The organism is Aureispira sp. CCB-QB1 (assembly GCF_000724545.1).
Taxonomy (GTDB): Bacteria; Bacteroidota; Bacteroidia; order Chitinophagales; family Saprospiraceae; genus Aureispira.
This window is the reverse complement of sequence record NZ_JHBV01000003.1, coordinates 1-57671: the sequence shown is the minus strand read 5'-3', so window position 1 is coordinate 57671 and position 57671 is coordinate 1. Positions and strand designations below refer to the sequence as shown.

Here is a 57671-nt window from a genome sequence, read left to right as displayed (position 1 = left end):
CTATCTACATCTCTAAGGTGATTCGTTTGACCGATATCAAAAACTATCGTTTCATTCAACAACTGACCGTTGGTGGATTAGGCTATATTGGACTGATAGGTGGCTTGGCAGGTGCTCAATTTGCAATGCGAGATATCGTTATGTCCTCTTTTATTTCATTTGAGTTTAACGACTTTTCTCGCTTAGATTTATACTCCTTATTGGCATTAACAGGTATGGGAATTATGCTACTGGCTTATTTCTTTTGTACTTACCGATTCTTTACTTTTCTTAAAGAATTTGAATTGGGAATACGAACCAATATTGGCTTGTTTTCGAGTGCCTTAGGGATTGTTTTGGTTGTCGCATACATTACTAATGTTCTCCCAATTGATATTGGAGTATTTACGATAGCATCTATGATACATGCCATCACTCTGTATTTCTTTGTGCAACGAGAAACAACGTCTTTAGCTTGGATTAGTATTTGGCTCTTCTTATTTTCAACATTTGCGACCATTGTCATCGAAAATTCTAATACAGATAAAGGTATTTCATTGAGAAAAGATTTTGCCAAAGCCTTGGCGTTTGAGCGAGACATGGAGACAGAAGTAACCTTTAAATCTCTTGTTCCCAAAATACTAGATGATGGTTTCTTAAAACTGTTCATGAACAACCCTCTTTCTCCTTCTCCTAGAACTCAGGCAATAGAATTATTAACTTCACGATACTTAGACAACTACTTTTTTGGTCGTTACGATTACAGTGTTCACATTTACAAAGAGGAAGGACAACCTTATCGAGGCGAAACTAGAGATTATGAGTCACTAATGAATATCATTAAAAGTAGTCGCAAAACGATCTCAAAGTATTTGCAATTTTATTCTATACCCGATGGACAATATGCCTATTATGCCAAATTACCAATTACACAGAATGGTGCTTTATTAGGTATTGTTATTATAGAATTTACTCCCAAAAAAGAGTTTAAAAAATCGAATATTTATGTTGAGTTATTAAGTAGAAACAAAGAACGTTTGGAGAGTATTTATGCTCAATTTACTTATGCGGTTTACAAATATGAAGAGCGTGTCTCAACCAATGGGTCTAATTTTAGGGCGCAACTAGCTTATTCTCTTCCTAGACCTGATCCTGGAGAGTATAAAATGCTCATGATTAAAAGCACCAATGACCAAAAAAATCATTTGGTTTATAGTAGCCAATACGACGGTTCTACTATCTCTATCGTTACGGTTCCTAAGCTTAATCTGTTTAAAGTATTCACTATTTTCGCCTATATCTTTTGTTTTGGTATTTTCTTGTTATTCTTAGGTTATCTTATTAACTATCTTATTTTCAAAGTAACAAATATTAAATTTGCTATTTTAAACTTTGAAAACTCGCTTCGAGAGCAAATACAACGAGGTATCATTATGGTTACCTTAACATCCTTTGTTGCTATTGCAATTATTACAATCTCTTATTATAGCGACGAATACGACGATTACCACCGATCAAGGTTGTTAAGAAAAATAAGCAGCACGGCTCGAACAGCGGTTTGGCAAATTCACCAAAATCAAGATTCTATTATCAAGCTTCCTGATGCTAGAAGTTTAGCTGATATACACAAAATTGATGTTAATATTTATGATTTAGGGGGGAATTTAATTACCTCATCCGAAAAGGTTGTTTTTGAACGGCATTTGATTAGTAGAAAAATGAACCCTATTGCCTTTCAACTCCTGAGAAATGAACAACAAAACTTAGTATCGCGTACAGAGATTATTAATGATTTTGAATACATCGCAGCCTACATGCCTTTAAAAGATAAAAATGAAATAACCATTGCTTATTTGAATCTACCCTATGATTTAGCTGGCTCCAACAATATTGGTTCTCAAGATGTTGCAGAATTCTTAGGCGCGTTATTAAACGTCTATGTTATCTTTTTATTAATAGCTGGTGGTGCCGCCTTTTTTATTGCCAACTCTGTTACCAACCCTCTTTCTGTCATTGGCGCAAAATTAGATGCAGTTGAACTTGGAAAAAAGAATGAGCCGTTGATTTGGAATAACAAGGATGAAATTGGGGAATTGGTTGATCGTTACAACCATATGATTAAAGAACTGGAAGAGAGTACCAAAAAACTAGCTCGTTCGCAACGAGAAAGCGCTTGGCGAGAGATGGCCAAACAGATTGCCCATGAAATCAAAAATCCGCTGACTCCCATGAAACTCAACATCCAATTACTAGAACGTGTCGTTAATACCAACCCTGAAAAGGCGCAAAAAATGGTAAAACGAGTTTCCAATACGCTAATTGAACAAATTGATAGCTTGGCTCACATTGCCTCAGAGTTTTCTAACTTTGCAAAAATGCCTACCGCAAACAATGAGTTCTTAGATATCAATGAACTCGTTCGCAATGCATATAGCTTATTTAAAGAAGAAGAAAATGTACAACTATACTTGGATATGACATCCAAAAAATGTGTTGTTTTTGCTGACAAAACACAAATTATGCGTGTTTTAAATAACTTGCTCAAAAACGCTGTACAAGCTATTCCTGACGATCAACCAGGTATTATAAAAGTTCAATTAGCAGCCACCAGCACTACAGCTATTTTAAAAGTATCTGATAATGGCTGTGGCATTCCCAAAGCTCAAGAAGACGATATTTTTGTCCCCAATTTTACCACTAAAAGCTCAGGTACAGGCATTGGTTTAGCTATGTCTAAAACGATTGTTGAAATGGCAAAAGGTCAAATTTACTTTGAGTCTGAGGAAGGGAAAGGAACTGACTTTTTTGTTGAATTACCATTGGCTGTTGAACGAACATCTTCAACTACAGTAGTATAATTTCCTCGATTACTTTTTGTTGTTATAATGAAAATAAGCATCGCCAAATGAATCGTAGACGATCTTGCCATCTTTTTCTTTATAATGATTCGTTTTAACATTGAACCCGTCTGAAGCAATATGATAGGTATTGGAGGTAATTTGTACTGCTCCTCCTTCGTGGTTTATGATACAGGTATCTGTCTGTCCTCTAAACTCTAATTGTCCAATTTTCTTAAAAATAATATCACAATCACCTAACTCTAAATTTTTGAATTCTACCTCTGCCAAAATTTCAGGATTTATATCTGCACTCTTATAATCTTCTTGAGAAGTGTATTGTTGGGCAACAAATGAATCTCTTGTGATTTTACTAAATTTCAAAAAGCCAACACTCAGTGGCTCTTCTGGAAATGAGGACATATACATCTTTTGATACAGCCAATAACCATCTTTGTCTCGGTCTCCGAACTGCTTGCTAAATACCATTAAACTATCTCCTGACTTGAGGCGTAGGGCTTCCGTTCTAGATGGTAGATATAACGTAAACAAGCCTTCTTGCATTAAAATCAAACGTTCAAGACTAGTTTTAGACATCAAGTAAGTTTCCTTATTTTCAATAGAGAGTTTTGATGCATTGGACAAAGATCTTCCTTTTTGACAAGCGATTAGAGAACAACAGAGTGTTCCCAAAAGCACCTTTTTGAGGTTGCATTTTTTCATATATTACTTTATTTAGAATTGAATGGGGAGGTAATATTTATTTATTTTCAATTCTATGAATATAGGAAAAATACACCTATTATTACCTATATGCTTTGTTTTTAAAGAAAAATTTTCACATAAAAAAAGCAACAATAATAAAATATAATATTAATTATAATTAAAAATCGAAATTTAATTCCACAAAACACAACAAAAAACAAATCACTCACATAGATTTCATAAATGATTATTCTTTAATCCTAGTAAATATGTTATGAACTTTATCACTAATAAAATAAAAGGCAGGCAATGTAACCAACCAAGCAACTCGGCTTTGATAACGATGAAAAACACCTGAAGAGGCAGCAGCAATAAAAGCATTTAACAATAATGCAAAAAGAATAAATAAGGCGATTGCTTTTTGATATTTTGAATATCCTGAATTCCACAACATAACTAAAATTACTATCATAGATAACATTAGTAAACCATGTTGAATCGCATTTCGATTCTCAATAGAACTCTCGTTATAAGAGCGCTTCAGTTGTCTACTGTGTTTTGCCGCTAATGTATAAGTTGGGAAATAGGTATTGATTACATTTGCATTAACACCATACAGTTCAGAATGAGGGCTTCTTTCATAAGAAAAGAACTGCATAAGGGTTGTTTCCATCGTTTTGATAAGGTATTTTTTTAAATATTTGGGTGTTGTCAATATATTTTTAACAAGTTTTCCGTAAAAGGCTTCATTTTCTTTTGTCCAACCTCCCGTTTGGTAAAGATAACTTTCGCCTGACCACAAAAAATGAGCTCCTAAACCTAAGCTCGTCACATTATCATACAGTTGGTTTAATTTTTCTATATCACGATTTTCTTTCAAATAACTTTGAGCAATTCCAAAATCACACAACCGTGCAAAAAGAAAGATTTGCCCGCCTTTGGTTGCTTGAAAAGCTCCTCCTTTGCTATAGTGCAAGGTACACACCAACAAATGAGTTATAATTACCAATCCTCCAAGCCAAGCTATTTTTCGATAGCCTATTCCACAACTTTTTAAGAACAAACGCACCTTTTTTACCAGCATCAAAAGACTCAAACCTATAATCAAACCAATATTTAGTATTAAGTGCGCATTGTGCATTGCTGTTGCCATCATAAACAAGATGACGCTTAAGATAGTGGCACTTTTTGACATTTTTTTGCCAAACAAAAGCAAGCACAAGCTTAGAATAACAATAGGTGTAAAGGTATCAGGCATCAACATACTCACGTGAAAAGCAACCGCTGTCGTCTGTCCCACCACTAAAATATAAAGCAAGGTATATTTTTGCCAATTAAAACAGGTAAAAAGATGCTTAAACGCTAAAGACAAGGTCATTGTAATTAACATTCCTTGTGCGATAACGACCAACCAAGGCGATTCGTAGAGACTGATATGCCTTATAAAACCTCCATACAACCAAACCCTAGCATATCCTATTTCATTGGTAAAACCTGTCATTATATACCCATTGGTATCGGGAAACATAAACGGAAAACCATTGTAAAAAGCAGGTACACAGAGCACTAAAGCACCTAAGGTTATACAGAGTATTTTTTGAAGTAAAGTCATCTACTTAATTTTTCTACGATGCATCTTTTTCAATGGTAGTATCTTTGCTTATAGATAGCATTTTACCAAATGTTTCTATCTTAGCACAAAGATACCAAAAAGCAGGTAAGGTAAGCAACCAAGCTACTCGACTTTGATAACGATCATACACTCCTGAGGTAGCTCCTGCGATAAAGGCATTAACGAACAAACCTAATACAATAAAAACGGTAAGAGCTTTTTGTTGTTTTGAATATTTCTTATCCCAAAACAACAATACTAATAAAATCATCGCAATTGCGATTACAAATTGTTGAACTGCATTCTGACGTTCAATGAATGTATTACTATATGTTTTTTTAAACTGTCGGCTGTGTACAGCTGCTAAATCATAAGTTTCAAAATATGTCTTAATCAAACCACTATCCTTCACTTTATTTCGCATTTCGGATAGAGGATCAACTTCATAATAAAAAAACTGCATGAACATTGCCTCTGTAGACTTTATGATATACTTCTTTAAATACTTGGGTGTTGTCAATATATCCTTAACTAGTTCCCCATAGTACGCTTCTCCTTCTTTTGTCCACCCTCCTGATTTATACAAGTAGCTTTGCCACATCCACAAAAAACCTCTACCTAATTTTAAAGTTTGAACATGCGAACAAATAGCATCCTCTGAATCTTTGCAATGCTCTTCTAAATAACTTTGCGCAATTCCAAAATCACACAATCGAGCAAAAAGAAATATTGTACCTCCTCGTGTTGCTTTAAATTCCCCACCTTTGCTATAATGCAACGTGCAAACACTTAGATGCGTAAAGAATATAAGCCCAATCAACAGTACTAATTTTCTCCCATTTACACCCCAGCTATTCCACTGTACGCGCCAAGGTTTAACAAGCATGGTCAAACCAATTAAAATTAATATTCCCAAATTTAATACTAAGTGCGAATTGTGCATTGCTGTTGCTCCTACAAACAAGAAAACAGTAAGGATTTTATCTCTTTGCGATAATTCCTTTCCCAAAAGCAATAGACCAAAGCTCAATATAACTATCGGTGTAAATATGTCGGGCATCAACATGCTCACATGAAAAGAAATGGCTGTCGTCAAACCTGCAAGTATTACATATACTATCGCGAACTCTCTCTTGTATTTATGCCTAAAAAAATATTTAAACAACAAGTAAATTGTTCCAGTAATAAGCAGCCCCTGAGCAAAAACAACAAACCATAAAGTCTCCCATAAGCTTACATGCCTAATAAAACCTGCATATAACCAAGCACGAGCATCTCCGATTTTATTCTCAAATCCTGATGTTAAGTACCCTGTGGTATCTGGAAATCTAAAAGGAAAACCATTGTAAAAAGCGGGAATACATAAAACCAATACAGCTACTAAAAGGTAACTAATTTTCTCTAGACGAGTCCATTTCATGGGTGATAATTACAAAGTACATTCTAACAGAAGTTTTAATTGTTATTAGAGTATTTTTGATAAAATTCAAGAACGCTCATATTTGATGACAGAATCAAGAAATTTTACAAAAAATACTCATTTGAAAATTTATGCTATTCTGCACTAGATTGAAGGATAAATTACTTTGTTTTTTTTAGTTCTAATATGCTAATTAAAAAGCTACTTTGAGCAATTTGAATCCCTCCAATTAAGAAGAAGATAGATGGAATTACAGTACGTAGAGTTTCTCTTGGTTTTAAATCACCATAATCCACAGATTGCCAAGAAAGCCACGCTGCAATGACCAAAGCAATTCCTAAAAGAATAAAACAACCGCCTAAAATCAACCCCTTCTCTAAAGAGAACTTGTTTTTGTAATAATTATACAGTTTGTTGGGAGGAAGCAATCCGTTCATGCTAGCATATATTCTAGAGAACACGAAGAAAAACATCAACTGGAAACCTATAAAAATACTAGTTGCACTGTATGCTAAAGTGTGTATATCCAATTCAATCCCCAATATGTGTAAAGGTTGCAACAATAACATTATCGTCAACACTGTTCCCAATAAAAACAGCACTATCCCAGGATATAAAAACAACCATGCAGGGCTATATAATAGCAAAAATCTTAAATGGCGCCATCCATCTGTCCATGTATTCAAATGAGGAGGACGATCTCTTCCATCTTTAGACAAAGTTGTTGGAACTTCTGCAATTTTAAAATCATTTAAGATAGACTTCACCACCATCTCTGACGCAAACTCCATTCCTGGACATTCCAAATTAATAGATAACATTCTCTCCCTATTAAAGCCTCTCAAACCGCAGTGAAAATCGCCAATAGAAGTATTAAAAAACAAGCGCCCAATAAATGACAATACAGGGTTGCCCAAGTACTTGTGCAAAAATGGCATGGCTCCTTTTTCAATCCCTCCTTTAAAACGATTGCCCATTACTAAGTCATTCCCCTCTCGCAGTTTTTCGACATAAGGCATTAGTCTTGAAAAATCATAGCTATCGTCTGAATCCCCCATAATCACATACTTACCCTTCGCTGCTTTTATTCCTCCAATTAAAGCACTACCGTAGCCCTTTTGGGGAATGTTGATTACGCGAGCTCCTAGAGATTCCGCAATTTCAATCGAACGATCTGTACTTCCATTATCTCCTATAACAATCTCTCCTCTTATATTATTTTCTTCTAAGTATTTTTTTGCTTTTTTTATACAAGTTCCTAGCGTAAGTTCTTCATTCAAGCAAGGCATTAGAATTGTCAATTCTAAAAGTTCATCAGACATTGAGTTCAAGTTTTTATGATTAATTTTTTATCATTAATTTATCGAAAGTTCTGTGCAAACAGCCAACAAACTAACGTATTTTTAAACAAGTCACTATTATAGTTAAAAGACAAGTCGGTATAGCAAAACAATAATAGCTATTTTTTATATAAATAGTAGCATAAATGACTAGGCACTTTTCAGAATAGAAATGTATTGCAACTTCCCTGGACAAATTAGATTAAAAAGAAAATTATGTTCATACAGAGGTATTGGGCAGATTTGTTTTAATTCTTTCACACCTCCTAACTGGTTCAATACATCTTGATATGTTTCTTTTGAAAAATATCGATCGGGTACAGAAACGCCATATCCCAATTTCCAATAAAATCCATTAAACGTAATGTTTGTCGAGAAACCATTCCATATTCGAAATGATCTTTAACAACTATGTATTTTGCCACCCTGCAAGCTTCTTTTAAGATAACATCCGCAAACTCAAAATCGTGATGCAGCACATCACACAAAATAGCCACGTCAAATTTTTTATCTTCAAAAGGCATCGTTCGTCCATCAAAACTGACATATTTTTCCCACTTTTCTTCTCCCTTGTATTGCTCAGGAAGCGGATAGGTATCCAAACATATCGCATTGATAGTTTCCCTGCTATTCATCAAGTTTTCAGCAATAGACATATCGCCACAACCAATATCTAACAAAGAAATTTCATCTAAATTTAATTCATCTAATAATCCTATAAAAAGATTAGACAAATAATTAATTCTATTATTGTGAGATAATTTCTGGTGTGACTTTATAATCGTTTTTTCTAAATTACTTTTAGTTTTTTTAGCAATTGGTGAACTCATATTCTAGCTTTTTTTTCAAATAATTCAAACTTACTCAACCAGTAACAAACCATCCAAAAAGCAGGTAAAGTTAACAGCCAATTGACTCGGCTTTGATAACGATCAAACACTCCTGAAGTAGCTGCTCCTATGAAAGCATTAACTAATAAACTTAATATAATTAATATTGCCAACGCTTTTTGTTGTTTTGAAGTCTTAGGATGCCACAAGAGTAATAGAACAAGCAAGAAAGATATAAATACAACGATTTGTTGAATCACATTATTGACATCAACATAGTTCTGATTGTAACCATCTTGCATTTGGCGACTACCATCTGCTGCCAATATGTACATGGGGTAGTATAATTTGACAGAACCTGTCACCCATTTTATATGAGGTTCTACAGGGCTATAATCAAATATAAAAAATTGAATAAATGTCGCCTCTATCGAACGTATGATATAAGCTTTTAGATATTTGGGCGTTGTCAATATTTTTTTGGTCAATTCGCCAAAATACGCCTCGTTGTGTTTTGACCACCCACCACTTTTATTTAGGTAAGAATTCTTGTGCCACAAAAAATTTCCAGCATAATACAGTTTGCCAGGATGGTCGCAAATACCGCCATTTAAGTCTTCTCCACAATGCTCTTCCAAATAACTTTGTACGATTCCAAAATCGCACAGTCGAGCAAATAAGAAGATGGAGCCCCCTCTAGTTGCTACAAATTCTCCACTTTTAGAATAATGCAATGTACAAGTAAATAAATGGGTTATGACAACGCATAAGGTCAACCATCCAACTCTTTTTTTTGTGATTCCTAATGATTGGTAATGTACTCGAAGTGCCTTGAACAAACTCCCAAAGATAACCAATAGGATCATCCCTATATTCATCACTAAATGTGAATTATGCATTCCTGATGCCGCTATAAATAGTATAATAGCAAAGATTTTTTCTTTTCGACTAAGATGTTTTTCAAGCAACATCAAACCAAAAAGTAAAATAACTATAGGTGTAAAAATATCTGGCATCAATCTACTTACATGGAATGATACAGCAGTGGTAGTTCCTATAATTAAACTGTAAAATATAAATAGTTTATTCCTGTTTTGTCCTTGGTAAAACTCTTTGAACATTAAATAGACCGTACCCGCCATTAAAAAACCTTGTGTAAAAACAACTAGCCATAAGGTTTCCCACAAACTTATATGCCGAATGAAACCACTGTAAAGCCAAGGTCTAGACCCTTGCACTTTATCAATAAAACCTGCATTGATATAACTTGCAGTATCAGGAAATAAAATGGGAAAGCCATTGTAAAATGCAGGAGCACAAAAAAGCAAAGCTATAATACTTAGATAAAGTAACAACTCTAATTTTGTTAGTTTCATTAAGGGCTAAATTCAAGTGAAATATTCTTTTCCCGCAAAGATAATATTTTATATGTCTGGAGGGCTTTACTGTGAGTTAAATGTTGGTTTAGGAGAGTAAAAAGTTAAAAAAAGTTGGATTTTTATAAAAAAATAACCTTCCTTGTTATTAGTCATAAATTAGAACTCGAACCACCAAATCTAATTTATCAAGGAAGGCTATTTGATTACAAAAGAATTTCGTCTATTTCCTTTTCTCTTTATCTTTTTTTCTTTTGTTAATCTACACGACACTCACTAAAATGAACATTATACATAACCAACTTGTATATTTCTTCTTTCTGTTACAATTATAACGTTAATCTAAAATATGCTCAAATACAGAATATTGGCTTTATCAGAAAAAAAACATCTAAAAAATTTAACCTTTTGGCAAAAAAACTTCTTAGAATACTTCTATAGCTTTCAGATGGTATGCATTTTTGTTTTTTTTATCAGATTTTATGCGCCATTCATTTACTAAAAAAGCACTCTTAAAACTTTTTTAATAGAAATATTAAGTTTTAAGAGTGCTCTTGGACACTAATCATTATGTCGGTCAACTACATTGATCCTATTAATCCCTACAGATCAATTCTACTTCAACTCTTCTATTTTTTTTACCTCCATTTTCAAACTTTGGTAATGGTTGTTTACTTCCATGCGCAATTGTTCGAATCCTATCATTATCAATCCCCCTTAAGACTAGAGAATTTCTAACTGCTAGCACTCGCTCTTTTGACAACTCAAAGCTCCGAATTTGGTCTCCTAAAACATCACTATGTCCATGTAAAATAATCATAGCTTGAGGATAATAATTCATATAGTCGACAATTACCTGAATTGTTTTTAAGGCATTGACGCGTCCTGCATAACTAGCACTATTGTCATCAAAATAGACATTTTTCAAGATCACCCGCTTGTTGCAATCCAAATCTTCTGAAGAATTTAATTCTTGCGGAGTATATGTAATTGGTTCTTGTGCTTTCACAATAATTTCATCTTTCACCGCATTTTCTGTAGAAAGATCTTCTTCCTTGGCTTCTGCATTATTAGCAATTCCCAAATTAGATTTATTTTGAGTGGGTTCAGGAACTACTGTTATCCCCAAATTAGTAAGCATTTTATCAAAACGCTCGACACTACCTTCCATTTGCTCTACCGTTCCCAACATTGGGCTATCTTCATCTTTTACCAAAATATCGCTGCAAATTGCCAAAGTGCTAGCCTTAAAATTAATTGCTTTTACATTTCCAGGAAGCCTACCAAAGTGCGCTTCTCCTCTAATCACCTCCCCATATCTCGCAACAAAAGAAGGTTCATCACCTGCTTCTATTTTTTTGGATTTTAATTCGCCGTTAATTGTAATGTTTTCGAGTGTAGCGTATTTGGTCAATTCAGAACCACTTCTGCCAGAAGTATACAATTTCCAAGCAGTTGATCTAGATGAGCCTGGAAAATAGATTATTTCTTCTTCTCTACTAGCCACATATCTAAAATGAAGAATCATCTCACTAGTCGTATATTCAATTTTTGTGAGCATGAAATTTTTGTTTTGACTACGATATTTGGGAACATAATCGGTATAATCTGGAGCAGCGCTTGCACTAAAATAAACTCCAAACAGAAACATAAAAGAAATCAACGTGTGTACAGATAATTTCATAGGATTTGTAATTTTAATTAGATAAATGTCAATTGGGAATAGAACATGTTTTGAATAAAGCGTTATCTACTAAACGTTTTACACCAATAATATGTTAACTCAGTTTCTATTTACAATAGTTGGTTAAAACCACGTAACAGTACAACTTACTACTACAGTTAATGAACGCAAATAAACTTTTTTGTAGTAATGGTTCAAAATTGGATAATGTAACCACTCTAAGATATTATTTTTCGCAAAAACAAAGCACATAAGGCATTCTTTTTTAAGCCATTGAGCAACATTCTAGTTCAAATCATAAAAGAAAACCTTCCCAAAGTGTTTAACTAAGAGAAGGTTTTAATCATTCTAAAATAATGTTATTAATAACAATACTTATAATTTATTTTTTCTTATCAGCAACAATCTTTTCAGCCATTTTTAATGCATTATAAGCATTAACAACACCACTAGTATTACACAAATCTTTAAATTCTATTTGCGTAGCGCCACCAGAACCAGGAACATTAACATATTCGTTCATTTTAACAGTAGACTCTACCAAACATTTGCGCAATTCTTTTACAGTCAACTCTGGGTAATAAGACCATACCAATGCTGCTACCCCTGCCGTTACAGGAGATGCCATACTAGTACCGCTCAATGCTTCGTATTTAGAACCAGGTACTGTTGCATAAATATCTACACCAGGAGCAAATACATCTACATTTCTCTTACCATAGTTAGAAAAAGTTGCTGGTGCATCAGCACCACCTCTCCAAGAAAGAGCACCAACTTCTAACCAGTTGCTGTAAGGTTTAGCTGTGTTATCTTTACAATACTTGTTTGGATAATTGCTTTCTACATCTGTATTCAAAGCACTATTTCCAGCAGCATGTACCAATAAGACACCTTTCCTTTCTGCATATTTAACTGCTTTATCAACGATTTTCTTGTCAAACGCATACCCTTTTCCAAAGCTCATGTTAATGATTTTAGCGCCATTGTCAACAGCGTAAATAATACCATTAGCAACATCTTTGTCACGCTCATCTCCGTCAGGAACAACACGAACAGCCATTAACCTTACGTTATCCGCAACGCCCTTGTTTCCTATATCGTTGGTACGAACAGCTCCAACAATACCTGCAACATGCGTACCATGTCTTGCATCTGGTCCAGTGATATCGTTATTTCCATAATTTTTTTCTTTCGACTTCATGTAATTATCTCCCACGATATCTCTAGGGTTGAACTCTTCATTGTACCCATATTCCAAGGCATCAGAATAATACTCCAAAGCACCTTCCAATTGCTTTACAATTTCTTCGCCAGGAACTGTATCTTGAGGTGTTTCTAATTGAGGTACAAAAACAGCCTCAAACAATTGTTTTGCCATAGTAACTTTATCACCTTTGGCTTCAATTGCTTTTACATTTTCTGCCGTCATTGGCTTGTCTCCCAAAGCTTCCAACAAAGAAGTCACCACACCATAGATTGCCTGTGTCTCTTGCATGCTATTTTGCATTCCTGTCACCTTAGCATCAAATTCTTCTCTAATCTTTTTGTAACGCTCTTCTTCTTTTTTGTTGCGTTTTTTATTTTTCAAGTAAGTATACACACGAGTTAACTCATAACTATCTTTCCCCACATGTTTACCGTCTTTACCCCCGATGAAATTCCATCCATAGACATCGTCAATGTATCCATTTTTGTCATCATCAATACCATTTCCAGCAATTTCATCTTCGTTAATCCACATCACATCTTTCAAATCCTCGTGCTCTTCGTCGATACCAGAGTCAATAATAGCGACAACGACGGTCGAAGATTGTTTTCCTTGCAATAGCTCTTTATAAGCCTTTTCTGTACTCACTCCTTGAACATTATCGGTCTCTTTGTCCAAATTATACCAGTTCTCTGGCGCTTGAGCATTAGCAAAAAACGCTTGAGCAACGAAGCAAGCAGGAAATATTATATTTCTTAATTTCATACTGTTGTTAAATTGTTAAGTAATCTTATATACTGTACTTATAAAAGGCGACAAAGCCTTTTATACAAAATTTGTTTCATTCCAATCCTCTAATCCGAGGAATTTAATCTAGCTAAAATCAATAGCAATGCCGATTTTTACAAACCAATACCTTTTAACAGGATTTTAAAATCCGACAAAAAAATGTTAATGCCAATTACCATCTAATTAAAGCACTTGCCCATGTAAAACCACTACCAAAAGCAGCCAAACAAATTAAGTCACCATCTTTGACCAAACCTTGCTCCCATGCTTCTGTTAGTGCAATCGGAATAGATGCTGCGGTTGTGTTACCATATTTTTGAATATTATTAAACACTTTTTCATCAGGCAACTGCAATGTTTTTTGAACAAACTGTGCAATTCTCAAGTTAGCTTGATGTGGTACTAACAAATCAATGTCTGACACAGACAAACCTGTTGCTTGGAGCGCTTCGCCAATTACTTCTGGAAAACGTTGAACAGCATGTTTAAATACGAATTGCCCGTCCATGTTAGGATAGTGATCTCCATCCTCTACCATTTTAGGTGTAATCATTAAAGAAGCATAAGGATCTTCTTTAGGAAAAATATCTGTTTCACCAGTAAATACCCCTGCATGAGATCCAGGATTCTTGAAGGCAAGTTTTTCAGCATAACGACCATCTGCATGCAAATGCGTTGTCAAAATACCTTTTCCTTCTTCTGTTGTTGGTTGCAAAACAGCCGCACCAGCTCCATCCCCAAAAATTACCGTTACATCACGCCCTCTAGTACTAAAATCAATTCCTGCTGAGTGTACTTCTGATCCTATCAACAATATATTTTTGTACGTTCCTGTACGAATATACTGATCTGCTACCGACAAACCATACACAAAACCAGAACACTGGTTGCGCACATCTAGACATCCGCAATGCCCCAAACCTAACTCACGCTGTACCAAAACCCCACCACCTGGGAAGTAATAATCAGGACTCAATGTTGCAAACACAACAAAATCAATATCTTCAGGTTTTACACCAGCACGATCCATAGCGATTCTGGCAGCTTCTGCTCCCATTGTAGAAGGAGTGTCTTTAAAACGAGTTACATAACGACGTTCTTCAATTCCCGTTCTTGCACGAATCCATTCATCACTAGTATCCATTACTTTTGTCAAATCGTCATTCGTAACAATATTTTTAGGTACAAAAAAACCTAAACCCTTAATTTTTGTTCTAATCTGTGTCATATATAGCCTTTTACTAATGTTTAGTAGTTCGTTGATTTTTTTCATTTTTTGCGCTACCAAAAACTCGCTCTCTCCCGTTCTTCCCTGAGGTCACAAGTCCGTTAACAAAAAATAAAGAATACATTCACATCAATTTATTCCATGAAACGCTACTTAGTAATAGTGTCATTAAACTAATAAAATCTATCTGCACTAGTACTTCATAGTTTCAACGAACTATTGAATGTTATTAAACACCTTGTTTGCAAACATTTTTTACTTTTATAAAAAATAAAGTTGTGCCAACTGCGATGTCTTGAAAAGTGCCGTAAAAATAAGTTTTTTTTTGAAAAAACGAAGTAGAACCCAATCTACTATTTATAGCTTTCACAAACACTTTTGTCTTTTTATAAAAGGATACTGCTTTCCAAGTAATTTGCAATATCCTTACTTTTAGGTAAAAAAAAATTCTTTTTCGACCTATCTTATTAATATTCCGATAAGAATATGATTAACGATTATTAAGTATCATACTTTTGTACTATTACTTATCACGCTACGCAAAACCACTACATTCGATTGTAATCTTCTAGTTGCTTTAACTCTATCTCCTTTTATTCCATCACTTCCCATTCTTTAGAACTACGATATACCGTTCCTTTAAATATTGCTACCGTTTCCTTCGATTGATTTTCAATCAGTACTCGATAAACACCAATTTTGTGGTTCAAACTTTCTTCGCAAACGCTAGCCAGCAGAACATCGTTAACTCGAACAGGTTGCGTATGCGATATTGATGTTTCAATAGATACACTATGGCGACCATAAGCATTAGAAGCAAAAGCAAGCGCACTATCTGCCAACGAATACGTAATTCCTCCGTGTGCTATACCAAAACCATTGGTCATTTCATCTCGAACGACCATTTTTAGAACCGCCTTTCCTGCATCCAAATCGACGATCTCAATCCCCAACCATTGACTAAAGGCATCGTGATTATACATTTGTTCTTCTGCTATTTGGTATGCTTTTTTTTTTGAATTCATATTTTGAATTGAATAACAATGCGAACCAAATCCACTCTGACTTGGCTCGCATTTTTAATTTTAAAAAAGTTTTACGCACGCTCTGTTAAGATACTATGCTTCTTTAGCCATCCGTCTCAACATTGGGCTACAGCGATATCTATCTTCATGATACTCATTATACAAAGTATCCAAACGATCAACACATATTTGATAACCAATTTCTTTCGCCCATTGCAACAAACCTTTGGGATAATTGACACCTTTGGTCATGGCTAAATCAATGTCTTCGGCAGATGCCACATTCCAGAACAACGCATCTGCTGCTTCATTGATCAACATCACGACAACTCTATCGACAATCTGTTGTCCCAATGCTTGATCTTTGGTCGCTACAGGATTGTTAGCCCCTTCCGCATAATCATAATAACCTCTGCCTGTTTTACGCCCCAAGTACCCTGCTTCTGATAAGCGTTTTTGTGTAAAAGCGGGTTTGTATCTTGGGTCAAAATAAAAGGCTGTAAAGACTGTTTCTGTTACAACATAGTTGACATCATTCCCGATATAATCCATCAATGTAAAGGGTCCCATTCTAAAACCTGCTAATTCCGTCATTGCCCAATCAATTGTCGCAACATCTGCAATTCCCTCTTCCAAAATACGCAAAGATTCGCCATAAAAAGGGCGGGCAACACGATTGACAATAAAACCAGGCGTATCTTTTGCCAAAACAGTCACTTTCTGCCAAGAATCAATCAAATCTCGTGCTTTTGTTAAGACCTCTGAACTTGTTTGAATCGCTGGAATAATTTCAACCAATTTCATCAATGGAGCTGGATTGAAGAAATGAATTCCAAGCACTCGTTCTGGTTTCGCACAAGCAGCAGCAATAGAAGCAACAGACAAAGAAGAAGTATTGGTTGCCAAAATACAAGTATCACTTACCACATCTTCCATTTTTTGGAAAACAGATTTTTTGATGGCTAGATTTTCAACAATAGCTTCAATAACAATATCACAATCGTTAAACTCATTAATTAAAGAAGTTTGTTGAATTCTCATTAACAAATCACCAACATATTCTGTGGTCACTTTTCCCTTTTCGACCAAACGATGCAATACTTTAGTTAGTTGTTGAATTGATTTTTCCATCGCAGCCGCATTATTATCACACAACACAACTTCATGACCAAATCCTGCTGCAATTTGAGCAATTCCAATTCCCATTGAACCAGCACCTAGTACTCCTACTTTCATTTTTTATTTTTTTGAGTTTTAAACCTAATAATCAATCTTTTTTGCTAAAACAGCCCCTTATTTGCCTTTAAATTCAGGTTTTCTCTTTTCCAAAAAAGCGTTTACACCTTCTTCATAATCGGCACTTTGACTCGCTTCTATTTGATATTTGCCTTCCATCTCCAATTGACTATCCAAGTCATTTTGCATGCCTGCATTGATCAATTCTTTGGTCATCCCTAAAGCTTTGGTTGGCATCTTAGCCAAAGAAGTTGCCAAGTTCATGACCTGCTCCTCAAATTGCTCGTCCTCTACATATTGATAGATCAATCCCATTTCAACAGCTCCTTGTGCTGTAATTTTGTTGCTCAACATCATCATAGCAGTCGCTCGTTGCATCCCTACTAAGCGTGGCAAAAAGAATGTCCCTCCACTATCAGGCACCAAACCAATTTTACTAAATGCCTGTGTAAAGCTAGCCGATTTCTTGGCAATTGTCATATCACAAGCAAAAGCAATATTTGCTCCTGCTCCAGCTGCGACACCATTTACAGCAGCAAGAACAGGTTTCTTAATTGTTCTAATAGCTTTGATTATTGGATTGTAATGTTCGTTCAAAATCATCTCAAAACTGATCCCATTATCCTCTGTTGCCTCCTTCAAATCCTGACCAGCGCAAAAAGCTCGGCCCTCTCCTGTCAACACAATTGCACGAATGGTTTCATCTTTGGCACAAGCATCCAATCGCTCCAACAAAGCAAAAGCCATTTCTCGATTAAAGCTGTTAAATGCTTTGGGTCTATTGAGCGTTAATATTGCGACGCCATTTTCTTGTTTAAATTGAACCGTTTCTGACATTTTTAGATTGTTCTTTATTCTAGCAATTCACTTTATGCACAGAGCTACTCCAAGCAACTTATGGGGCTCAAAGCTTATTCGTGAGCTGCTATTATTAATAAATATTAAGTAATCGTTCATTTTAGCCCGCTTACTCAAGTATATTTTTAGATAATTATCTTTTGGTAATTAAGCTCGCGATCTCACGAGCTAAAAAAGTAAAAAAGCAACGACCACATAGTAGCAGCGTAGCTAACTACTAAGTTCTAATGACATTTAAAATAATCAAAAGGTTCTTTGCAGTCCGAACATTGATACAAAGCCTTGCAAGCTGTAGAACCAAATTGACTCAACATCTCTGTGTTTCGAGAATGACACCTTGGACATTCAATTTTTTTTGCTTCGCCAAATAAGACACTTTTGTCTATCGTTGTTCCTTCAGGAGGAGCAATCCCGTATTCCTTCAATTTCTTCTTTCCTGATTCTGACATCCAATCGGTTGTCCATGCGGGAGACAACACCATTTTTACCGCCACATTATCATAACCATTCTCCTGTAAAACCGAACGGATTTCTACCTCAATCATATCCATTGCAGGACAGCCCGAATAAGTTGGCGTAATCACTATTTCTATTTGCCCTTCTTGCGCTCTCACATCTCGAATCACTCCCATATCAATCACCGTCAAAACAGGAATCTCAGGATCTGAAACCTGTTCCAACAATGTCCATACTTCTTGTGTTTCTTTTTTCGTCATAATATTGAATTCTTTAAACAAAAATACATTAAAATTAGAGGATTCAAAGTTTGCAACTATCAATTTTTAGATTTATAATACATTATAAATTCTATTACAATCCTATAAACAAACAACCATGTTAGAAAATGATTATGGTGTATTAGATAACGGTCATTCTAATGCTTAATATTGCTAGAATTGCAACTAATCATTCTCTTTAATCCTTCCAATTTAGGCATTATTATTAGCAACAAATAAAACTTGTAAATGATCGCTCAAAGCAATGGTTTTATAGTAAATGGCTTTAAAATCCCTCCTTTTACCTTAAATAAAGGAGACTTTATTCTTTTATTCGTAGAAAATAGCTTTGAAGCATTGCATCTAAAGGAACAACTTTTCTTGCTTTTTAGTAGCAAGAAACTACATCCAAAATTAACAATCAATGAAAACATAACTACTGTTGCTAACATACAACTCAATAGCATCAAAGAGTTTTTTATCCCCACCAGTGTTCAAAAGTATATTTACAAAAATGCTAAAACACCTTCAAATACTCTACATCAAATTGTTTCTTTTGAGAATATTTTTCCTAATTCTAAAATTACCCATTTACCTGGTACTGACAGAAAATTAATATCATTATTGACTACACTTTCTTACACTAGGAATATTATCTTTGATTTAGGAGGTCTAGATCCATTAGGTGCTGAAAAAATAGTCAATGAGGTTACCAATCAACTAATTCACAAAGGTGGTGCAGCAATTTTAATAGACTCTTTTGAAGGGTTTGAAAACAGGTGCAGCCAATTTCTAAAAATAAGCCGTTGTTCACAATAAGTACTTTAGCAAGCTAAAACAAGACGTTTTGATGAAGAATAATGCAAAAGAAGGTTACTTTTTGGCTATATTTTTTCTGAATGATTACTTAGACCTCTATTGATTCAATATACTAATTGATAAAAAAATCCAAATAATGAAAGACACTACAAAACAAGATGAGCGCATTGCAAAAATGACATTTGCCTCTGTATACCCGCATTACGTTCATAAAGTAGAGAAAAAAGGAAGAACTAAAGCTGAACTACATCAAGTTTTAGAATGGTTAACAGGCTATGATGAAAGCGCCTTGCAAAAGCAAATAGAGGACAAGGTGTCTTTTGAAACATTTTTTAAAAATGCCTCCTTGCATCCCAATACACATCTTATTACAGGTGTCATCTGTGGCTATAGAGTAGAAGAGATCAAAACTCCTTTGACACAACAAGTTAGGTATTTAGATAAATTAGTTGATGAATTGGCAAAAGGGCGTAAAATGGAGAAAATTCTACGCAGCAATGCCTAATGTTATTTTTTATAACGTGCTTTTTCTAATAACGTGAATGTGTGTTTTGATCCTCCGATGGGGGTTGATTCATCATAATTCTGTCTTGGAATAGTTTAATTTGATTTAAATCACCCAAAACAACCAACGTCATTCCTTTCTTGATAATTATATCAGGCTTGGGGTTGACATCATATTGTCCCCCTACTCTTCTAACCCCAATAATATTGACACCAGTATGAGAGCGTAAGCTTAAATCTAAAATCGATTTGTCTCGATATTCCTTTTTTAATTCATCATAATGTACCTCTTTGAAATGGATCGACACATCTCCCATATTGGAAATAATGCTAAAAAACTCCACGACATTGGGCTGATGAATTAGAGTTGCCATATAAAATCCCCCAATCACCTCTGTTAACACAACATGATTGGCACCTGCTCTTAATAATTTCTTTTCCGCAGTACGATCTGTCGCTCTAGTTATAATTCTCAATTTAGGGTTCAACTGTCTTGCTGTTAGAACAGTATAGACATTCAAAGCATTCTCATTATAGGTTACCACCACCGCTTTTGCATTGTGAATTCCTGCATCAATCAAAATTTCATCATCGGTAGCATCTCCTTCCATAAACAAGTACTTCAGTTCTCTCAAATCCTCAAACTGTTTCCCCTCTGGTTCTATCACGACAAAAGGCAAATTATTCTTTGTCAACTCTTTGCAAATTTGTCGACCATGACGACCAAAACCGCAAACAATGGTGTGGTCTTCTAGTTTCTGTATTTTTTGGTACATTTTATAATCTTTTAAGAAAACTCTCAGTTCGCCTTCTAGAATAAAATTGGAAATAATAGAAATTGCATAAGCAAAAACACCCAAATTAAAAATAATCAAAAAGGACGTAAATACCTGTCCATTGGGAGATAAGGGTTGCACTTCCCCAAACCCTACTGTCGACAAGGTGATAATGGTCATATAAAACGCCTCTGAAAAAGTATAATGATCTATTGTCATAAATCCTACGATCCCAGTGACTGTAGTCGTACATAGCAAAACAATCGCCAATAAAATATTTCGAATATATTTATTGACACGTTGAAAACGCTGTATCCGTACCGAATTTTTATGATAGCTACCTGGAAGCATTGACAGAGGATTCTTTTAAACAAGGGGTTGGTCTGACTATTGAACGAAGTAAAAGAAAGATAACAAATTACACATAACTTGGTACTCTGTACTAGAAATTTCTTTCATTTTGGCAGAGTATTGAGAGTGAGAGATAATCTGTAAAATGCTTTTTTATTTCCCCCATTTGTTTAATTGATTCAAAATAGCCCGCATATCTTTGGGATAAGCGCATTCTATTTCTATGGCTTTTTGGGTAATTGGATGCTCAAAACTTAAATAATGCGCATGAAGCGGTACCCTTGTTAGCAAAGGACGCTCGTCTGTATGTTTCTTTAGATTGAATTTTTTTCGTTTTATTTCAGAAAGATATAGTTCTTCTTTGTTTGCATAAAGAGGATCTACCGCCAAAGGATGTCCCAAGTGTTTTAAGTGAATTCTAATTTGATGGGTTCTACCTGTTAAAATTGTTGCCTCAATCAATGCAAATTGACCATAACTATCTAGTACTTTATATTCTGTAACAGAGGGTTTTCCTCGTTTAATATCTACTCGCATACCACCTTCTTTATTAGGTGACAAGCCTGCATCAATTACCCCTTCGCTTTCAAACGGAACTCCTTGTACAATAGCGTGATAACGTTTCAATGGTATGCGTTCTTGAAATTGCAAACTCAACAAACGGTGGGCTTCTTTGGTCTTTGCAAAGCAGATAATACCACTCGTCCCTTTGTCCAATCTATGGACGACATACACTTCTTCATAAGTCGTTTGAAGGATATTGTATAAATTGGGGATATCTGTTCTGTATCGGTCAGGGATAGTCAGCAAACCACTGCGTTTGTCCACGATTATTAAATGCTCATCTTCGAATAAAACAGTATAGTCCTTTTTTGCCATTTCTTTATAAACCTCTTTGAGGCGATTAATTGTTATTTTTTTGTTTTAATTTGCTTCTTAGTTTGTATTTAAAACTAAGCTACCTTATATTGTGTGGGAAAGTTACAAAATAATAAGAATCATTCAAAGCTTTTATGAATCACCTTAAAACTCGTTATCAAACAAACTTAGGTTTGTTGACTGATTTGTATCAATTAACCATGGCCTATGGCTATTGGAAAACGGGCTCTGCTGAAGACGAAGCTGTCTTTCATCTTTTTTATAGAAAACCTCCATTTGGGGCTAAATATACGATTGCTTGTGGTTTAGAGGATGTCATTCATTTTTTAAATGAGTTTAGATTGACGCCTTCTGACTTAGCTTATTTAAAAAGTTTAAAAACATCTAACAACCAAGTTTTATTTGAACCAGAATTTTTAGATTATTTGAGTCATTTAAAATTTACTTGTGATATTGATGCGGTAGAAGAAGGAACAGTAGTTTTTCCCCACGAACCTTTGCTGAGAGTTACAGGTCCTTTATTGCAAGCTCAATTAATTGAAACGTTTCTATTAAACAGCCTCAACTTTCAAACTTTGATCGCTACAAAAGCTGCTCGAATTGTAGCTGCTGCGGGCGGGGACGCTGTACTTGAATTTGGATTGCGTAGGGCGCAAGGAATAGACGGAGGACTCTCTGCTAGCCGAGCTGCTTATATTGGTGGATGTGTAGCCACGAGCAATTTGCTAGCAGGAAGGATTTACGATATTCCTGTCAAAGGCACCCATGCGCATAGTTGGGTTATGAGTTTTGATAATGAACTAGATGCTTTCGAAGCTTACGCTAGAACACTCCCTCATAATTGTATTTTTTTGGTGGATACTTTTGATAGTATCAAAGGTATTGAGAAAGCGATTCAAGTTGCGCAACAACTCCGTGAGAAAGGGCAGAATTTTTTAGGCATTCGATTGGATAGTGGCGACTTGTGTACTTTAAGTATCCAAGCAAGGGCTTTGTTAGATGCAGCAGGTTTTGAACAAGCTAAAATTGTGGCAAGCGATAATTTAGACGAGCATAAAATTAGCCACCTAAAAGCCAAAGGTGCGTTGATTGATGTTTGGGGAGTTGGTACTAATTTGGTCACCGCCAAAGATGAACCAGCTTTGGGAGGCGTTTATAAATTGGCTGCCATTAAGAAACAAGGAAGTGATTGGGTGTACAAACTAAAACTATCCAATACTCCCAACAAAGTTTCAACACCTGGCATTTTACAAGTGCGTCGTTATTTTATGAGCGATGGGCAACCCTTTGGCGATATGATTTGGAATACAGATAATACGGAACTATTTCCTCTAATCCAAAGTTTTGATGGCAGAACAATTGTTGCGGACAATCGGCTTTTTAAAGATTTGCTAATTCCTATTTTTAGGAAAGGTGAATTAGTATACCAAAGTCCTTCTATTCATCAAATCAGAAGGCATCGACAAGAACAAGTCAAGTTGTTTCAACAAGTTGATTTCAAGTTGTATCCGATGGGATTAGAACAACAACTCAATCAACAAAAACTCCAATTGATTCAACACTATTTGTAGCCTTCAAATTTATTAAAAATCATCTAGCAAGAAGGTATATTAATTTTTACCTTCTTATCTAAACAATAGTTCGTCAAAAAACCTTATTTAATTGATAATCAACAAGTTGAAAACTTATTGTATTTTATGTTAAAAAATTGATTATCAGCACAATATAAATGTACTTTTTATCTAAAAAAAACGAACTATTACTAAAAATATGCTTAAAATATGCTTTATAATAAAACAAATTACAAACCTTCTGTAACCGTAGACTGCGTGGTTTTTGGATTGGACAAAAGTGCAGATGTTCGTGTTTTATTAATCAAACGTGCTTACGAACCCTTCAAAAACGCTTGGGCAATTCCTGGTGGTTTCATCAAAGAAAATGAAACCTTAGATGCCGCTGCTCAACGTGAACTAGAGGAAGAAACAGGTGTTCGAGATATTTTTATAGAACAACTCTATACCTTTGGAAGTTTGGATAGAGACCCTAGAGGGCATGTCATTAGTGTTGCTTACTTTGCATTAATTAATTTAGAAGAACACCCTACTTCTGCAGCAACCGATGCACAAGACGCTCAATGGTTCAAATTATCTGAAGTTCCCGAACTAGCCTTTGACCATGCCCAAATTTTAGATATGGCCATCAAACGCTTAGACTCAAAAGTTCGCTACCAACCCATTGGTTTTGAATTATTACCAGACAAATTCACACTGAGTGAATTACAAAATTTATACGAAACTATCTTAGGTAGAGCATTAAATCGTCGAAACTTTCGATCTAAAATCCTAAAAATGGGTATTTTGGAACAACTAGAACGCCAGAAGGATGTTCCTCATCGCCCTGCTTTCTTGTATAAATTCAACAAAGAGAAGTACGAAGAATTGACTAAAAATGGTTTTGAATTTGCTATTTCACCTCCCAAAGAACGACATACTTAACCGCATTATAGAAGTATTATAACCATGAAAAACAACCTCTTACTATTTCTATGTTTTATAACAATTCATAACCTTCAAGGACAAGATACACATTACTGGACCAATCAATTTGGAGCACGTGCCTCTTTTCTTGGCGGTGCTGTAATCTCGGGGTTGGATGATAACAGTGCCGTTTATTACAACCCTGCTAATTTAGCGTTTATCAAGCAAAGTACGGTTTCTTTAAATACCTCTGTTTATAAATATACCGACTTGTATATCGGTAATGGAGGAGGAACTAATGTAGATTTAAACTCTCAAAGGATTAGTTTGTATCAACAAATGATTTCTGGTTTGCTAACTAAAAATCCAGAGAAAAAATGGCGTCTAGGTTTCAACATCTTAACACGCCAACACGTTAATATTGACATGACTCAACGCCATGAGATGACTTATGAGCTCAACCCTAATCAAGCTGGTGCAGAAAATTATATTGGTAGTGTCGAGTTGCGAAATAACCTAAATGAAACTTGGGCTTGTTTGGGGGCTGGTTATAAATTAAGTGAAAATTTTTCTGTTGGTCTAACAGCAATTGTCACCTATCGCTCTCAACGGCATACTTTTTCTTACACAGCACGTTCTATTAGTGGAGATTCGACCTATATTTCTAACAACATTCCATTTGACATAGCAACCAACTCATTTTATCTACATACACGCACCAATATGATTGGAGGACTACTAAAAGCTGGCTTTCACGCTCGTTTTAATGGCTGGCGTTTTGGTCTCAACATCTCTTCACCTTCCATAACAATATGGGGAGAATCTAGGGTTCAAAGAGAACTTAGTCAAACTAATCTTCCTGGCAATGTTGATAAAATTCAAACAGGAGAACAAACTCAATTAAAATCACAATATAAATACCCATTGAGCATAGGGCTTGGCCTTTCCTATGTTTACAAAACAGGTTTAATCAGCTTTACAGGAGAATACTTTTCAAGCATCAAACAGTATAAAATGATTGAATCAGACCCTAGCCAACCTACTTTTCCTGCCTTTTTGAGCCGCCCTGGCATAGACTTTTTCACCATTCATCATGGTGCCAACCAAGTTATCAACGGAGCAATTGGTTGGGAACAACAAATCATTGATAAAATTCGTCTGCACATAGGTTTTCGCAGCGACTTTAGTTATGCAAGGCGTTCTGACCGAATCAGAGAAGGTGACTTAACGATTGTCAGCGCTCCTATTGATTTGTGGCATTTTTCTTCGGGTATATCATGGCGCAGAAAGGCAAGCTTGATGAGTATCGGTGTCAACTACACCTATGGTCATCGAGACAAAGGCTTTAGTCAGTTAGTCAATTTTACAGAACCTGTTATCCAGTCCCCACTTTTTTTAATTGGAGAACGCAACGAAAGTGCTTTTATGAACTACCATGCCATAACCCTTTTAATTGGTTATACTTATTATTTTGCTTTAAAATAAGTTCTCACTGAAAACTTGTACTCCATTACCTTATTTATCAGACAATTGCATACATAAAAATAAAACTCAGTTTAGCACCTAAATTTCTCCAATTACATAAAATATAAAAAAATAACTAGTCCTGAATATATCTAATTAATCAATCTAAAATCTTAATTTTCAAAAATAAGCAACTTCTTAATAACCGTTGAATAGCTTAGAACGCCCCAAAATGTGTCTTTACTTTATTCAAATTATTTTCTACATTTGCAGTAGCCAACAACACAAAGAAGTACTTTGTAGTAACACTATACCAGTCCATTTTACTTTATAAGTGTTGTGTAGTTTTAAAATCTACTTCTTACAACCATTGATTCAAAATAACCTTAAACTACTCTTTGAATTTTGAACATCAATGGTTATCAGCTCCCCACCATTTATTCTGTATAAAAATGAAATACTTATCTCCACAACTAAAGTAAAGATTTACTTTAAACACCCCTTTATTGTATCAATAGTTAGCTGCGCTGCTACTATTGCATAGTATTGATATTTTTTTACTAACATAGATTCAAATTTTTATGAAAACACAAATTAAAATTCAATTATTATTATTGCTATTTATGTCTACTTGGTCAATGGCACAGGTAACTGTTACCTTACGAAACATAACGCCCACCTCAGGCGGTGCTACCATTAGTGAATGTGGGGAAATTGATTTAGGTTCTAGTAGCTCTGTTATGTATAATTGTGAAGTGTATATGGAGAAGCCTTTTAACCATGCTTTGGGAGCAACAGAACTGTTTATTTATACAGAAAGTAGTTCTGGCATTCGTGACCAACGGGGATTTACATCTATTCCTAGTTCATTATTTTGGGGAGGCAATTCTCCTCAAGTTTTTTCGGCAGGTCCTCCTTTCACATTAGATGCTAGCTCTATCTCAACTGGTGATAAGCTTATTGCAGTACTTAAAACATTAACTGGTGTAGAGTATCGCTCTTGTGAATACACGCTAAAAAAAGGCGCTACTTCGACTCCTCCAAGCACTCCAAGTTTTTCTTTGTCTCCAACAAGCAAAACCATCTCTTGTGGATCAACATCATCCGTTAGTTTTTCTGTAACCGAGACCAATAATGTTTCTGGAAGTGTATCTTATGAATGGAATGTCGGTTCTGGCTGGGCAACAACCGCAGGAGTTCCAGTAAGTGGTCTTATAACAACAACCTCTAGAACCTTAACATTGGTTCCTAATACTTATCCTTTGTCTAATATAAGCGTCGTGCCTATTTTTAAAGGCAATCGCCAAAGAAGTCTGCATTGCCAAGTTTCTATCAGTCCTTTTACTAGTACCGCACGAATTGTAGGGAATAGTGCCGTTTGCTCGGCGAGCAATGCTGTTTATACAATGACAGGTTTGCAAAATGGAGAGACAGTTAATTGGACTGTTTCGAATCCTTCCTTAGTTACAATAAGCAACGCGACTAATAGCCAAGTAACACTAACAGGAGTTGGACAAGGCGATGTTTTCTTAACAGGAACAATCACCAACAGCTGTAGCCAAACAATTGTTAAAAGAATGAAAGTAGGGGTTGGTGTACCTGTAATTATCAAGCCAAATTGTGGTGGTTTAGTGCTAACTCCTATTGACCAATTCCCATCCGATAATTCTTATTGTGACTTATGCCGTTCGAATAATTTTTATGCGGATAAAAATATGATAGAAGCAGAGGCAACAGGAGGTCACAATTTAACTTGGGATTGGGATCAACAAACCACTAATTTCACATGGACAACACAGCAACATAGAGCCCGTTTTCTTCCTTACCAAATGGGAACTATTCGATTCAGAGTTAGAGCTCAAAACGTATGCGGTTGGTCTTCTTGGTATGATCAACGAATCAATATCACGCAAGAATGTGATAATGACGATGACAATGTTTTTGGATTCGCAGAAAGAAGCAATATTTCAAGTTTGAATAGTAGCAAAGCTACTTTGGATTACTTTACAGCTTATCCTAATCCTGCTTCTACAATTATTAACCTAGAATTAGCCGACCAATCTCATACGCCTAATAAAAAAGCAACTGTGTCAGCTGAATTATTTGATTTCTATGGTTTTCCAAAAGCAAAAATCTTAATGGACAACTACAATGGTCAGATTGATGTTAGTCGTCTTCCTAAAGGCACTTATGTCTTAAAAGTAAGTGTTGATGGTAACGTTGAAAGTCATCAAATTGTAGTAGAATAAAATCTAAAAACAAAAAAGCACATAATTTCCTGCTGGTATATTTACTAGCAGGATTTTTATTTTTTAACAACTCTGTAACGGTGTTTTTGGTGCAATTGCTTTAATAATGATTTTTTAATTCTTACTATTGATTTTAATATCTATAGTCTAAAAATTAGCCCAGCGACTAAGTTTTTGATCCGAGAAAAAATCAGAACATCTTTCGACTCCTAAAACCTATTGGTGACAATGTCTATTGTTTTGCTTTAAAATATTTTTGCGATGGATGTTTTTGTTCTATTTTAAATGTGTATTTTGGGAGCTAAAACAGAACAGACCTTTGACAACTTGGCTATATCAAAGAACAACATTTAACAAAACATAACGAGTTTTTTGAGGAGGAATACTTGTTATTTACCAGATAAATAAATGAATTCAATTACTAATTTACTAAAGGCATATAGCAACAATCAAAAAGCACAAGATGCCATTCGCTTAATTGAACATACATCCAGCTCTGTTTTTTTAACAGGAAAAGCAGGTACAGGAAAATCGACACTCTTAACGTATTTAACCAAGAGTTTAAGTAAAAAACACATCATATTAGCACCTACCGAACTTGCTGCGCTGCAAGTTGGTGGAGAAAACATTCATTCTTTTTTTGGTTTTGAATGGCGTGCTTATCTGCCCAATGACAAAGGCATTCCTCCCTTGCCCCCTACAACCATTCAACTTCTGGAAGAAATTGAGTTGATTATTATTGATGAAATTTCAATGGTACGATGCGACTTAATGAATGCCATTGACTTATCCTTAAGAGCTAATTTAAGATCCAACCTCCCTTTTGGAGGCAAACAACTTTTAATGATTGGAGACTTGTATCAACTGCCTCCTATTATTGACGAACGAGACAAAGAAACTGTCAATTTATTGCGCACGCATTATACTTCTAGGTATTTTTTCAGTGCCAAAGCGTTTGAAGGAGATTATCAGTATCAAATTGTTGAGCTGTCTAAGGTGTATCGCCAAAGAGACAAAAAATTTATTAGCTTGCTCAATGCGATTCGTGTCAATCAATTAGATCAACAACACCTAAATTTGCTCAACGAGCGATACGATGTCAAAGGAGGATTGTCTTCTAACTTTAAAATCACCTTGGCTTCTACCAATGCTGTTATCAAACAGCTAAACGAAGAAAACCTAGCAGCTATTGAAGCTCCCTTGGTGACTTTTCATGCTGAAGAGCTAGGCAACTTTGCCAATGTTGGTAGTGCCTATCCCACAGATAAGGAGTTGCGAATAAAAGTTGGTGCTCAAATTATGTTTGTCAAAGACGATGAAAACGAACAGTGGGTTAATGGTACTATTGGTCGAATCACAGAAATTTTTGAAGATAAGTTATTGGTTGAAATCAAAGCTGGAAAGGCAACTGAAATTGTGTCAGTCTCTCATCACACTTGGCATAAATACGTTTATCAATGGAATCATGAAACCGAAACTGTTGAACGCAAACCTATTGGTTCTTTTACCCAGTTACCCGTAAAACTTGCGTGGGGAATTACCATACACAAGAGCCAAGGACAAACTTTTGACCATGTTATTATTAATTTGGGTCGAAAAGCATTTGCAACAGGACAAACTTATGTTGCGTTGAGTCGATGTACTTCTTTCAAAGGAATTACTCTCAAGCGTCCAGTCAGCCCTGAGGATATCTTTGTAGACAAGCGCATCACTCGATTTTTGGAAGCTCAAAAGCAATATCGTGCAGATAAAAATAGTTACATGACTATGCTGGAGCACACCGAGCGTTCTATTCAACAACAACATTTGATTATTAGCTCTTTGGAAGAGAAATCCATCCAGGCTCGTCAAGAAATGCAACAACTCATTCACAACTTGGTCGAACAATCTAAACGAGTAGACTGGTTGACAACAGATCTAGAAGCAGCAAAGAATAACCTGAAAGAAAATGAATCAAAATTGGGGCAAGCGCTTTCTGATTTGGCTGAAAAAGAAGCAGAAGTTACCAATCTATCAGGCTCCAAAGGAATTTACCAAATTGTTATTGTCGTGCTAGCTGTTGTTTGCCTGTGGCTATTGTTTTCATAATCATTTTTGTTCCTTTTAAAGAAATTGAGTTTAAATAATCCTTCAGAAAAAATTATATAAAACTTGCTTCTTTAACTTTGTTTTGGTCAATTCAACATTAATTTAAAATTGATCTTTTTTTTCTGATAAACCCACATTTTTATGTTAGAATGAAAAACATACTTTTTTTAACTTTAAAATATTTAAAATAAAAGTATGACTATGAAAACCGTAATAACACTAAGCTTTTTGATGATGCTCTTCTCCCAGTCAATCGCTCAAAAAGAAGCCAATATTTTTAAAATACGACCTAATAAAGGGAAAGTTTTTGTTTCATTTGGATGGAATCGAGGCTATTATAGCAACTCAAACATTCATTTCAAAGGGGATGATTATGATTTTACTTTGTTCAATGTAAGAGCAACTGATAGACCCTCAAAGTTTGATTTTGACTTGTACTTAAATCCCACAACATTTACAATTCCACAAACGAATTTAAAAGTTGGGTATTTTTTTCATGACAATTTTCATATTTCTTTTAATATAGACCACATGAAGTATGTCGTGACTCAAAACCAAACCGTACGAATTAGTGGAAAGATTGCAAACTCCAGCTCCTATTATGATGGCAACTATCATCAAGATATTATTGTTTTAAAGGAAGATTTCTTAGCTTACGAACACACCGATGGTTTAAATTATGTGAGCATAGGAGTCGATCGTTACGATGATTTACTAAAAGGAATTGCTTTAGAAAATAAATGGATAGAAATCAACTTGTCCGAAGGTTTTTCAACAGGATTAATCATTCCCAAAACTAATGCTAAGCTGTTGAATAATAAAAGAAATGACGTTTTTTATGTCGCAGGTTTTGGAGTAGCAACAAATCTAGATTTAAGTTTTACGCTTTTGCAATACTTTTACTTTCAGATAGGTCTTAGAGGTGGTTTTATACACCTTCCTTCTGTTAAAACAACAGCTTCTTTAGCTGATAAAGCGACACAAAATTTTTGGTTTTTCGAACATATGATTTCTTTTGGGCTTAGAGTAAAAATTTTTAATTATAAAACTTAGATTGTTGAACGTTCTTATGCGATAATTTTAGAAATAATCCACTGTTTTTTTAGTTTTTCAGCTTGCTATGTTCTAAACAAGCTAATATTCTAAATAACTAGAACATATATTCTTTTGTAATTGTTAAATGAATACTTTTACTCTATTAAAACCACAAATTAGTAACGCAGATAGACTGATACAAGATACTTCTTTATAGCCCACATTAGCATTATTATAACTAAATACCCGATTTTAAATAATCGTTTACAAAAAATACAATTAATTCTTTAACAAGTTGTGATAAAACACGTCCAACAAGTTTTATACACAACTATTATAATTATCAAACAAAAATACAACACAACAATGGCTGGTTCATCCAAAAAGGCAATTTACGGCGCAATTATAGCCAACACAGCAATTGCTGTTAGCAAATTCATTGCTGCATTTTTCACAGGATCTTCATCTATGCTTTCTGAAGGCATTCACTCCTTAGTGGACACAGGAAATGGTGCCTTACTCCTATTAGGCATCAAAAAAAGTCAAAAACCTGCTGATAAGCAACATCCTTATGGATATGGAAATGAGATTTACTTTTGGTCATTTATTGTGGCAGTTCTAATTTTTGCTTTAGGGGGAGGCATTGCTCTTTATGAAGGTATCGAAGCGGTCTTGCACCCACACGATAAGGTCAATACAGATTATGTTATTTGGAACTATGCCATCTTAATTTTTGCTATGGTCTTTGAAGGATTCGCCTTGAGTGTTGCGCTCAAAGAATTCAATAGTCATAGAACCCATCGTTCGTTCTTTAAAGAAATTGTTGCTAGTAAGGATACTTCTACAGCTGCCGTTGTGATTGAAGATAGCGCAGCCTTGATTGGTTTGTCGATTGCCTTTCTTTCTGTTTTTGCTGGGCATATGACAGGCAACGTTTATTTTGATGGAATTGGTTCTATTCTAATTGGAGTTTTACTGGTTAGTGTCTCTTTGTTCTTTGCCATAGAATGTAAAGATTTGCTAATTGGGGAAGGATTGGTTCAAAGCGATTTGGACAAAATTACCAAGATTTTGGATGAAGAGCCTGAAATCGGAGCTTACAAGCGACCACTTAGTTTGTACTTTGGACCAAATGAGGTTTTGGTAAACTTGGATGTAACCTTCAAAAGAGGGATGACTTCTTCTCAGATAGAATTAGCAATTGATCGAGTTGAATCGAAAATCAAAAAAGCAATTCCTACTGTCAATCGAATTTTTATTGAAGCTGAAACAGTTAAAACAGTTGTTGCTCACGCAGAATAAAATGACAAACAAGTTGTAAGAATCCGATTATGTTCTTACAACTTGTTCTTTTTTCGTTTCAAGAATTATCAATATCCCTGTTCTTCTATTTTATAACGGATATCTTCATATACCAACTCTGGTTTTTGAGGACGCCAGTTGATATTAAACTGAGGACCAAAGTTAATGTAATTGTGAATACCGTACTCTTCCATCTCTTCTAGAACATGATCCCTTAACCCTATAATACAAACCCATCCATCCTCGTCTGAAATATCATCGTACCACTCTTCGTAATAACAATCGTCAGAAGCGTGAAAATTCAGAACATTTTCAGCAATTATAATAAATTTAGAAATGCCGTGCTCCTGCATTCGATCAACAACACCTTGCTTCAATAGCATAATATCATTGTGCAAGCAATCGTTCCATTCTCCAATCAGTTCTAAAATAGCATAATTATCTGCATAATTAACATAAAGAATTTTCACGTACAATGTTTCAGAGCCAAAATCATCCCACTGTGGGTGAATGTAATAATTGTAGATTTTAGTTGAAAATTCAAATTCACTATAAACTTGCCCATAAAAAGGTGATTGAGGGTCTTCTGAAGCTATGTACTCCAATCTCCACCTGTAATGTGGTTCTAAGGTATGCATAAATTAATCCGACGTTTTTATAAAAAATAAGATACTAAACTATGGTTGTCCCAATCACAAATGTGAATTGTACACCAAAAAGATATTCTGCCTTTAAGGAGCTTTGTTATAAAGCATAAAAGTAGTAGTTTTGTTGCTTAGAAACAAAATGAATCGGAAAACATATAATCATCTAATCCGATTTTTGATAACCAATATAATTACATTAATTTACTTAAAAAATCATAGTATATTGATAATTAAGTAAGTGGTCTATTATAACTACTAAAACATATAAAACTATATTCTGCTATGGATAGAAACGAAGTAAAAGGAGTTAATGTTCAGCAATTAAAAGAAATGATGGACAATGGAGATGATTTTATCATCATTGATGTAAGAGAACCCGATGAAAGAGAAATTTGTTCTATTGGTGGTATAAATGTCCCTTTGGGATTAATTGATAAAAATACAGACAAAATCCCTAGAGATAAACCTGCTGTTGTCATGTGCAGAAGTGGCAAACGTAGCTACATGGCTATCTTATTTTTGCAACAAGAATACGAATACGACAACTTATTCAATTTAAACGGTGGTATTGTCGCTTATGCTAGAGATGTTGACAAAAGTCTAACCTTATACTAAGATATTTTAGAATGTTGGTTTTCTAATGTTGAGTAGAGTTCGCTTAATAGAATCACTTTTTTGACATTAAAAAATCAACATTCCTATTATTATATTATGCTTAACTGCGTTGTGACTCTGTTCCTGTGTTTGTGTATAAAAATACACCACAACAAAGTACTTCGCAGATTGGCACAAAATCTTCTTACCAACTACACCAAACATCTGTTTATAAAGCATTTTTCCTATTCTTATATATGATTCAACGCATAGAAATCGCACTCTCCCCCAAGAATGCTCAATCAGAAACTTTCATCAAGCAACAAGTCCTAAAAAAACTACACTTATCCAACAATCAACAACTAGTTGATGTCATTGCTGTTCGACGCTCCATTGATGCTAGAAGTAAAGTACCTGTAGTGCGGCTTTTGGTTGATGCCTATATCGATGAAGCATATATTGCACCACCAAGTATTATCAAACAATATAGCAATGTCAAAACAGCTAAAAAAGTAATTGTTGTTGGTGCTGGACCTGCTGGCTATTTTGCTGCGCTTCAGTTAATCGAACTAGGTTTAAAACCCATTGTTTTGGATCGTGGAAAGGATGTTAGAGAACGCCGTAGAGACCTAAGAGCTATTCAACAAGATGGAGTCGTTAATCCCAATTCTAATTACTGTTTTGGCGAAGGGGGAGCTGGAACCTATTCCGACGGAAAACTTTATACTCGTTCTAAAAAGAGAGGAAAAATTGAGAAGATTTTGCGCTTATTGGTTGAGCATGGTGCTACTTCTGATATTTTGGTAGATGCTCATCCTCATATTGGCTCCAATAAACTCCCTAAGGTGGTTGCCAATATTAGAGAAACGATTCTAGCCCACGGAGGTGAAATTCATTTTGACAGTTTAGTAACAGACTTTATCATAGAAAAAGAAAATAGTGGTCAGCGCACCATCCGAGGCGTTATTGTGAATCAAAAAGAGGAATATTTTGCAGATGCTACGATTCTTGCTACCGGACATTCTGCTAGGGATATTTACACCTTGTTGTACAAAAAACAAATCCGACTAGAAGCCAAGCCCTTTGCTTTAGGAGTACGCATTGAACACCCTCAATCGCTAATTGATAAGATACAATACCGCCAACCAAAACGAGAGGAGCATCTCCCCGCAGCTAGTTACAGTGTTGTTTGTCAAGTCGAAAAACGAGGTGTTTTTTCTTTTTGCATGTGCCCTGGAGGACTAATTGTACCCGCTGCCACCTCTCCTAATGAATTGGTTGTAAATGGGATGTCTTTATCTCGTAGAGACTCTCCTTTTTCTAACTCAGGCATGGTTGTAGCGATTGAACTCGAAGATTTAACGCATTATAACCACAAAACTTTTGAAGGAATAGAGGATCCTATTTTTAACGGCTTAAAATTCCAACAAGAAGTAGAACAAATTATGTTTCAAGCTGGCGATGGTAGTCAAAAAGCGCCTGCTCAACGAGTGGTAGATTTCACAAAAGGCAAATTATCTAACAACCTCCCTAGTACATCTTACATTCCTGGTGTTTATAGTGCTCCCATGCATGAATTACTTCCTAATTGGGTAAGTAAACGCTTGCAAAAAGCACTACCTGAATTCAATAAGAAGAAAAAAGGTTATTTTACTAACGAAGCGCAAATTGTAGGCACCGAAAGTCGAACAAGCTCTCCTATTAGAATTCCTCGAAATAGTGTCACCTTGATGCATCCTGATGTCGTTGGTCTATATCCCTGTGGCGAAGGTGCTGGATATGCTGGTGGTATTGTTTCTGCGGCTATGGACGGAGAAAATGTGGCTAAGATTGTTGCTGATTTCTTAGCCTGATAAGTAAAAAAGCCAGATCTAATTAACAAATTGCGATGATAATTATCCAAGACATTATTTTTTATTTCAATATAAATTTAAGATATTATAAAATATAAAATAAACTTATCTAGTTTTTTATATAAAATAGTTTATCTTTAAATTTCACTCTTTAGAATAAAACAATGTCTAGTAAAATAACAGAAAACAAAACGTTTGATAAAGTTGATTACTCAGAAGCTAGTATCAAAAATCAAAAATTTGAAAATTGTAACTTTAGCTATTGTAACTTCAATAGTTGCGATATTTCAGGAATCACGTTTGTAGACTGCAACTTCGACAACTGCGACTTTTCTATGTCTAGAAACAAAGATACAGCACTAAAAGCAGTCCGATTTGTAGATTGTAAATTAGTAGGTTTTAACTTTAGCGATTGCAATGATTTTTTGTTTTCTGTTGATTTTGAGAATTGTAACCTTAGTTATAGCTCTTTTTTTGAGTTAAAACTCCCTAAAACGCAATTCAAGCACTGCAACCTAGAAAAAGTAGACTTTGCATCTGCTGATATTAGTGGCGCTGTCTTCGAAGATTGTGACTTAACAAATGCTATTTTTGACTTTACAAATATGGAAAAAACCAATTTTCAGCACGCATTTAATTATACAATCAATCCAGAGAGTAATCGTATTAACAAAGCCATTTTTTCCAAAGATGGGCTAGCAGGTTTGCTCAGAAAATATGACATTGAGGTTGTTTAAAGGTAAGCACTTCTAATCCGTTATCTAGTTTTATCCCTATCTAGAAACTCTTTTGTAAAGTGCCCTTTTGCTTTTTCTTGAGCAAATTTATTTTTATTATACTCCTTAGAAGCCCCTTTGGCTATAGATAAGGTCTGCCAATCCTTGCCTTTTTGCAATTTAGCCATCAATACAATTTGTCCAATGTGATAAGCATAATGCCCTAACTGGCGATTAATAGCTTCTACAACAGTATGCCCTTGGTTTCTAATATAAACAATATGCTCCAAGTCTTCGTCTGTCAAAGGATTGATAGCATCAAAAAGACATTTCCACCCGCTTTCCCATGCCCCTAATACTTCTACTCTATTTTTGAGTGTCGTATCTTCAAACTCATCGTCTCTATTTCGCCAATTTTTTTCGCCATCTGCTGTCATAAAATCAGTCCATCTAGAAAGCATATTTCCAGATAGGTGTTTTACAATCGTGGCAATGCTGTTCTCGTCAACTGCGTATTTCCAAAACAATTGTTTTTCCTCTAATTGTGCCATTGATTGCTCGCCTAACTGCTTATAATAAGCAAAGAGATTTCTAGTATTCTCGATGTAGTTCATTTTTTTCTAATATTAGTTGGTTTACTTAATGCAATAGTTCGTTGAAAAACTTTATTAGTTTGATAATCAGCAAGTTGCGCTTTTATTGCGTTTTATGTTAAAATTTTGATTATCAAAATAATATAAATGTGCTTTTTTATCTTTTTGGTAAAAAAGTAAAAAATCAACGAACTACTATTAATGATAAAATCAGCTCAAATTTAACTACTATTGGTCTATTCTCTATAAAAAAACAAAAGAGCAATGCCAATAGCAGCATTACTCTTTTCTAGAGCGAAGCAAAACATCATGTCTACTTCCAAAGCTCCTAATTATTGATAACAGATTGGATTATTTTTCCCAAACGTTATTATCTCGATCTATATCTGCCATGCGCAAAGAAGGATCAATCTCTATTTTTTCAATATCTTTCATTGGAATTGGAAGGTTCAATTCGTAAACAGGATGTGTCCATTTCCAATCAGGCATTACTGTTTGATTACCGTTTTTTAGTTCATCTTGCTTGTGTCCACGCATAATTTCCAAAGGAATATTAAAAGTTGCCAACTGTGTCAATTTTCCTTTTTTATAAGTTACAACAACATCTAAAGGCATTGGCATACGCTCTTTTCTTTCAATATAAATAGTCGTTCCTTTCTTGTCTACCTTGCCACTACTGGCAAAATAGTTTCCTTCTTTTGCTTTAATAACGACAGAATCCTTCGAACTTTTATTTCCTTTTAAAACATCAACAATGGCATAGTCGATTCGATTCGTAGTATTTACCCAATACTCTTTGTACCAATCCAATTCCAAACCAGATTCTTTTTCCATCACACGAATGAAGTCATTTGGATTAGGATGCTTAAAATGCCATTCGTCATAATATTTTAGCATCGCTTTGTCAAAAACACCTTCTCCTACAATATAATTGAGTTGCCCCAAAAATACCGCTCCCTTTGAATAAGAAGCTTGACCGTAAGCAAAATTGGTATTAAAATGATCAGCATGAGTACTCATTGGTTCCTCTGCACCGCTTGTTGCTAAGTACAAATAACCTCTATAAGAACCATCATGAGGAAAAGCACCTTGTGCATTAAATAAATGAGCGCGAACCACATTAGAGGCATAAGAAGTAAAGCCTTCATCCATCCAAGCATATAAACTCTCATTTGATCCCATCAACATTTGATACCAAGTGTGCATCACCTCATGCACAATTACACCAACCAAAGAACCAAAATTGCGTTTTCCAGTAATCAAGGTTGCCATTGGATATTCCATACCACCATCACCTCCTTGAATAATCGTATATTGTCCATAAGGATATTTTCCATATCTAGCTTGGATAAATTTAAACGCTTGAACCGTTTTCTTTTGTGCCTTTTTCCACACATCCTTATAATTATCATCATCTTGATAAATGAAGTGCAACACTAAATTTTCATCCACTTCTACAACATCATGAATGTAATCTGGATCGGCTGCCCAAGCAAAATCATGTACATTTTCCGCTTTGAAATGCCAAGTGATGTTCTTTTTATCTTTTAAATCCACCTTTTCTCCTACTTTCTCATAACCATGCCCTACTTCGCTAGGATTTTGAAGCATTCCTGTTCCACCAATGGTATAGTCTTTATCAATCGTAATTTTAACATCAAAATCGCCCCACACGCCATAGAACTCACGACCAACATAGGGATTGGCATGCCAACCTTGATAATCATATTCACACATTTTGGGATACCACTGCGTCATCGACAACTCAATGCCTTCCTCACTATTCCATCCAGAACGACGAATTTGAAGAGGCACTTGACTTTCAAACTCCATATCAAATGTAGCAGAAGCTCCTGCTTTAATCGGTTCGTTTAAGGTTACTTCTAAAATGGTTCCAACGACCTCAAATGCAACATCTTTTCCATTTTGTTTCAATGACTTTATTTTGTGATAACCAATTTCGTCTTTTTTCAATTCCAAAATTCGACCACCTACTCTAGTATCTGCATCTTGAATTGTTCTAGAACGAACATCCATCATACTATTGGGCTGAAAAGCATTAAAATACAAGTGATAAAAAACCTTGTTTAGTTCATCCTTGGAATTGTTATGATAAACGACATTTTGTTTACCTGTAAATTGATGTGCTTCTACGTCCATGACAATATCCATCTTGTATTCAATTCGCTGTTGCCAACGGTCGGATTGTGCCCAAACAGTAGAGGTGGTTACGATAAAAAATGCAACTAAGACGCTTAATCTGTATATCATTCTTCTGTTTATTTTATGTGTTAATTTATTTTAAAAATAGTGCGTGTTTCAAAACCTTTTGGTCTATTAATCTATTTAATAGCAATAATTTTCTATCCTTGTTTTTCTAGCACAGTCTTATAAGGTAGTAGTTCGTTGATTTTTTACTTTTTTACCAAAAAGATAAAAAAGCACATTTATATTAGTTTGATAATCAAAATCTTAACACAAAATGCGATAAAATCATAACTTATTAATTATCAAACTAATAAAGTTTAGCTTCGCTGCTACTGCGTGGTTTCAACGAACTATTGATAAGGGTAATTATATGATGAGGATTTATTATTTCAGTTCCTTCGACAAAATAAGTAATTATAATAAGACCTCCTCTATCGACTGAATTTAGCTCTTTACAAATCTTAGCCTTAAAAATTAAAGTAAGTAAATATTTCAATAACTTAAAATCTTCGATTAATTCTATACTATTATTATTATGCCAAAATATATCACATTTTTAATACTCCTCCTATCTTTTTCGACAATTGCTCAACAAAAAATAGATGAAGAACTTATTATCTTTGTTCAAAAATCAACGGATAGTCCATTTACGTTAGAAAATATCAAGGCATTACAAGGTTATATGCAAGAGCGCAATATTACAACAAAAATTATTGATATTGATAAAACTGGTGCCCCAAAAGAGGTTGGTTATACTCCTTTTATTGTTTATAGAAACTACCTTGGACGAAAAATTTTCAAAGGGCGTTATACTTCTCATAAACGCTTGCTCAATTTTATCCGAACCGTTCGACGATTGCCTGTTGAAAATTCTAGTTATGAAGAAAGTAATGTGTTTGTTTGGGAAAAAGAACGTTCTAACTTAATTATAAAATTAAAAGTTACCGAGGCACAAGGTACTTTGCCAAAGAACTTTAGTCAAAAAAAATTCCAACAAGAATATCTAAAAGGTCTCAAAGAAGGTTTTGATGCTGCCAAATATAAAAAAAATAGCCTAGTAGGCAATTCTGACGAACTCATCTATTGCAGTTTTTATCCATACCTAGCCGAAGATGGCAAGGTCTATGTAAGTTCAGAAATTCATTCTCATTACGACTGCCACACCGCTATTTATCAACAGTTTGAAACGCCTGCCGTTGGTACGTCTATTTCCAAAGCATTTGCATTGGCAGCTCAAAATTCGTTTGCTGAAATTCAGCGACAACTAATTGAGTCTAAGCTAGGAGATGCGATGAATTATATCACCGATAAAAATAGTGTTTCTTGGGAAGCACTGAATTTAAAAAAACTAGCAACTCCTGAAAAAAGCACCATCACAAACATGGAAAACATAGCGTTTCCAAAAACATGGACGATAGCAGGACCCGTAGATAAAAGTACTCCTATTCTAGCCTTTAACTTTCCACCACCTCTAAGACATTATGGTGGCGAACTGACCTCTGTCACAGGAAACATATCCTTAGAACAATCACAGAATTTAAAAGCAGCAACAGGTCAATTTACAGTTAATGTTGCTTCTATAGAAATGGGCGAAAGTGACTTAACACAAGCCGTTACAGAAAGTATGCTTTACGTTGACAAATATCCAACAGCTCAGTTAGTATTCAAAAGCATTGATGGGGAACAGTTGCAACTTGCCTTAGGAAATATCACGACGGCAAAGATCGAAGCGGCATTAACATTACTCGAAAAAACGGCTCCTGTTACCGCCACCGCTCAATTTGAACCATTTTTAGACGAGAATGGCGACCTTCGTTTGCATGTTTACACTCAATTTGCAATCAATGATTTAAAAGGCAGCTATACCGTTTCTGGTCCCGATGGTCCAGCTGATGCCAATAATAAAATGTTGTTCCGTGCTAGCTTTATCATGAAAGGGGAAGAATAATTTCTTTTGTTTTTTGTGAGCATCCAATTACATAGACTATTGAAATTGATAATTATATTACTTGTTGTGATAATTATCAATTTCAATTTATTTTAAGCTCTGCTACTGTGGTGTGTTATGAAAAGAATAGTTATCTCGATCTCCAATAAACGGATATTCTTTGCGAACATCTGCCAAATGCGTTTTAGACAAATTTATTGTATAAATAGCTTCTTCATTCGCTTGATGGTATAATAAAGCACCACTAGGGCTCAAAACCGAAGAGTCTCCCGAATAGGCAAAACCTTTGCCATCTTCTCCTACTCGATTAACCCCTATTATATAAGCCTGATTTTCAATTGCTCTAGCCGTCAGCAAACTTCTCCAATGAAAAGACCGTTTAGCTGGCCAATTAGCTACATAAAAAGCCAAGTCATAATCTTCTAAATTGCGACACCAAGCAGGAAAACGCAAATCATAACAAATGAAAGGGGCTATTTTCCAACCTTTATAGTCAACAATCAACTTCTTTGTGCCTCCTGTAAAATGCAAGTCTTCTTTTGCCATCGTAAATAAATGCTTCTTGTCATAATGACATTGCTTACCATTTGGCTCAACCCACAACAGTCGATTAAAATAGTTTTCACCTTCCTTTATAATCAAACTCCCCGTTACTACAGCATTGAGTTCTTTTGCTTTTTCTTGCATCCACACAATTCCTTTACTATCTTCCATATCTTCCGCCAACGACTCAACATTCATTGAAAACCCAGTCGTAAACATCTCAGGTAGAATAATTACATCTGTATTGTCAAGATCAAGCAGTTTTTCATCAAACATTTTTAAATTTGCATCAATAGATTCCCAATGCAAAGTAGATTGAACTAAAGTTATTGTTAAACTCATCTTAGTAGGTGTTAAGAAAGGTAATAATGATTCAAAGTTTTGTACTTTTAAATAAGTGGTAAGTATCAAATTAAAAGATAAAAAGATTTATGCAAAAGTTTCATTTATTTATTTTTATAATTGTTGTTCTAATAGCCCAAGCTTGTACAGTCAGTTTAATTAATACTGGTATTGATTACTCGGTTTTAGACAGTTTTTCTTTGGAACAATTTGAAGTAAAAAGCTCTAATGCACCACCAACAAGCGGGCAAACCTTTTCTGAACAGCTCAAAGATAGAATTTTGAATAATACCCGCTTAAAATATGTTGATGAAGATGGCGATGTTCAATTTTCTGGAAATGTAGTTGGCTATCAAATTTCATCACTTGCTCCGCAGGCAAACCAAACAGTTGCTTTTCAACGCTTGACAATTGAAATTGCCATCAATTATAAAGACACCAAACAAAAGGACGGCTCTAAGAACTGGACACAGACATTTTCTAGGTTCGCCAATTTTGCCGCCGATACCGATTTATCAACGGTGGAAGATGCTTTGATTCAAGAAATCTACGATCAGGTGTTAGACGATGTTTTTAATCGAGCTTTTTCTGGTTGGTAAGCAGATTATTCTTAACAAGACTTTTATAAAAACACTTCTTGGAGTACTTCATAGAACAAAGTTCATGAACTAAATACAATCTAGCAACTACGTAACTAACAAATGCAATTGTCCCAAGAAGTAATGATAACAATTCAGATTGATCCTACTAAAACCATTTTTTAATTTATGCAATGGACTGACGAAAAAATAGCAGCACTTTCTCCCAACGATTCCACAGAGCGTAGAGGACGTACCTTAGCCAACTCAACCAAGTGGAATTATATCGCTACCAATTATGAAGCCATTTGGGGAGAATGCAAAGGATCTGGTTCTCAACCCTATATTGTTCAAATCAATTTGAGTGGACCAAAATATAAATGCAGCTGCCCTGTTCGCAAACCTCCTTGCAAGCACGTTTTAGGACTCTTCTTTTTATTTGCTCAAAGCAGTGCTTTATTCAAGTACCAAGCTCCTCCCGAAGCAATTCAAAATTGGTTGTCCAAACAAAGTTCTAATAGTGTTGCCAGTCATTCCAAGACTATTGCACCTACTCTAAAAACAGAAGAAGCCCTCCAACAAGCTAAAGCAGCCAAAGAAAAACGCTGGGAACAACGGGTTCAACTCATGGCAAGCGGTATGGATGAACTGGAACTTTGGCTCACCGACCTTATTCGCCAAGGGATTGCCAATACGGCTATTCAAAAAGTTAGTTTTTGGAATCAAGTTGCTGCCAAAATGGTGGATGCCAAGTTGCCTAGAATTAGTACTTATTTAAAAGAAACCCACCAACTGATTCAAAAAAACCAAAATTGGTCGGAAATTGTTCTTGCCCGTTTGGGCGAACTTTACTTATGGACAGAATCTTTTAAAAAAAGGTCCCTGCTTACTCCTGAGCTTCAAGAAGAGTTGTATCTAAGTTTGGGTAAAATCGTCAAGAAAGCAGACATTTTAGAGCAAAACCCTAGTATAAAAGATCTTTGGTTTGTTGTAGGCAAAAAAGAAGGAGTTGACATTGAAGGACGTAGTTTTCGAAAAATCTGGCTGCAAGGTCAAAAAACAAAGCAACATGCTCTAATATTGGACTATGCTTTTGGAAATATTGGATACGAACAACAATATATTGTCGGAGATTTGCTAGATGGCGCCTTAACTTATTATTCTAAGGCTTATCCCCAACGAGCTATTTTTGAATCTTTTGAATCTGCTCAAATTTATGAAAGCCCCAATGCAACTAGCTATAAAGATTTTAATGCTGTTTTAGCACAATATGGCGAAGCTATTGTCCAAAATCCTTGGCTATTTTCTTTCCCTGTCGTTCTTTCACAATTAAGAGCATTCATGAACGACAAAAAAGAATTACTCATCAAAGATAGTAACGACCATATCATTCCATTAAGTACTCTAAAGGAGGAAGTTGTATGGAAAATATTAGCTATTAGTGGTGGAAAATCCATTTGCCTTTTTGGAGAATGGGATGGTCTACACTTTGAACCATTAAGTATGTTGACAGACAATGGGACGATTAGTTTTTCGTAAACTTAAATGACCAAAAAAATTTCAAAAATGCACTAATTCCAAATTATGAACACAATACATTTTTTCACTTTACTAAGCCTTTTTTACTTACTAATCTCTTGTCAGTCCGAGCCAGCAACAACATCACCTGACCAACCTATCTCAAAGAGTGATAGTAATAATACTTATAATACGCTTCCTACTGCTTCTAAAGAAGTAACTACTCCAGAAGCCTTTGAAAATGTCCCCACAGGAGTTTATCAAAACCTAAATGAAAAATTAGCTGCCTCTACTTCTAAAAAAACAGCTAAAGAGGTTGCTCAAATGTATTATCCTGCTAAAATTTCGAATAAAACGAGCTTTGAAAAAATTGACATTCAAACTCAAAAAGAAGGAGCCCAAACCATTGTGACCATCACACACGATAACCAAAGCGAACATACTAGTATTCAAGGGCATCGAATCGTGATGACCTTAGAAGAAAAAGGGGTTCACTGGCAAATTGTTTCTATTCAACAACAATTCAAATGTTGGATTAGAAAAGAAAATGGCGCTACTTGGAGTAATGATAAATGTTCTTAGGTTTCCCTCAACAAGAAAAACTTCTACAATCGTATCGTAGAAGTTTTTTTATTCATATAATTTCGTAGCACGTTAGCAACCTAAATTGTTCTAATTAAACCCTTTTAAAACAGAAGTATTGGCACCAAAAACATTATTATTGCCATATTTGCTCACTCCTTTTTTGGCCCACTCCATCTCAATTTCTAATTTTTTCAACTCCAACATTTTAGGCGAAGATAAAATATCTTTTGTTTTAGCATCATACAAGGCAGCATCGTATTTACCTTTTGCTTCTGCAATTCTTGCCTTTGCTAAATTTGTTTGTTCCAATTCTTTTTTAGCAGCTAGAGAGTTTCTACCTTCTTGAATAGCCGTCTCCTCAGCTACTTTTGCCAATGCCTTTGGAATATCCACATCTGTAATTTGTACTCTAGCAAACTCTACATAAAATTCTGGTAGCTCTTGGCTAATAATATCACGCAATGCCGACTCTGCTTCTTTGCGTTTTTTTAGGTTCAGTTCTGAAGCGGTATACTGTGGAACCACTTCTTTTCCTGAAGATTTTAAGGTTTTTAAAATTTTGGTATCTATGTCTGTAATTTTGGTGTGAATTAAATTAACCTGATCTGGATTCAAATTATAATCCAAAGCTATTTCTACACTAGTTTCCATGTTTCTAGAGTCGTTAAAAACGAATTTCTGAACCAGTGTCTTTTCCCTTACATCGTATTCTACACAAGAATTCCATAGCCAACTAATTCCCATATCCATCCCTTCTGGCAAAATCGTTTCCATATCTGTTTTACCTCCCCAATATACTTTCACGCCCTTATGTCCAGGTTGTACTGTTGTACAAGAGCTAATAAAAAAAGCCGTTATTAATAATAAAAATAAGTGTTTCATCGTGTTTCTTTTTGTTGTGATTATTGAAGTTGTTAATAGTAGTTGACTAAATCGCTATTTTACGACTCTAGCGAACTATTTTGTATTGATATATAGAGTAAAAAAGGAGTCGTCGAATGGTTATAGATTATACATTGCAAAGTACTATGTTTTGTATATCATCTCTAATATACTAAAAGTTCATCGCAATTCTACAAGTTGTATTTCTAAGGAGTTGTTCTGCTATTCAAACATTCCCCTTTTCAAAAAAATTCCCATTAAGGTATATAGTTTTAATTACTATCTTTTATAATAGTATTAATTTTACTAATAATAGTTTTAATATCTTTGATAAAGAAATAATGATTCCTTTACAACTTTTATACTTTGTAATGGTATTTTTATATTTTTTAGCCCACCTATCTTAAGTGAAAATATTTTGAACAATTCGGCTATTATTACTATTTATAATACTCCGTTGGAACCACACAATAACCAAGGATAACGTATCAAACAATAGTAAAAACGAATTTTTTATAAAAAAACAAAGCATGATTAGTAAGCATTCCCTCGATTTTCTTTCCCAATTACAAGAAAACAACAACCGACCTTGGTTTGAGGCACACAAAGAAGATTATTTAAAAACAAAAAGAGAAGTAGAGACTTTAGTTAAAAAAGTCGAAGCAAACCTCAATAAAGTTGATAATATTGAATTTTCCAAATTGTATAGAATTTACCGTGATGTCCGTTTTTCAAAAAACAAACTCCCTTACAAAGGTTACCTTGGAGGATATTACAGGCGCTTTGGTAATGACCGCCGAGGAAGCTATACTTTTGACATTTGCCCCAATGGCAAATCTGTTGTAGGAGGCGGTTTTTTTGGTCCTAATACTGATGATTTGTTACGCATTCGCAAAGAATTTGAAATGGACAGTTCCTATATTGAGAAGGTGACTCAAGATCCTACCTTTGTAAAATACTTTGGAGAACTACAAGGAGTTTCTTTAAAAACTGCACCAAGAGGTTTCGACAAAAACCATCCGCATATCAAGTGGTTGAGAATGAAACAATTTTTGGCTTTTAGGAATTTTGCTGACGAAGAAGTTACCCGTAAAGATTTTGCAGATCAAATGACGGAAACATTTATAGCAATTCGCCCTTTCTTTGATTACATGACCGATGTCTTAACAACAGATATGAATGGCGTTTCTATTTTGTAAAAAAAATAACGTTCTATTATGAATACAAAAATTAATGCTGCTGTCTTTGAGCATTTTCCCACCTTAGAAAGTGACCGTCTTTTATTTCGAGAATTTGAATTAAATGACTGCCAAGCAATGTTTGAGCTACGTTCTAATGTAGAAGTCATGCGCTACATGGATAGTTATCCTTACCAAACCATCGAAGATGCAGAATTAAACATTCAGCAAAATAGAACCGCCTTTATAGAAAAAACAGCGCTTAATTGGAGTATCGTAGAAAAAAGCTCTAATACCTTTATCGGTTACTTTGGCTTTTGGCGACTTTTTTGGCAAAATTGTCGAGCCGAAATAGGCTATGCCTTGCACCCCGACTACTGGGGACAAGGATACATGGATGAAACCTTAAAAACGATGATAGCCTTTGCTTTCGAACAATTCGGGCTCCACAGTATTATGGCGAATGTCAACCCTAACAATAAAAGCTCTATCCGACTGTTAGAAAAAAATAAGTTTGTACAAGAAGCCTATTTTAAAGAAGATTATTTTTTTGATGGTCGGTTCATTGACAGCATGATCTTTTCTTTGCTTGAACCTTCTTAATAAAAAAAGCCTTGAAATGGATTTTGTAGAATCTTTTTCAAGGCTTTTAATTTTAAAAGGTTATGCTATTATGCATCTAGTTATGCGCGGCGCTAGCCTTATTTTTAAAGCTAGAATATTCTCCTGGAGAACCAATCACCAATTCGATCCAATTGCCATTTTCTGTTCTAACACGGCGATCTTTACTTTTTAGAGATGAAATAGCATTGTTATAATCAGGATTAGACGATACGGTTTTCAAAAATCCATTTTGATACGAGAAATAATACCAATCACCATTCGGCGAAACAATATAAAATGTCATGGCATCTCCACGTGCTGGATCGTTCAAAATTTCCATGTGCCCCTTTACGACTTGCCCCACGTGCTTTCCTCCTATCGAAGCCAACTGTAAACGGCGTCCCTTGGTAATAAAAGACTGTGTTTTGGGACTCCACAATAATTTGTTGTTTACAAAAAAGAAGGTATGAGAAAAATCATTCGGCAATTGCAAACGCTCATCATCTTTTACCTTTTTCCACATTTTATCGAACTTCTTATCGTCTGTAATGTAATTTTTCATGTGCTGATGCAATTTTTCATTTTTGATACTTGCATACAACAACTTATCAATCAACTCATCATTACTTTGCAAATCATTGACAATAACATCTCGCAAAGTTTGTGGCAAATAGAAATCTAAATTGGTAGATGTTTCAAATAAGTAATCTGATTTGGCATTTAGGAAGAACGTAAAATCCCCAACAATATCTACTAAGAAATCAGGAGCCGTAGCAGATTTAAACCCTTTGTCAAAATCAAAGCGCCCAGAAGCGGTAACTTTTGCATTTTTTTCAGAAACCGTAAACAACTTTCCTGCTTCTGCATCTCCCAACACTCTAGCAGAATCTCCGAAGATATACATGTTCTCTTCATCATCAAATTTCAACACTCCCGTTGCTGAGAAAATGCTTCTATCTGAGGGGGTTTGCTTAGGAGATAGAATAGCAGGATATAAATCCATTGTATCCAAATTTAAATACAATCCAACATGCAAGAAATCCCCTGCTGGATTTTTAGGATTATCATATTCAATGGACACATCTCGTTTATCAATTTTAGACTCAATGCCAAACCATTCTTGAGTAGGAATAACAGAAGAAGATATCTTTGCATATCCTTTGAAGGTCAACAGTTCTGATTTTGAATTCAACGAAACCTCTCCTTTAAATTTTGTACGTTTGTCCAAATGAAAATCTGCTGTATCTGCAACCATACCACTACCTACGGTTACAAATTGTCCTGCGGATTCTTGTGCAGAAGTTACGTTATCAAACTTAATTTCTTGCTCCTTATTTTCTACATTAAACTCCAAATAACCAGAAGCTTTGAATTCATTTCTACTCAACACATTGATAGATGCTCTTTGAATAACATGGTTTTGGTTTAAGGTATCTGCTATGATTTTAGAATCCTCTAAAGTTCTCATATGAGAGGCTTCTTCAATTTCCACGTGCTTGTCTTTTGGATAAATAAAAGCATCTGCAACACGGATATGTTCAACCCCATCAATTTTTAACAATCCTGTATTCAAATCATAATCTGCTTTTTCTCCCAAGAACACCAACGAATCCTGTGATTGTTCCGTCGCCAAGAAAAAGCCTGTTTTTCCTTCTTGTGCATCCATAAAAATATGATCCGTTGCCATATCCCAATGGAATTGATCCAATGATGTTTGATAACTATTATAAGGCAAATCTGTTGCTAAGTCAGATTCTTGAGAAATAAAATCTCCTGTTTGCTTTTCAAAATCGATAATAGCGTCTACATTTTCATTTTCAAAAGCAAATTTCTGAACGCCTTGAGATTTGATAATAACTGCTGCCGATGGAGATGCAATCGATTGTTTGCCAAATTTAAAGTCTCCTCCAGGATTAGATTCCAAGGTAGCCCCATACCAATCAAATGTTCCTCTTCCTAACAAACCATCGGGTGTCAATGTCAAAGAGCCTTCTAAATTAAAATCTGTCGAATCAAAGAACTGAAATGGCACTCCTTCCACAATCGCCGATTCAATGTACATACTATCGCTATAAGGTGCCCAATCAATTTGAACTTGCTCTCCTTTTACATTAGGAAATTCTACTCCATCACGAACAGATCCTGCTAAATTAAAACTATCTACATCCTCTGCACGGAATTGCTCTGGCAAAAACTCAATATACTCTGACTCTACAGTAGCTCCCAAATAATCCAATCGACCATTACCAATCAAACCTTCATTACTCACACCTACAGAGCCTTTAAAAGTTCCCTTTCCTCTCTTATCGTCTCTAATATAGATTGGATTCGGGTCGTTCCCTCTAGTTTCTGTTTCAAAACCAAGTGATAAATCGTGGTACATCACTGTTAAGTTTTGATTAATTGGCTCAAAGATATCGGCTGCATATAATTTCCCTTCAAAATTCAATTGCTCTGGTTTCAGTTCGTCCATACCATCCAACATAAAAGGCTCCAATTCGTAATAAAAAGTCTCCCTAGGATAGGTTCCTTCTCCCTGTCTATTTCGCTTATCGTAATAGACCCTCGATTTACTGGTAGATTCAAAAGATGGATAAATAGGATCACTTTTCATCCTTCCCGACTTATTACTTGGAACATCGATCAACATCAAACCACTACCTCCTTCTATCACACTATTAATTGGTTCTTTTTCTTTGGTAGGCAGTTCTGTTAGGTCTTCAACTGCTCGTTCTGCTTTCGGGCGACCAGCCATGTAGCCAGCTTCTTCACCATGACGGGCACGTTTATAGATAAACAAATCCAAATAACTAATAGAATCCATTTCGACATGGAAAATATCGTAAATAAAATGGAAATCAGTTCCTGTAAAGTTACAAGCACCTCCTGACATAACACCGTTAAAATCCATGTTACGCCCCTTCAACATTTTGACCTCTCCGTTAAAAGGTCTTGCAATTACCTGCTGAGAATCACTCAATATAAACTCTTGTACTCCAAAAGTTTGAATCTCGCCCTTTTTCATATCAAATACGGCATTGGCAGGTTTTTTATTATTTCTAGAAGGTACTGACTTAATTCTAATCTTATCAAAATCGTGGTCTTTTTTCTTTGTATTCACCGAAGCTACATAGTGGAATAACTTATCACGAAGTGTGATTGTTCCTTTATCTTTGTTATAAAGAATAAAACCATCTTTTACCATTTCCAAAAACAATGGCAACGTATTGCTTAGATTAAACGAAGGATCTGGCACCACAGACATTAAGTCATAAACATCAATTGCTCCAAACTTGTAGCGCAAGGGGAATCCTTTCATAAAATCTCGATAATCTTGATCTCGTTTGATAATTTTAAAGGCAGGGTTTTTAGCGGCCCGTTCAACCTCCTCAGAAGTCAAAATGGTGATTTTTTCCATCCGTTTATCCAACAACGCAGCCAACTCATTTGCTGAAACCACCCTAGGATCTGTTTCTGCAAACTCATCATCAAAACTTTCTTCGTTTTCTGGATCACTATCATCCTCTTTAGGAGGCCACTCCCCAATTAACTTCAAAAAAGCGGTATCGATTTCTTCTTCGCCCTCTTCTTCTCTATTAAAAAATGGTCTGCCATTCTCATCACAAAGATCAGGCTGTTGCCTACAATATTCCTCATCAGACATAGGACCTTCTTGCTCCCAAGGGTTTGTACCTGGACGGACGGCTCCTAACATTTCTTGTGACTCTTTTAGTTTGTTAGAATAAACCGCAAACTTAATCAAAGGATTGATAGAGATAATATTTTGATATTTTTCAAAAAGCAACTGATCAAAATGATTTTCAGAGGCCATTTCCATATCTTGATTATTATCTCCCATTACCAATTCATCGGTATCTATAAACCAAGAAATGGACGTTACTTTCATATCCATTTCTTGCAACGAATTTGAAAAAGGCACTCTTGAAATTCGAGAATCACTTCTAGTCAAATCCAATTTTCGATTTGTAATACTATACAAGAAATTAATACTAGGGTGATAAATCGAATCTATCGTTCCATCGTCATGATTGATATACAGCGTCACTTTTGCATCTTGTGAGACAACTTTTTCTCCCTTTAAAATATCAAAACCTCCAGACTCCGCTTTAATCAACGTTTTTCCGCTTTTGTCAGTGATATATACAGTAGAAAGTCCTTTGCTGTCTCCATATCCTTTTACAGAAGCCCCTGTCATCACAAAACCTCCTCGATAAGACACCCCTTCTCCAATATCATCCATTTGAATATCTCGTGAGTTCGATTCAAAGTAAGGGTATCGCAGATTCGCAGCACTTCGACGAACCGCTCTATCTTTTAAAATACCATCGATAGGTTGTTTAAACACTGAGTTATAATACAAAACGGCATTTTGAGCAGCATAAGAAGTTCTTCTAGTTTCAATGGTGTACGTTTTTAAAAGAGCATAAGCATCTTTTGCCCCCTCAGCAGTCCAATCTACTTGACCTTTCACTCCTTTCCATTTTTGTTCCAAAGGATAATAAACCCCTTTTGCATCTTTGATGGTCAATGAGTCTTTCTTATTAAAACAATACAAAGTTGTGTTGTCATATTTAATGGACAAAATACCATCTACGTATTTCATATCAAACACCCTTGATTCAGAACGCCATTTGTGGCTACCTTTTGAAATATCATAAAGGTTTCCTGTTTTCCAAAAACTACGACTAAATTTTAAGTAATTTTCAAATTCTAGGGTTTTACCCTCTGCTTGCCCAGCTAAAATTTCTTTGGAAATTTTAATCCATTTGTTGAAATGCTGCGAAGCCAAACCAGGATCATCCGCAAAAGTGTGAATAATATCTAAGACATGTCGAAAGAAATTGTAACGTTTCATTTTTCGAGCAATCATTTGGTTTCCCAAATCTGCTAGTCCAGCATACAACTCAGGCGTCCACTTTCCTGCCTTTTGTTTCTGCTTCATTTCTTTCATTATTTCCTCACATTCTGCCCTCTTAGTTGCCAGCATTATTTCCTCCATATACTTATAACAAGCATCAGGAGTCGTTGGAATTTCATCTACCTCATCTTGTCCCCAAGAAAAAGAGGTTCCAACAAAGAGAAAAACACTGAGTAAAGTAAATTTTAATCCATTCATAGTTATAGATTATTATTTGATCTATCGTATATATTTTATAGTTCATTGCTATACAATCGTTCGCCAAACTAAACTAGTAGGAGCTGTTCATAAAATATCATACAGTAGTAATAGAACGAACTACTAATCTGATGAACCGTAAAACAAAACTCTTTAACTTTAGTCTAAAATCATTGTATAAGGTTATTTGTCGTCATGCTTTTATAAAAATAAGGACTTTTAGCAAGTTATTTTAAGCATTAACATTATGACAACATTAAGCAGCGCCATTGTTCTCTTTCTAATTTGCGAACTAACTTTAATCCATGTTTGGCGGCAGCCTCCAAAACTAAGGCAACATCTGCTTCCAAAAAACCAGAAGTCAACAGATGTCCTCCTTCCTTTAAACGACTTGCCATTTCATCCATTGTGTTTAAAATCACATTTCTATTGATATTCGCTAGAATCACATCGTATTTTTTGAGTGGTACTGCATCAATTTCTCCACAATAGACATTGATCTGATCCGTGCAAGCATTGATCTCAACATTCTCTACGGTATTTTCATATGCCCAAGAATCAATATCAATAGCATCCGATTCCTTAGCACCTAATTTTTGAGCTAAAATAGCCAAAACACCTGTTCCACAACCGTAATCAAACACCATACAATCTTCAAACTTCAAATCTTGCATTTGTTTCATCATCATATAAGTTGTAGCATGGTGTCCTGTTCCAAAAGACATTTTAGGTGTTACAATAATTTCATGTTCTACCGTCTCAATCGGTTCATGAAAAGTAGCTCTAACAGCACAAAAATCGTCTACTAAAACAGGTTCATAGTCCGACTCCCACTTTGCATTCCAATTTTGATCTTCCAAAATCGTTCGACTAATAGTTAAGTTATATTTTGCAGTCAAAGCATTCAAATCCGCTTCTAGTTCCTTGCTACAAGCTGCTTCCTCAATATACGCCACTAAGTTTTCGTCTTCCTCACTAAACCCATTGAAATCATAATCTGCTAAGTGTGCTACCAAAATATCATTGATACTTACATCCTCTGTTTCTATTGTCAATTTCAAATAATTCATTGTCTACGTTTCTATACTGTTTTTTTATAGTTAGTAATCAGCAAAAAGAGTTTATTTTAAATAATTCTTGCTTCTTGTTATAATAATATTAGAACTTTTACGTTGTGGGATTGATTTGCTTTCCATTCTGTCAAAATACTAAAACAAAGTCATCTGACCATCATCAATAGGCTTTGTTTTTATAGAAAAACGCAAATCGCTCTTTCTTTCCAATTGTTCTATCAGGTAAATACACATCTCTGGAGATAAAATATTGTCTGGTTGATGAGAAAAGAAGTAAATTTCTCTTAATCCTTGTTTCATCCAATCCACTAATAAATCAATCCACTCGTCCACTCGTTCATAATCTGTAGGATGCAAACCATTGCCCACAAAACGTATCATTGCACTAGGTGTCGTCAAGCCCAGATGTAAGACATCTCTTCTGCCCGCAACATCTGTTATTACCGTTCCTACATCGTGACTAGCTAATAAATTGAGTAATAATTGAAAATAGTGCTCGTCTTTAAACCAGTTCTCTGCACGTACTTCTATGGCAAGAGGCACTTCATCTGTAGGAAACTTAGATAAAAACTGCTCTAAAATTGCCATTCGATTAGGACCAAAATTAGGTGGCAATTGCATAAAAGAAGTCCCCAATTTTTCCTTCAAACCTGTAATGGAGGCACAAAATAGATCAATTTGATTTCCATAAGCCCCCAAATCGTTGCTATGGCTAATAGATTGAGGAATTTTGGGTGCAAACTTAAAATCTTTTGCAGATAGATCGTACCAATTTTGAATGGTTTGAGCAGTGGGAATTCGATAATGTGTTGTATTCAGTTCTATGGTAGAGAACTGTCTGGAGTAATGGTACAAATATTCTTTGGTCTTCGCTTTTTGCGGATAATATTTACCCAACCATTCTTTCATTCCCCAACCTGTACAACCAAAATAGAAATTCGTTTTTTCACTTGTTGCAGGTAATCGTTTTAATAATTTTGTAGTATTGGGATGTACGGTTCCCATAGAAAAATCTACCTTACTGATATCTTTTAACTTTCCAAATTCCATTGATTCATAATTAAGAAGCCTAGCAGGAAAAATGTAATCTAATCATTTAGAATTAAAATTCATGCAGAAACCTTCAAGTATTAACTATTTCTTTTCTTTTCGAGCGTAAAATGCTTATTAAAGTACTTTGTCCCAACAAGCAGAGCTCCGCATCAACCAATAATAGTACAAGGTGCTATTATTTTTCTGACCACTTAGTTATAAAAACAAAAACAATACGGAATAGGTTTTGATTGATTGTATAGGAATAGTTCGTTGATTTTTCTTTAGTTCAAGGCATCCTTATTAAACTATATTTGATAGTTTATTGACTCGCTTCTTCTCTATTTCCATACAACTCCTTCAACACTTTTAATGCTTTTTTCCCTTGGGGAGTATAGTCTCGCTCTATTTCAGATTTTTTCAAAACGGATGATATATCGGCATACCACTTCCATTGAAAACCACCTGCCCACCAAGATTTTTGACCAAAAACTTCTAACAACGCTTGCAAGGCATTCGCCTGTGCTTGCTCACTTAACTTTGCCTCTGCTTGCTTTTTTTCTAATAACCAAGCTTTATAAGCACAGCCTTCCAAACTCATATAACCAAACTCTGTAAACAAGATGGGGCGTTGCCAAGTATTATAAAAAGCTTCCATACTATCTATAGTTGGCTCCCATGCCCGTTTCAATTCCGTTACATTGGGGCGCTTTTTTTTGATCAAAGGAAAATAGGCATCTATCCCAACATAGTCTAGAGCATCCCAAAAACTTACGGATGAATAAGCATCCCAATTAGATGCATAAACTAACTTTCCAGAGTAAATTGTTCGAATGTCTTGAATCAAACCTCTCCAAAATTCAGGTCGCTGAATAGCGGATAGTTTTACCTCGGTACCTACTGCAAACAACTCTACCTTCATGCTATCGGCTAGCTTTGCCATGGGTAAGATATAATTACGGTAATTTTTTTCGAACAACAGCCAATCTGCTTCATTGTCAAATTCCAAATCTCCAATCCACTGATTATAAGCCCATAACTGCGGTTTTAGAAGGACTGCTAAATTTTCTTTTTTTGCCAATTGGATCGATTGAATTAATCCTTCTTTTTTTTCACCCCACCACAAATAACCACCGTACTCAATCGTTGGCTGATCTTTATTAAAAAAAGCAAAAGGCTGAATACTAACGTAATTAACACCAATTGATTCTATGATAGGCATAGGATTCTCTTTAAAAGGATTTGGCGGAGCCATTATTGCCATTCCATTTATTTTTCCTTTCAAAAGCCCTTTCATAACAGGTGCTTGTCGATTCGGGTAAACCCAACAAGCTGCTAAATTAATTAGCATCAATATGATAAAAATTTGTTTCAAATTGCTACTTTAGAATGTTCTAGTTCTGGTATTCTAAAAATAAATTTGATCTTCCTTATGGATCAATAGTTAGCTTTGTTACTCCCGACGGCCGTGAGCTCGCTGTGCTCGGTTCGCTGCTACTATTATTGGTACAATTGCTGCAACATATCTGCTCCCATTTTTCCTTCAGGTGTATAATCTTTTGCCAAATCTTCTTCACAAGAAGCACTGACTGCATCGGCATACCATTTCCACTGAAAACCACCTGCCCACCATGCCTTAGAACCAAATACCTCTATCAAAGCATGCAAAGCATTTGCTTGCGCTTGTTCGTTAATCTCGTTAGAAGACATTTTCCCCTCTAATTCCCAAGTATTATAAGCACAACTGCTAACGCTTAAATATCCAAATTCTGTAAATAAAATTGGTTTATTTATTTGTGCAGAATAAACCGAAAGTTCTTGTTCATAGGATCCCCAAGCATTCATTAAATCGCAAACAGGTGGGGTTGCTTCTGGGATCAATGGGAAATAAGCATCCACACCTACATAATCTAGTAAATCCCAAAAAGAAACATCCTGATAATCATCCCAATTAGCTGCATACGTTAAAGGTCCATCGTAAATTTGTCGAACTTGCGCAATCAAATTTCTCCAATAATTAGGGCGTTGTAAAACAAATTTTGCAATTTCGGTTCCAATGCACAATAGATCAACATCCATATTATTTGCTATTTGAGCCCACTCCAAAACTAAGTTTGTATAGTTAATTTCAAATTGATCCCATTTTGATTCTGTATCAAATTCCATGTCTCCAATCCATTCTGTTGCCGCCCAAAGTTGAGGCTTTAACATTACCTTCAAACCTCTTTGTTTGGAACGCTGAATCAACTCTATAACAGCTTGTTTAGAACTTGGTCCATGTGGACAATCAGGTAACGGGCAAACAGATACGCTATCAATTCTAGGGTTATTTACCTCATAATAAGCATAAGGCATGGCAGCCACCCAATTGACTCCTATGCTATTTAGGTTTTTTATAGGCGTTCCATCTATAGGGCTTTCTGCTGCTACTACTGACATTCCTCTTATTTTGTCAGTCATAAGCCCTTTTGTCACTGGAACCTCACAAGGTAATTTATCTGCCGTACAACTTGATAGTCCAAAAATAGAGAATAGAATACTCATTTTCTTCAAAAATTGAAACACCAATGTTTTTTTCATGGTTTTAATAGGTTTATACTTTTGTAATTTAAACCAAACGGATGCATCACCGTTCGTTTTTCTATGAAAAATTTTGAATGTAGGACAGAAAAAATAAAATTACTTTAAAACTTGTGATTAAGGTCACATCGTAAAATAGGGATTATTGAAATAATAAATATTTTTTTTTACAACTTTAATAGATATTATTAGGAATAAAGCCAGACCGCGCGTACGCATACGCAAGGCAGGATTATTTTTCGTATATTAAAAGCATGAACTATGATAACTTAAAA

General features: G+C 35.2%; 44 protein-coding genes (1 of these 44 running past the window's edge). 19 read left to right on the top strand and 25 right to left on the bottom strand.

All coding sequences use genetic code 11. The annotated features are described in order from the left end of the window. On the top strand, positions 1–2837 hold the 3' portion of the coding sequence (locus CG11_RS00585) for a sensor histidine kinase (RefSeq protein ID WP_052592057.1). The gene continues 931 nt to the left of window position 1, outside the view; the window shows 2837 of its 3768 coding nt (coding positions 932–3768); its start codon lies beyond the left edge, outside the window; it ends in the stop codon at positions 2835–2837. Positions 2838–2846: 9 nt separating this feature from the next. Here CG11_RS00585 and CG11_RS00580 read toward each other — a convergent pair whose 3' ends face one another. From CG11_RS00580 to paaD, 13 genes are all read right to left on the bottom strand, one after another. Further along, on the bottom strand, positions 2847–3539 hold the full coding sequence (locus tag CG11_RS00580; protein ID WP_052592056.1) for a CpcT/CpeT family chromophore lyase: 693 nt from the start codon (positions 3537–3539) through the stop codon (positions 2847–2849). Between the two features lie 229 nt (positions 3540–3768). Beyond that, a complete protein-coding gene (locus tag CG11_RS00575) occupies positions 3769–5133 on the bottom strand; it encodes a hypothetical protein (RefSeq protein ID WP_052592054.1) in 1365 nt (454 codons plus the stop codon). Positions 5134–5146: 13 nt separating this feature from the next. Further along, a complete protein-coding gene (locus tag CG11_RS00570) occupies positions 5147–6553 on the bottom strand; it encodes a hypothetical protein (protein ID WP_052592052.1) in 1407 nt (468 codons plus the stop codon). A 161-nt stretch (positions 6554–6714) separates the two neighbouring features. Continuing rightward, entirely contained in the window at positions 6715–7875 is a 1161-nt protein-coding gene (locus CG11_RS00565; RefSeq protein ID WP_052592050.1) for a glycosyltransferase family 2 protein, read from the bottom strand. A 293-nt stretch (positions 7876–8168) separates the two neighbouring features. Further along, positions 8169–8723 (bottom strand): class I SAM-dependent methyltransferase, encoded by a 555-nt coding sequence (locus CG11_RS00560; RefSeq protein WP_052592046.1) that lies wholly within the window; start codon positions 8721–8723, stop codon positions 8169–8171. Continuing rightward, on the bottom strand, positions 8720–10099 hold the full coding sequence (locus tag CG11_RS00555; RefSeq protein WP_052592044.1) for a hypothetical protein: 1380 nt from the start codon (positions 10097–10099) through the stop codon (positions 8720–8722). The genes CG11_RS00560 and CG11_RS00555 overlap by 4 nt, the downstream gene beginning before the upstream one ends. Before the next feature lie 595 nt (positions 10100–10694). Beyond that, complete coding sequence (locus tag CG11_RS00550; RefSeq protein ID WP_052592042.1) at positions 10695–11783, bottom strand: OmpA family protein; 1089 nt, start codon at positions 11781–11783, stop codon at positions 10695–10697. A gap of 382 nt (positions 11784–12165) precedes the next feature. Beyond that, on the bottom strand, positions 12166–13755 hold the full coding sequence (locus CG11_RS00545) for a S8 family peptidase (RefSeq protein WP_052592040.1): 1590 nt from the start codon (positions 13753–13755) through the stop codon (positions 12166–12168). 196 nt (positions 13756–13951) lie between these two features. Beyond that, the gene (locus CG11_RS00540) at positions 13952–15007 is read right to left on the bottom strand and encodes a 3-oxoacyl-ACP synthase III family protein (RefSeq protein WP_052592038.1); all 1056 of its coding nucleotides are present in this window, start codon (positions 15005–15007) and stop codon (positions 13952–13954) included. Positions 15008–15600: 593 nt separating this feature from the next. Beyond that, complete coding sequence (locus CG11_RS00530) at positions 15601–16032, bottom strand: hotdog fold thioesterase (protein ID WP_052592034.1); 432 nt, start codon at positions 16030–16032, stop codon at positions 15601–15603. Positions 16033–16125: 93 nt separating this feature from the next. Beyond that, positions 16126–17268, bottom strand: coding sequence for a 3-hydroxyacyl-CoA dehydrogenase NAD-binding domain-containing protein (locus tag CG11_RS00525; RefSeq protein WP_052592032.1), 1143 nt, complete (start codon positions 17266–17268; stop codon positions 16126–16128). Positions 17269–17325: 57 nt separating this feature from the next. Beyond that, entirely contained in the window at positions 17326–18105 is a 780-nt protein-coding gene (locus CG11_RS00520) for an enoyl-CoA hydratase-related protein (protein ID WP_052592030.1), read from the bottom strand. Positions 18106–18350: 245 nt separating this feature from the next. Then, positions 18351–18842 (bottom strand): 1,2-phenylacetyl-CoA epoxidase subunit PaaD, encoded by a 492-nt coding sequence (gene paaD / locus CG11_RS00515; protein ID WP_052592028.1) that lies wholly within the window; start codon positions 18840–18842, stop codon positions 18351–18353. A gap of 249 nt (positions 18843–19091) precedes the next feature. Between paaD and CG11_RS00510 the strand changes: the two genes are divergently transcribed. After that, on the top strand, positions 19092–19661 hold the full coding sequence (locus tag CG11_RS00510; protein WP_052592026.1) for a hypothetical protein: 570 nt from the start codon (positions 19092–19094) through the stop codon (positions 19659–19661). 136 nt (positions 19662–19797) lie between these two features. Next, the gene (locus tag CG11_RS00505; protein ID WP_052592024.1) at positions 19798–20166 is read left to right on the top strand and encodes a DUF2200 domain-containing protein; all 369 of its coding nucleotides are present in this window, start codon (positions 19798–19800) and stop codon (positions 20164–20166) included. 25 nt (positions 20167–20191) lie between these two features. On the opposite strand, the gene CG11_RS00500 is transcribed toward CG11_RS00505, so the two are convergent. Both CG11_RS00500 and CG11_RS00495 read right to left on the bottom strand, forming a co-directional pair. After that, positions 20192–21292, bottom strand: a complete 1101-nt coding sequence (locus tag CG11_RS00500) for a TrkA family potassium uptake protein (RefSeq protein ID WP_052592022.1) — start codon at positions 21290–21292, stop codon at positions 20192–20194. Positions 21293–21445: 153 nt separating this feature from the next. Next, positions 21446–22201, bottom strand: a complete 756-nt coding sequence (locus CG11_RS00495; protein ID WP_304413025.1) for an RluA family pseudouridine synthase — start codon at positions 22199–22201, stop codon at positions 21446–21448. 104 nt (positions 22202–22305) lie between these two features. Here CG11_RS00495 and CG11_RS00490 point away from each other — a divergent pair, with 104 nt between their 5' ends. From CG11_RS00490 to CG11_RS00460, 7 genes are all read left to right on the top strand, one after another. Continuing rightward, positions 22306–23742: a nicotinate phosphoribosyltransferase gene (locus CG11_RS00490; protein ID WP_052592018.1), complete on the top strand. Its 1437-nt coding sequence runs from the start codon at positions 22306–22308 to the stop codon at positions 23740–23742. Positions 23743–23952: 210 nt separating this feature from the next. After that, entirely contained in the window at positions 23953–24666 is a 714-nt protein-coding gene (locus tag CG11_RS00485) for an NUDIX domain-containing protein (RefSeq protein WP_052592015.1), read from the top strand. A gap of 24 nt (positions 24667–24690) precedes the next feature. After that, on the top strand, positions 24691–26133 hold the full coding sequence (locus CG11_RS00480; RefSeq protein ID WP_052592014.1) for a hypothetical protein: 1443 nt from the start codon (positions 24691–24693) through the stop codon (positions 26131–26133). A 560-nt stretch (positions 26134–26693) separates the two neighbouring features. After that, the gene (locus tag CG11_RS00475) at positions 26694–28361 is read left to right on the top strand and encodes a T9SS type A sorting domain-containing protein (RefSeq protein ID WP_052592012.1); all 1668 of its coding nucleotides are present in this window, start codon (positions 26694–26696) and stop codon (positions 28359–28361) included. 408 nt (positions 28362–28769) lie between these two features. Next, a complete protein-coding gene (locus CG11_RS00470) occupies positions 28770–30449 on the top strand; it encodes an ATP-dependent RecD-like DNA helicase (protein WP_052592010.1) in 1680 nt (559 codons plus the stop codon). A gap of 201 nt (positions 30450–30650) precedes the next feature. Continuing rightward, a complete protein-coding gene (locus CG11_RS00465) occupies positions 30651–31502 on the top strand; it encodes a hypothetical protein (protein WP_081909413.1) in 852 nt (283 codons plus the stop codon). A gap of 348 nt (positions 31503–31850) precedes the next feature. After that, positions 31851–32786, top strand: a complete 936-nt coding sequence (locus CG11_RS00460; RefSeq protein ID WP_052592008.1) for a cation diffusion facilitator family transporter — start codon at positions 31851–31853, stop codon at positions 32784–32786. A 68-nt stretch (positions 32787–32854) separates the two neighbouring features. Here the strand turns inward: CG11_RS00460 and CG11_RS00455 are convergent, their stop codons facing one another. Then, positions 32855–33424, bottom strand: a complete 570-nt coding sequence (locus tag CG11_RS00455; protein ID WP_052592006.1) for a hypothetical protein — start codon at positions 33422–33424, stop codon at positions 32855–32857. Between the two features lie 291 nt (positions 33425–33715). Between CG11_RS00455 and CG11_RS00450 the strand changes: the two genes are divergently transcribed. From CG11_RS00450 to CG11_RS00440, 3 genes are all read left to right on the top strand, one after another. Next, entirely contained in the window at positions 33716–34048 is a 333-nt protein-coding gene (locus CG11_RS00450; RefSeq protein ID WP_052592004.1) for a rhodanese-like domain-containing protein, read from the top strand. Positions 34049–34284: 236 nt separating this feature from the next. Continuing rightward, entirely contained in the window at positions 34285–35880 is a 1596-nt protein-coding gene (locus tag CG11_RS00445) for an NAD(P)/FAD-dependent oxidoreductase (RefSeq protein ID WP_052592002.1), read from the top strand. A 164-nt stretch (positions 35881–36044) separates the two neighbouring features. Further along, positions 36045–36617 (top strand): pentapeptide repeat-containing protein, encoded by a 573-nt coding sequence (locus CG11_RS00440; RefSeq protein ID WP_063832976.1) that lies wholly within the window; start codon positions 36045–36047, stop codon positions 36615–36617. Positions 36618–36637: 20 nt separating this feature from the next. Here CG11_RS00440 and CG11_RS00435 read toward each other — a convergent pair whose 3' ends face one another. Together CG11_RS00435 and CG11_RS00430 are read right to left on the bottom strand one after the other, a co-directional pair. Next, positions 36638–37210: a DUF1572 family protein gene (locus tag CG11_RS00435; protein ID WP_052592000.1), complete on the bottom strand. Its 573-nt coding sequence runs from the start codon at positions 37208–37210 to the stop codon at positions 36638–36640. Positions 37211–37540: 330 nt separating this feature from the next. Next, on the bottom strand, positions 37541–39460 hold the full coding sequence (locus tag CG11_RS00430; RefSeq protein ID WP_052591997.1) for a M1 family metallopeptidase: 1920 nt from the start codon (positions 39458–39460) through the stop codon (positions 37541–37543). A gap of 472 nt (positions 39461–39932) precedes the next feature. Here CG11_RS00430 and CG11_RS00425 point away from each other — a divergent pair, with 472 nt between their 5' ends. After that, positions 39933–41345 (top strand): YceI family protein, encoded by a 1413-nt coding sequence (locus CG11_RS00425; RefSeq protein WP_052591995.1) that lies wholly within the window; start codon positions 39933–39935, stop codon positions 41343–41345. Between the two features lie 102 nt (positions 41346–41447). Here CG11_RS00425 and CG11_RS00420 read toward each other — a convergent pair whose 3' ends face one another. Beyond that, the gene (locus tag CG11_RS00420; protein WP_052591993.1) at positions 41448–42230 is read right to left on the bottom strand and encodes an amidohydrolase; all 783 of its coding nucleotides are present in this window, start codon (positions 42228–42230) and stop codon (positions 41448–41450) included. An 89-nt stretch (positions 42231–42319) separates the two neighbouring features. On the opposite strand from CG11_RS00420, the gene lptE reads away from it, so the two are divergent. From lptE to CG11_RS00405, 3 genes are all read left to right on the top strand, one after another. Further along, a complete protein-coding gene (lptE, locus tag CG11_RS00415; RefSeq protein WP_052591991.1) occupies positions 42320–42829 on the top strand; it encodes an LPS assembly lipoprotein LptE in 510 nt (169 codons plus the stop codon). 168 nt (positions 42830–42997) lie between these two features. After that, positions 42998–44347 (top strand): SWIM zinc finger domain-containing protein, encoded by a 1350-nt coding sequence (locus tag CG11_RS00410; RefSeq protein ID WP_052591989.1) that lies wholly within the window; start codon positions 42998–43000, stop codon positions 44345–44347. Positions 44348–44392: 45 nt separating this feature from the next. Then, a complete protein-coding gene (locus CG11_RS00405) occupies positions 44393–44908 on the top strand; it encodes a hypothetical protein (RefSeq protein ID WP_052591987.1) in 516 nt (171 codons plus the stop codon). Between the two features lie 90 nt (positions 44909–44998). On the opposite strand, the gene CG11_RS00400 is transcribed toward CG11_RS00405, so the two are convergent. After that, a complete protein-coding gene (locus CG11_RS00400) occupies positions 44999–45793 on the bottom strand; it encodes an SPFH domain-containing protein (protein WP_052591985.1) in 795 nt (264 codons plus the stop codon). Between the two features lie 530 nt (positions 45794–46323). Between CG11_RS00400 and CG11_RS00395 the strand changes: the two genes are divergently transcribed. Further along, complete coding sequence (locus tag CG11_RS00395) at positions 46324–46992, top strand: DUF2461 domain-containing protein (RefSeq protein ID WP_052591983.1); 669 nt, start codon at positions 46324–46326, stop codon at positions 46990–46992. Positions 46993–47010: 18 nt separating this feature from the next. Beyond that, positions 47011–47574 carry a GNAT family N-acetyltransferase gene (locus CG11_RS00390; protein WP_052591980.1) on the top strand — a complete coding sequence of 188 codons (564 nt, stop codon included), beginning with the start codon at positions 47011–47013 and terminating at the stop codon, positions 47572–47574. Positions 47575–47650: 76 nt separating this feature from the next. Here the strand turns inward: CG11_RS00390 and CG11_RS00385 are convergent, their stop codons facing one another. The 5 genes from CG11_RS00385 to CG11_RS00365 form a co-directional block, all read right to left on the bottom strand. Next, a complete protein-coding gene (locus tag CG11_RS00385; protein WP_052591978.1) occupies positions 47651–52711 on the bottom strand; it encodes a hypothetical protein in 5061 nt (1686 codons plus the stop codon). 245 nt (positions 52712–52956) lie between these two features. Further along, the gene (gene prmA / locus CG11_RS00380; RefSeq protein WP_052591976.1) at positions 52957–53781 is read right to left on the bottom strand and encodes a 50S ribosomal protein L11 methyltransferase; all 825 of its coding nucleotides are present in this window, start codon (positions 53779–53781) and stop codon (positions 52957–52959) included. A gap of 138 nt (positions 53782–53919) precedes the next feature. Beyond that, positions 53920–54834, bottom strand: coding sequence for a DUF72 domain-containing protein (locus tag CG11_RS00375; RefSeq protein WP_052591974.1), 915 nt, complete (start codon positions 54832–54834; stop codon positions 53920–53922). 304 nt (positions 54835–55138) lie between these two features. Beyond that, a complete protein-coding gene (locus tag CG11_RS00370; RefSeq protein WP_197043748.1) occupies positions 55139–56191 on the bottom strand; it encodes a hypothetical protein in 1053 nt (350 codons plus the stop codon). A 125-nt stretch (positions 56192–56316) separates the two neighbouring features. After that, positions 56317–57396 (bottom strand): hypothetical protein, encoded by a 1080-nt coding sequence (locus CG11_RS00365; protein WP_052591971.1) that lies wholly within the window; start codon positions 57394–57396, stop codon positions 56317–56319. Positions 57397–57671 lie beyond the last annotated feature (275 nt).

Bases quoted from the DNA above. Each gene is read 5' to 3' on its own strand.
- CG11_RS00470 (WP_052592010.1), top strand. From the start codon at position 28,770: ATGAATTCAATTACTAATTTACTAAAGGCATATAGCAACAATCAAAAA.
- CG11_RS00405 (WP_052591987.1), top strand. From the start codon at position 44,393: ATGAACACAATACATTTTTTCACTTTACTAAGCCTTTTTTACTTACTA.
- CG11_RS00460 (WP_052592008.1), top strand. From the start codon at position 31,851: ATGGCTGGTTCATCCAAAAAGGCAATTTACGGCGCAATTATAGCCAAC.
- CG11_RS00500 (WP_052592022.1), bottom strand. From the start codon at position 21,292: ATGCTTCCAGGTAGCTATCATAAAAATTCGGTACGGATACAGCGTTTT.
- CG11_RS00445 (WP_052592002.1), top strand. From the start codon at position 34,285: ATGATTCAACGCATAGAAATCGCACTCTCCCCCAAGAATGCTCAATCA.
- CG11_RS00525 (WP_052592032.1), bottom strand. From the start codon at position 17,268: ATGAAAGTAGGAGTACTAGGTGCTGGTTCAATGGGAATTGGAATTGCT.
- CG11_RS00520 (WP_052592030.1), bottom strand. From the start codon at position 18,105: ATGTCAGAAACGGTTCAATTTAAACAAGAAAATGGCGTCGCAATATTA.
- CG11_RS00560 (WP_052592046.1), bottom strand. From the start codon at position 8,723: ATGAGTTCACCAATTGCTAAAAAAACTAAAAGTAATTTAGAAAAAACG.
- CG11_RS00420 (WP_052591993.1), bottom strand. From the start codon at position 42,230: ATGAGTTTAACAATAACTTTAGTTCAATCTACTTTGCATTGGGAATCT.
- prmA (WP_052591976.1), bottom strand. From the start codon at position 53,781: ATGAATTATTTGAAATTGACAATAGAAACAGAGGATGTAAGTATCAAT.
- CG11_RS00480 (WP_052592014.1), top strand. From the start codon at position 24,691: ATGAAAAACAACCTCTTACTATTTCTATGTTTTATAACAATTCATAAC.
- CG11_RS00580 (WP_052592056.1), bottom strand. From the start codon at position 3,539: ATGAAAAAATGCAACCTCAAAAAGGTGCTTTTGGGAACACTCTGTTGT.
- CG11_RS00425 (WP_052591995.1), top strand. From the start codon at position 39,933: ATGCCAAAATATATCACATTTTTAATACTCCTCCTATCTTTTTCGACA.
- CG11_RS00555 (WP_052592044.1), bottom strand. From the start codon at position 10,099: ATGAAACTAACAAAATTAGAGTTGTTACTTTATCTAAGTATTATAGCT.
- CG11_RS00450 (WP_052592004.1), top strand. From the start codon at position 33,716: ATGGATAGAAACGAAGTAAAAGGAGTTAATGTTCAGCAATTAAAAGAA.
- CG11_RS00540 (WP_052592038.1), bottom strand. From the start codon at position 15,007: ATGACACAGATTAGAACAAAAATTAAGGGTTTAGGTTTTTTTGTACCT.
- CG11_RS00570 (WP_052592052.1), bottom strand. From the start codon at position 6,553: ATGAAATGGACTCGTCTAGAGAAAATTAGTTACCTTTTAGTAGCTGTA.
- CG11_RS00465 (WP_081909413.1), top strand. From the start codon at position 30,651: ATGAAAACCGTAATAACACTAAGCTTTTTGATGATGCTCTTCTCCCAG.
- CG11_RS00475 (WP_052592012.1), top strand. From the start codon at position 26,694: ATGAAAACACAAATTAAAATTCAATTATTATTATTGCTATTTATGTCT.
- CG11_RS00410 (WP_052591989.1), top strand. From the start codon at position 42,998: ATGCAATGGACTGACGAAAAAATAGCAGCACTTTCTCCCAACGATTCC.
- CG11_RS00485 (WP_052592015.1), top strand. From the start codon at position 23,953: ATGCTTTATAATAAAACAAATTACAAACCTTCTGTAACCGTAGACTGC.
- CG11_RS00545 (WP_052592040.1), bottom strand. From the start codon at position 13,755: ATGAAATTAAGAAATATAATATTTCCTGCTTGCTTCGTTGCTCAAGCG.
- CG11_RS00505 (WP_052592024.1), top strand. From the start codon at position 19,798: ATGAAAGACACTACAAAACAAGATGAGCGCATTGCAAAAATGACATTT.
- CG11_RS00455 (WP_052592006.1), bottom strand. From the start codon at position 33,424: ATGCATACCTTAGAACCACATTACAGGTGGAGATTGGAGTACATAGCT.
- CG11_RS00440 (WP_063832976.1), top strand. From the start codon at position 36,045: ATGTCTAGTAAAATAACAGAAAACAAAACGTTTGATAAAGTTGATTAC.
- CG11_RS00530 (WP_052592034.1), bottom strand. From the start codon at position 16,032: ATGAATTCAAAAAAAAAAGCATACCAAATAGCAGAAGAACAAATGTAT.
- CG11_RS00510 (WP_052592026.1), top strand. From the start codon at position 19,092: ATGATCGCTCAAAGCAATGGTTTTATAGTAAATGGCTTTAAAATCCCT.
- CG11_RS00400 (WP_052591985.1), bottom strand. From the start codon at position 45,793: ATGAAACACTTATTTTTATTATTAATAACGGCTTTTTTTATTAGCTCT.
- CG11_RS00550 (WP_052592042.1), bottom strand. From the start codon at position 11,783: ATGAAATTATCTGTACACACGTTGATTTCTTTTATGTTTCTGTTTGGA.
- CG11_RS00375 (WP_052591974.1), bottom strand. From the start codon at position 54,834: ATGGAATTTGGAAAGTTAAAAGATATCAGTAAGGTAGATTTTTCTATG.
- CG11_RS00390 (WP_052591980.1), top strand. From the start codon at position 47,011: ATGAATACAAAAATTAATGCTGCTGTCTTTGAGCATTTTCCCACCTTA.
- CG11_RS00430 (WP_052591997.1), bottom strand. From the start codon at position 39,460: ATGATATACAGATTAAGCGTCTTAGTTGCATTTTTTATCGTAACCACC.
- CG11_RS00575 (WP_052592054.1), bottom strand. From the start codon at position 5,133: ATGACTTTACTTCAAAAAATACTCTGTATAACCTTAGGTGCTTTAGTG.
- CG11_RS00565 (WP_052592050.1), bottom strand. From the start codon at position 7,875: ATGTCTGATGAACTTTTAGAATTGACAATTCTAATGCCTTGCTTGAAT.
- CG11_RS00490 (WP_052592018.1), top strand. From the start codon at position 22,306: ATGAATCACCTTAAAACTCGTTATCAAACAAACTTAGGTTTGTTGACT.
- paaD (WP_052592028.1), bottom strand. From the start codon at position 18,842: ATGACGAAAAAAGAAACACAAGAAGTATGGACATTGTTGGAACAGGTT.
- CG11_RS00395 (WP_052591983.1), top strand. From the start codon at position 46,324: ATGATTAGTAAGCATTCCCTCGATTTTCTTTCCCAATTACAAGAAAAC.
- CG11_RS00435 (WP_052592000.1), bottom strand. From the start codon at position 37,210: ATGAACTACATCGAGAATACTAGAAATCTCTTTGCTTATTATAAGCAG.
- CG11_RS00365 (WP_052591971.1), bottom strand. From the start codon at position 57,396: ATGAAAAAAACATTGGTGTTTCAATTTTTGAAGAAAATGAGTATTCTA.
- lptE (WP_052591991.1), top strand. From the start codon at position 42,320: ATGCAAAAGTTTCATTTATTTATTTTTATAATTGTTGTTCTAATAGCC.
- CG11_RS00385 (WP_052591978.1), bottom strand. From the start codon at position 52,711: ATGAATGGATTAAAATTTACTTTACTCAGTGTTTTTCTCTTTGTTGGA.